Raw genomic sequence first — 44,044 nt, forward strand, 5'->3', positions numbered from 1 at the left:
TTTAAGCTGATATTTTCCGAGTTGAGCAATCGCCCTCCCTGCCCATTCCACCATACAGATAGGGTGGCTGTATCCGGAGAGACCATCGAGACCCCTTTAGCTGAAAATATGTCTGTAAGAGCAGTCGGAGCTTCAGTAAGATCTGTTCGAAAATAAAGCAAAGGGATATCTGTCAGCCAGGGAAGAGCATACTCCACCCCTCCAAACCTAAACGCAGCCAGAGTTGCCGGGTAGGCTTCTGTATCAGTATATGCAGCGGTTGCTAGAGCCCCTTTACTATAGAGCTCATGAATAATCTCCCTTGAAGCAATGAATATCTCTGGCCCTTCCCCTCCTGCTTCCGCTTGGTAGGAAAAAGCCGCAAAGTTTGCCGCAGAAACATAGTTTAGTTTAACGATAACCTCAGGATTTGTCTGTTCAACGGCTTGAATCTGCCCCTTTAATGCCTCCGCCTCTGCTCCTTGCAAAGAATGCCAAACATCCACAACCACCGGGGCAGGACCTCCGGGTTGTCCTGTCTGAGGGGCCGAAGAACAACCGGTTACAAGGATTATGCATACAATTACTATGAATAAAAACCTTCGAGAAGTCATAATAGCACCCCATTCACGATCCTTCATATCGACAGGCTGTGGCTTTACCATTTTGATAATAAAATAGATACCAGCAAGACTCAGAGGCGGCCTCATCATCAAGCTGTAAATCCGACATAAAATGTACAACTGCAGTGTTGCGATTCCACTGCCGACGGTCCATCTTCTTAACCTCAGGAATTATCGTCTCCCAACAAACATCCTTGCGGATAGTTTCTTGGATTCTTTTCCATTGATCTGTTTTTTCCATCTCTAAAGTGTCTTCATCCTGCAAATAGTCCGGGATGACACTCGGGCGTTCCCATAGGTAAAAATCAAACTTCAGTGAATCACGGATTTTTGACCAGGAAGTGAAGTCCAACCTGTCGATAACTCCGACCTCTAGTCGGCAGTGGAGAAATTCCCAAAGTTTATCAAAAAGGGCCTTACCTTGCCATTGGCGGCAAAACCACTCCTGCTTATGCCAAAATTCCGCAAACTCATGATAAAAATCAAAGGGAGTAGGAAAAAGTTTCAGAACCTCTCGTAAAGTATATCTGAATTTTCCTGAATTATAATACTTGTCCAGAATACTTTCCAGGCGATGTAATTGGAGTAGTTCATTATGGGATAAGACAGCGGTCTCTAAAATTGTATAAGGAGGATCAGGCATAAACAAGAGCCCATAACTACCGCTTTGCTGACGCAGGCCCGATCCTTTAAGAACTTTGAGAAAGCCTAACTGGAGCATATCCGGTTCTACCTTATAGACATCATTAAAGGATGTTCGAAAGTCTATCCAGTTTTCGGCTGGAAGCCCTGCGATAAGATCCAGGTGGAGAGGTATTCCTATAGATTTCATTTCAATGATATATTTCTTCCAGTCCTCAAAGGCTTGAGGACGTGAAACTATCTTAAGAGTTGGCTCGTGGGTTGATTGTACTCCGATTTCTAACTGGACTAATCCCCGGGGATAATCCCTGAAATAATCCATCCATTCGGCATCAAATAGATCTCCTGCCATTTCGCAGTGTACACGAATCTCTTCAGCATCAGTGAAATCCGCACTTTCCTCACGCACAATGTCTAAAATCTTTAGAGCATGTCTCTTATTAGCATTAAACGTTCGATCAACAAACTTTACGGTTCGAGCACCATTTTTTAAAAGTTGACGAAACGTCCTGCGAAAGTTTTCAGGTTCTAAAAATCGAACTCCTTGGAATGTGGAGGATAGGCAATATTGACAATTAAAGGGGCATCCCCTTGTCGTCTCTACATAGACCAGACGTCCCGTAAAGTCTTCATCCTTGGCATAGGGAAAAGGTAAGTCATTTAAGCTTAAGGGTTTAACCTGCGAAGAATTAAGCATAATTCCCTCTCCCTTTCTCCAAGCAATACCAGGAACATGGGAGGGATCTATGTTTTTTTGCCATGCCTTAATCAGCTCTAAAAATATTTTTTCCCCTTCGCCAATAACCAGAGCATCCACCTCCGAATGCTCTGTCAGAAACTCTTCTGCCTCGAAGGATACCTCCGGGCCACCGAGTACAAACCGCACATTCGGACAAATCGGATGAAGCCTTCTAATCACGGCCATGGTCTCTTTGAGATTCCATATATAGCATGAAAAGCCGACAACATCAGCCTTAGCTTCAAAAATTTCTCCCGCTATACGATCAAGATTATCATTAATGCTAAATTCTTTAATTAAAACATTGGGATACTCTGTACAAACATCTTCTCGCAAGTAGCGTAGAGCCAAATTCGTATGGATGTATTTCGCATTGAGGGCAACTAAAAGAATACGCAAAATTCGGAACCCCCTTCGCCTTAAGTATAGCGGTTTAAGCCCACCAATGCAATTGTTATGCCAGATTGATCCTCTTTTGTACTTATTTGAACTAGCTAACCTAAACAAGTTTTAGCCCTTCTTAATAAGATTTACTAATAGTAAATTTAAAAGAAAGATGCCTCAAATTAAGCACCTTTCTTTCTATACCCTTTTCTTGCATATGAATAGATCAATTAATGATTAAATCCACCGGGGAAAAGTATGGGGGCAACCTGCGGCGTAATCACTCCAAAAGAATACCCTTGCTCTTTCAGGTAATGAACAATTCTTGGCAGTGCATCAATCGTTGTGGTTTTGCTTTTTGAATCATGCATCAAGATAATAGCTCGTGATTTTCCCGGGACTTGGGCCTTAATATTATTGACAAGTTGGTCTGCCGGTACAGTTGGTGCAGCAGCGTCTCCACTGCTCACATTCCAATCGTAGACTAGGTAATCCTCAGAATCTATCAAATTATAATAATTAACACTAAAATGCCCTTGGGTTCCGCCAGGTGCACGGATAATTTGAGGGCGAACTCCAATTGTTTTATAGATAGTTTCTTCCGATTGTTTAATCTCTGCTAAAAAAGCATCCGGACTTTGATAAACCAGGCTGTAATCATGAGAATAACTGTGATTTCCAATACCTTGCCCTTGTGTATATTCATCCTTTAAAAGCTCCGGATAGCGTTCAACTTGCCGCCCTAAAACAAAAAACGTGGCTTTAATCTCTTCCTCTTGAAGAATTTTAAGAATACGAGGGGTAGTTTCGGGATAAGGACCATCATCAAAGGTGAGATAAACAATTTTCTCCGGTTCAGGATTAAAATCTCTCTGGCGCATTGCTAACCCGGGAGCACTCGGCGGAGTTCCGTCAAAACCATAAAAAGGATGAATTGGAGTATTAGGAGGGGATTTTTCAGGGGGTGGAAGAGTAGGCTTCTCATCATCTTTTTTATCGGGTACAGGTGAGGCTTTAGGATCAGAGCTGGGTTCTGTTTTAGGATCATCCTCTGCTTGTGGGGGGGGCGGTGTGGATATTTCTTCTTTCTTATCCGGTATATCGGTATTGGGAGGGATTTCAGGCGTTTCTGATAAAGAAACAGTTTCTTTGAGCAGTTTTTCGGATTGACATCCGCTCAAGAATATACTCGTTAGGAGCATTAAAGCAATTACAGGCACTCTCCAAATTCGCCAATGTTTTATTAACATCCTTATTTCTCACTTTCATAGGGTATAAGCAGACTGATTCAAACACCATCTACTTCGAGACGGTACCCTTGAGGCGAAGAAAGAGTCATTAGCACTGCAGCATAACCCAAAAAACTTTCTAAAGGGGAGACTTATCTGATTTGTCATTTTGACAAAACTCAGGTGGAGGTTCTATCTCCACCTATATCAATCATTCAATAATAAATAGTATTCTGTAACCTCGAATTAGAAAACATATTTGCCAATTAATTCGCAATCCTTTTTCTTCTAAAAAAGCACATCTATTCCAATATCGTCAAGAGTTTGACAGCCTGTCAGAACCATTGCCTGTTTTAATTCATTGGTCATTCTTCTTAACACCAAGGCTACTCCTTCGGCCCCTCCGCCATAACCAGCAATAATTAGAGGTCTTCCAATCATAACCGCATCCGCACCTAAGGCCAACATCTTCAGAACATCAACCCCAGTTCGGACACCGCCATCAACGATCACCGGAATTCGTCCTGCCACGGCGGCCGCAATTTCGGGTAATACTTCTGCCGTTCCTGGAGTATAGTCAAGAACCCTTCCTCCATGATTTGAGACAACAATAGCAGCAGCACCAACTTCAATCGCTATTTCAGCTTCATCCACTGTCATAATTCCTTTAAGAACAAAGGGCAGGGAGGTGTTAGCAATAATAGTCTTCATCTCTTCTTTAGTCTTCGGGCTAACTGGGATGGTAACTAATCCTGCCGCATCTACGTCCATACCAACTGCGAGAACTCCGGCCTCTTCCGCAAGACGCAAATAGCTAAACACTTCTTCTTGTTCTCTGGGTTTCATAAAGGGAATGCCTAAGCCTTGAGCCTTGGAGACAACACCAATTCCAGCCTTATACATGGCCGGGTCAGGTGCGTCGCCGGTGGATCCCAGGGTTCCGGAACTAAGGCAGCCCTGAATCATGGCTTCCGCCCATTCATCTTCATTTAAAGCCCCACCCATGTTGAAATTATTTCCTGTAATTGGAGCCCCAAGGATTGGGGTTTTTAATTCCTGACCAAAAAGTTTAAGCTGGGTATTGGGTATTTTAACACCATGAAGTGTCCTCAAATTAATTCGGTAACCGGCCAGTGATTCTACATTACTTTTAAAGGACATCCCCGTGCCCATACCTCCCATACCGGGGACTTCTCCCGCACAGGCTTTACCATTACACTGGGGACAAACTCGGCAAAATCCCTTTAGCTTTTCTCTTGCGGTTTCGCGAACTGATTTAATGTTCATACGTAATCCTCCATTCAAGTCCTCTGCTTAAACCTACAATCCTTAACTCAGATATCGTTTCAAATACTGTCCGGTATGGGATTGGGGCAGAGCAGCAACTTCTTCCGGTGTGCCGGCAATCAGCACTTCTCCCCCTCGATTTCCACCCTCAGGGCCCAGGTCAATGAGCCAGTCTGCCGTTTTGATGACATCTAGATTGTGTTCGATGACAAGTACTGTGTCCCCACCGTCAACTAAACGGTGAAGTACATGCAGAAGTTTATCTATGTCTGCAGTGTGTAAACCTGTTGTCGGTTCATCCAGGATATAAATTGTTTTTCCCGTACTGCGCCGGCTCAGTTCAGTTGCCAGTTTAATACGCTGGGCCTCTCCGCCGGAGAGAGTCGTTGCGGGCTGACCCAAACGAATATAACCCAGTCCTACATCCTGAAGAGTCTGTAGTTTTCGGGCGATTTTGGGAACAACTTGAAAAAATTCCACAGCTTCATCCACGGTCATATCAAGAACTTGGGAAATGTTCTTACCTTTATATCGAACTTCTAAGGTCTCTCGATTATAACGTTTTCCTTCACATACTTCACAAGGGACATAGACATCCGGCAGGAAATGCATTTCAATCTTAATTATCCCATCCCCCCGGCAAGCCTCACAGCGTCCTCCCTTAACATTAAAGCTAAACCTTCCTTGTTTGTAACCACGCATCTTGGCTTCAGGAGTTACAGAAAAGAGTTCGCGAATAAAGTCAAAGACTCCCGTATAGGTAGCAGGGTTTGAACGGGGTGTCCTCCCGATGGGAGATTGGTCAATATCAATTACTTTGTCCAAATATTCCAAGCCTTGTAACTGGTCATGGGCACCGGGACGAACCCTGACTCGACCAAATTTGGAGGCCAATCCCTTAAAAATTATTTCATTGACTAAAGTACTTTTACCCGATCCCGAGACCCCTGTCACACAGGTTAACAAACCCAAGGGGATGCGTGCATGGACATTCTTCAAGTTGTTTTCTCGAGCACCCACCACCTCCAGCCACTTACCGTTAGGTTGGCGCCGCTCTTGTGGTATAGAGATCTTCTTGGCTCCACTCAAGTACAGACCGGTCATAGAATCCTTATTGGCCTTAATTTCCTCTATAGTCCCTTCAGCTACCACTCGCCCGCCATGGGCCCCTGCCCCGGGGCCGATATCAATAATATGATCTGCAGCAACCATGGTATCTTCATCATGCTCGACTACAATTAAGGTATTTCCCAGGTCCCGGAGTCTCTTAAGGGTTGCCAGCAACCGGGCGTTATCCCTTTGGTGGAGACCAATACTAGGTTCATCCAAAACATAGAGAACACCCATCAAGCTTGAGCCAATCTGAGTCGCCAAACGAATGCGCTGAGCTTCTCCACCTGAGAGGGAGCCCGCCGAACGGGCCATGGTCAGATAATCTAACCCTACATTCATTAAGAAACCAAGGCGTTCTTTAATTTCTTTTAGAATTTGGTGAGCAATAGTTTCTTCTTTAGGAGTCAGCACGAGAGTGTTCACAAAGTTAATTGCTTCCGTGATGGAGAGGCGAGACAAATCATCAATAGAGATCCCGCCTACCTTTACAGCCAGTGCTTCAGGTTTCAGCCTCTTCCCCAGGCACTCCGGACAAGGATGCTCACTCATATATCCTTCAATTTCAGCTCGCACCATATCCGAGGTAGATTCACGATAACGACGCTCGAATAAAGGAACCAGTCCCTCAAAATTGGTACTGTAGGTTTTTAATTGATCAAAAATATTTTGATATTGAAAGGTGATTGGGGTATCAGTCCCATAAAGAAGCCCCTTCCATTGGACTTCATTTAAATCTTGCAAAGGTGTATCCATTTCAAATTTAAGGTTCTGAGCAACGGCCTCCATCATTTTAGGGTAGTAAGTGGATGTTGACTTAGCCCAAGGTGCAATTGCTCCCCCAGCAAGAGACAAAGACCTATCCGGAATAAGCAGATCAATATCTACAACCAAATTAGCCCCCAAGCCTGTGCACGCCGGACATGCTCCGTAAGGACTGTTGAATGAAAAAAGCCGGGGCGAGATCTCGTCAAGGGCAATTCCACAATCCGGGCAAGCAAAATTCTCGCTAAAGCGCAGCTCTTCACCATCGATAATGTCCGCAATGACGTTACCTTCTCCAAGTTTAAGAGCTGTTTCTAAGGAATCAGCCAAACGTTCTGCACTTTCCGGTTTTAGCGATATGCGATCGACCACAACTTCAATAGAGTGCTTTTTATTTTTTGCCAAAGTTATTTCTTCACTGAGGTCTCTGGCCTCTCCATCCACTCGCACACGAACATAGCCGGCTTTCCGAATATCTTCTAAGACCTTTTGATGTTCCCCTTTTTTCCCTTTGATCAGTGGGGCCAAAATCTGCAACTTGGTTTGTCCAGGAAGGCTGATCAATTGATCAACCATTTGCTGAATTGTCTGCTGGGAAATAACTCGGCCACATTTAGGACAATGGGGATGCCCAATTCGAGCGTAAAGTAAGCGCAAGTAATCGGAGACTTCTGTTGCGGTTCCTACTGTCGAACGGGGGTTACGGTTAGTTGTCTTCTGATCAATGGAGATTGCCGGAGAAAGTCCCTCGATAGAATCCACATCCGGCTTGTCCATCTGACCCAGGAACTGACGAGCATATGCAGAGAGGGATTCTACATATCGCCTCTGTCCCTCAGCATAAATCGTATCAAAGGCTAGAGAAGATTTTCCCGAACCTGACAATCCGGTGATAACCACCAGTTTATTGCGAGGAATATCGATATCAATGTTTTTCAAATTATGAGCCCGTGCACCACGCACGCGTAAATAGTCATGGGTCATGGTTTTCCTCCTAATGACCAAACAAATTTTCGGTATTAACCGAACATATACGAACTAATTATAAAGTATTCAATATTAATATACAACCATTCCAATTCCTATTTCTTGCGTTTTTGGGAAGATCCCTTCCTCTGAGCTTTTTGGTCGTAGCGAGTATTTCTTTTGCTTCCCCCATGTTGACTGGTCATTTTATAGTTATTCTCTTCTCCCTTTAGTTCTATCATAGCATCTCTAATTTCGGCCGCTCTCTCAAAATCCAAATCTCTAGCAGCAAGCCTCATTTCTGCTTCAAGACTGTTAAGGAGCTGGGCAAGTTCTTCAGGAGGCAGATTTTTCCCATAAGTTTGTTTCATTTCAGCAACCTTTGTTGCCTCAGGGACATTATGAATGGCCTTACGAATAGTTTGGGGAGTAATTCCCCTTTTTTCGTTCCAAGCCATTTGGATAGCCCGCCGTCGATTCGTTTCATCAAGAGCATTCTGCATAGAATGAGTAATTTTGTCCCCATACATGATAACTTTACCTTCTGAATTTCGGGCTGCCCGGCCAATGGTCTGAATCAGAGAACGATCTGATCTTAGGAAACCTTCTTTATCAGCATCAAGAATTGCTACGAGAGAAACTTCCGGCAAGTCTAACCCTTCTCGCAATAGGTTAATCCCGACAACCACATCAATCTCACCTAAACGGAGTTCGCGGAGAATTTCCACCCGTTCAAGAGTCTTAATATCAGAATGAAGATATTTCACCTTGATTTCTAAATTTATAAAATAATCTGTAAGATCTTCAGCCATTTTTTTAGTTAGAGTTGTCACGAGGACTCGTTCATCTTTGACAATCCGCCTGCGGATTTCCCCCAGCAAGTCATCAATCTGCCCTTTAGTAGGCCGAACAATCACTTCCGGATCTAACAAACCTGTTGGGCGAATGATCTGCTCTACGACAGTCGGGCAATGTGCTAATTCATAGGGTCCAGGTGTGGCACTGACAAAAATACTTTGTTTGATTCTTTGCTCAAATTCCTTGAAGGTTAAAGGTCTGTTATCCAGTGCGGATGGTAAGCGAAATCCATAATCTACCAGCGTTGTCTTGCGGGATCGGTCTCCTTCATACATTCCCCTTACCTGAGGAAGGGATACATGGGACTCATCCACAAATAAAACAAAATCATCCGGGAAATAATCAAGTAAGGTGTAAGGAGTCTCACCGGGCTCACGAAAGGTTAAGTGACGAGAGTAATTTTCTATGCCGTTACAAAAGCCCATCTCTCTAAGCATTTCCAAATCATAGCGAGTTCTTTGTTCCAGACGCTGTGCTTCCAGGAGCTTGTTTTCAGAGTTTAAGCTCTTCAGCCGTTCTTCCAGCTCTATCTCAATATTCTCTGCCGCCAGCATCACCTTTTCTTGAGCAGTTACATAGTGTGAATTCGGGAAAATTGAAACATGGTACCTTTCACCTAAAATTTCCCCGGTAAGCATATTAATCTCGTAAATGTGCTCAATTTCATCACCAAACATATCCACACGGAGCACTTTTTCACTGGATGAAGCAGGATAAATCTCAACGATATCTCCCCGTACTCGAAAGGTTCCTCGTGTAAAGGCTATATCATTACGGTCATATTGAATCGCTATTAACTTGCGTAGAATCTCATTACGGTCCACAACTTGTCCCTGGCGCAGGGAAAGTACCAAATCTCGGTAATCCTCAGGAGAACCTAAACCATAGATGCAGGAAACACTGGCGACCACAATTACATCCCTGCGTTCAAGCAGAGCTGCAGTTGCGGAGTGACGAAGCTTTTCAATCTCTTCATTAATCGAAGCATCTTTCTCAATAAAAGTGTCACTCGAAGGTACATAAGCCTCTGGCTGGTAATAATCATAATAACTCACAAAGTACTCCACTGCATTCTCGGGAAAATACTCCTTGAACTCACTATAGAGTTGAGCTGCTAAGGTTTTGTTATGAGCTAAAATTAAAGTCGGCCTTTGTACCTTAGTAATAATATTGGCCATTGTGTATGTCTTGCCTGATCCCGTAACTCCTAATAATGTCTGGTAGTTCAAGCCTGCCTTTAAGCCTGCTGCCAACTCTTCAATCGCTTGGGGCTGATCCCCGCCAGGTTTATAGGGGGCATGTATTTGAAATTCCACGCTCCGCTCTTCCTTTCAGATGAACTCTATCTTAACTTTTTTATACTAAGTTTATTTTACATCTACCCATGCGCTTATTCAAATAGATGTGCCAGTATATCCTGCCCATAATATCCACTTAATGGTTAAGGGCTTAAATTTTATTGACAAAAAAACTGTGGACAGGTGCATCGTTTATATAAACACCTGTCCACTATTATATTAATACTTCACTTATTTCTTTTCTTCTTTCTTATCCTTCCCTTCCTCTTCTTGACCTTTTGAATCTTCTTTTGCTTGTCCAGCCTGTTGCTTTAACATTTCCGGTGGGACTGTCTTAGTTTGTTCATTAACAGTTTTTTCCGTCCCCATGACTTTTCCATTGGCATCAAGATAATCTCTTGTAGTTTCAGTTTTTATGCGTTCGGTGACTCTTTCAACTCCAGGAGGGACTTCACTCTGCTTATCTCCGGATTGCCCATTTTCTTTCTTAGCATCTGCTTGCTCTTTATCTTTAGCTTCTTCCCCTCCCGTTTCTTTAGACTCTTCCTTAGATGACTCGTCTTTTTTCTTTTGCTCTTGTTCAGCACTCTGCAGTGTCTTAGCATAACTTTTCTGAATAACTGCCAGATTTGCCGGGGTTACTGCTTTTACTGCAACAATTTTTGCCGGTATTTCACCTTGCTCGCTGGTAAGGGAATCTTCAATTTCCAAGGGTTCTTTATTGATTATCTTTTGCGCCCATTGATAAGCATTAGCCCCCTGCAAATAGGGAGAAGTGTCAACATCTCCTGTTTGAGTACCTTTAGCCATTCTATCTAGTGATGGGACATTTGCTTGTCCACCGATTAAGCTGATTTTTTTATCCAATTGATTTTGTTTGAGTACCTCGCTTGCCTGGGCAGCCAAGCTTTCATTATGGGCTAATATCGCTTGCACATTGTCGGGATTCTTCTGTAAAAAATCTACCAAGCTTGTCCTCGCTACCGATTCCGATCCCTTGGGACTTGAAATGGTATGTAAGGAAATCTTTGGGTACTTGCTTAGAATAGCTTTATTTCCCGACAAAAGTTCTTGAGAGCCACTTTCATTAGGATCCCCTTGGAGTATAACAATTTGACCCTCAGTGACTTTACCTACCAATGTCTGAGCCATTAACTCGCCAACCTTTTCCTGATCCGGGATAATTATCCCTTCCGGTTTTACACCTGATGGGAGCTGAGTCAAGGCTAAGATGGGGATTTCCTGGGCTTGAGACTTTTGTAAAGTGCCTTCATCTCCACCTTGATAGATTAGAACCTTAGCATCTTCTAGAACAGATTCTGCTTCTGATCCACTCTTTATATACTTTACTGTAACATCTTCTTTCTTAGCTAAATCATCGATGCCTTTAGTAATTAGCAGTTTGTTGGGATCATTCTCATTTAACGAAACTGCAATAATTGTTTCGTCCTCTGATGTTTTTGATGAAGTTTTATTTTTATTTTTTCCTAAAAGATCTTGTAGACTACAGCCTGTTATGGTTAAACTAAGACAAAGAGGAATTAGGATAATTAAGAATCGCAATCTCTTGAACATTTGGCACACTCCTTTCGGGGTTCTTAAGCAATTCTTTAAATTAGTTTCCCCTTGTCTATATAAATAATCCCAGAGAAAAATTCCCTTTATACTAATTTCTTTAATAAAGGAGGGCTTCTGTTTGACAATTAAATTGGAACATGTTTTAAAACGAGTACAAGCTCTTCCTCCCTTACCCACCTCTGCTCTGCGCGTCATTGCGCTAACTAAGAATCCAGGTACCACTGTCAAAGAGCTAGAAACGGTTATTGGTAAGGATCCTTCCCTCACAGCGGGTATTTTACGACAGGCAAACTCTGCCTACTATGGGTACGCCAGACGAATCTCTTCTCTTCAGGAAGCAATAGTCATGCTTGGTTTTCAGGTAACCCAAGGGTTAGCGATGGCTTCTGCCGTTGCCCCTTTATTAAAAGATAATCTAGTAGGATATGAGATTGAACAAGAGGGTCTTTGGAAGCATTCAATGCTTACTGCTATGACTGCTAAGCGATTATGCCAATATCGAAAATTCCCTTTTGGAGATGTTGCTTTTACTGCAGGCTTGCTTCATGATATTGGGAAATTAGTTATCTCCATTTATGTTCAGGAAGTTGGACCTTTTCTTGTCGAGAAGGTAAAAGAAGCCAAACTATCTTATTTTGAACTTGAAGAGAAAGTAATAGGGTATAACCACGCCACAGTTGGCGGCTTTTTGGCTAGGACTTGGTTTTTACCTGAAGATCTGGTTTCTGCCATATCCTATCACCATACTCCGGAAAATACCTCCAGTTATCCTGAGCTTGCCTGTGTTATTCATGTTGCTAATGGTCTTGCCAACTTACTGGGCATCGGTGGCGGTGTAGACAGTTTGTTAAATCCAATTCATCAGGTTGCCCTGGATAAAATTGCTCTTACAGAGTCTGATCTCGAAAGAATAATGGCAGACATGGGAGAATTCCTAGTCGATCCTACTCTATTTAGCTAATCAACAAACCCTAATCAGCCCTTAACACGTAAATCAATTAAAATCTGATTTAGCACCGTTTCACGAAACCTATCAACTTGATCAAAATCAACAGCATCCATATATATACCCTTAAGCTGAGACCTATACGTCTGCCATGACGCTAAGGTCTCTTTTAGTGTTTTACTCAAAGGTCGTTCTAATCCCTGGTCTTGCAGATTTTCCGGATTTCCTTGCCAGATTGCCAAATGCCTCTCCGGAAAAGCAATTCCAATTACTTCATCCGGGTTGAGAGGGTGCAAGACAATTTCGATTAGTTGCCCTAATTGCTGAGCCTCACGTAATACCCAATCTAAGGCATCAAGGGTTTCATCCCCCTCTAAGCGAATCTGATCAAAATCCGTTAGGAAATGAGGAGCTAGATTCAACCAACCATCTGCAGTCAAGCCATGAAGAAAGAAGGGGTTTATGACACTTTTCTGAAGCAGTTTTAACGCATTTTCAGCTAGGGGCCAAGGACCTGTATGCTCTTTTTTTACTTTAAGCTGAGCAGAGTTCCCTAAGATCCAGGAGATATTCTCTTTTTCTATAGGTCTTTTTGTGGCCCGGGCTTCTATCAATGACCCAAGTTCCGAAGCTAACTCATCTTCCAGGGACATTTGCAGCCCTTGAAGCTGCTTTTCGATCTCAATAATTGAAGAACGCTGTTTTTCCAGCTTCTCTTCATCACAAAACTTACTAAAGTCTGTAAACTTCTCAACTACACCGGGAGCCTGCCAACGCAGGGGAGAAACCTCCATGGCATCGATCATTGCTAATCCTATCTGAGGCATAACGAAACCTGCCATCGAATCCGGATCTCGCACTGACCGCAGGAAATCAATGTCATATCCTCGATCCAGTAGTTCCAGGCCAATCACCTTAATGAGTGTCGATTTACCGGTTCCAGGACCGCCCAAAAGGACATAAGCACGTTTCCAAGTCGGCATCATGTTTGGTAATAAGGATATGTACCCTCTAGTGGTCAGTCCTTCGGCAAAGTAATGTCGCACCCCAGTCTTATTTCTCATGCTTGTTACCCCCGTCGTTTTTTTCGGTCAGCGTAGTCTATGCAATTAAGGTTAGGAAGGCCACAAAACCGCGGTTCGATATTAGATATTCGTGGTTCGAATTGAGAATAATTTAAGGCACGCTCCATTTAATAGAGCGTGCCTTAAAGGTTAAGATTAACTTATTTTATTTTTCCTTGTAAAGTCTGCAGCGCTTTGCGTAGTTGAGAATCAAAATTTTTGTCTTGGGGAGTAATAGTAGCTTGTTCTCCCTTCCCTAGCTCAACCACTATATCCGGGTCAATTCCCTTTTTATGAATGTCCAGCTTATTAGGAGTTAAGTATTTGGCAGTTGTCAATTTAACACTGGTTCCTCCGTCTAGGGGGAAGATTGTTTGAACAATCCCTTTGCCAAAGGTTTTCACTCCTACTAAAGTTGCTGTCCCTTTATCTTTAATGGCACCTGCAACAATCTCGGAAGCGGAGGCACTCTCTTCATTAACAAGTACCACCATAGGCATTCCCAGATAGGTTCCTGTAGACATCTTTGTATCCACATTCCCTTGCTTATCAACAATGTACACAACCGGCCCTTCGGGGATGAAGTAACTGGCAACTTGTACCGCAGCGTTAAGCTCCCCACCATGGTTATATCTCATATCTAAAATAAGACCTTTAAATCGTTTAATGTCCATAGTATCGAAAGTTTCTTTCAGTTCTTTCCCTGTATCTGAACCGAACTGAGTTATACTGACATAAGCAATATCCGGATTTCCCGGCAATGCCAGACCGTCAACCGTTGGAACGGTTATGTTTTCCCTGGTTAAGCTCACGGTGAAGGTCTTATTGGCGCTCTCCCTGTATAAAGCTAATTCTACCTTTGTACCAGGCTCGCCCCTCATTAGCCCAACAGCTTTATCTTGTTCCATCCCTGCAGTATCGGCATCATCTATCTTACTGACAACATCCCCCGATTGAATCCCTGCTCGACTTGCCGGTGAATTTTTGATCGGACGCAGGACTACCAGCTTTTTAGGATCTTTGAGGCTTAGGACAATTCCTATCCCTCCAAACTTTCCTTCAAGCATTTGAAACAATTCTTGGTTCTCCTGGGCATTCATGTACGTCGAATATGGATCTCCTAAGATTTCTACGATACCTTTTGTTGCACCTTCCACAAGCTGATCTGTTGTTACATTTTCTAAGTAATCCTTGCGAATAAGCTGCACAACATGTACTAGCCGCCCAACATTATTGACGTTAGTAATTACTACACCACTTACCAAAGTGGTCACTAATACAGAGAAAATCAGGAAGACGACTCCTACATGTTTGGCTATTCGTTTCATGTTCCACTCTTGCAATCCACTAAACTCCTTCCTTCTCTTGCACTAGTCCTTAGGCGCTGGTCCTCGCACATAAGTTCAACTTGGCATCCACTCTCTTTGGAAAGGCACTGCCAAGTTTCTAAGACTTGCTCTATTATATGCTTATCCCTCACTAGAAATACTGCTTATCTCTTTAATTAGGAAAATACTGTAAAGGATCTGTGGTGTTTCCGCCTACCCTAACTTCAAAATGCAAATGTGCTCCTGTGCTCCATCCAGTTGAGCCCACAGCTCCAATTGCTTCATTGGCCTCAACAGATTGCCCCTCCTTTACATCTATTCGTGACTGATGTCCATAGAGGGTAGATATTCCACTTCCATGGTCGATAATCGTCATATTTCCATAGGCCGTATTCCAACCGGCCATAATGACTACCCCAGCACCTGCCGCATTAATCTTTGCCCCGGTGGGGGCAACAATATCTGTTCCCGTATGTAAACTTCGTTTTTTGGTAATGGGATGAATCCTCCAGCCATAGGGGCTGCTAATTTCATAATATCCTGGCACCGGCCAGGTTGAAATTGTCCCATTTAAGTTGCCTGTTCCTTTTCCCGACTGGGCAGCTTGTAATTTTCGGATCTTCTCGGACAGAGATTTAGACTCGGATTCCAATCGCTCCAGCTCGTCAAAGGCAGCCTGTTGGGCTTTTAGACTATCATCTAAGGCAACCCGTTGTTTTGACTTTTTCCCCTCAAGATCAGCGCTTACCGAAGCTGCCTGGGCTTCAAGATCAGCTGCTTGATCTCTTTTAGCCTGTAATTCATTCTTCTTTTGAGAAATTTGTGCTTTCTGTTCTTCAATATCCGCAAGTAGCTGCCGATCATTGTCCACTAATCTTGAAAAATACTCCATACGAGTAATGAAATCACTAAGATTGGAAGACTGAAAAAGAAGCTCCAAATGGCTAATCTGACCGCTCTCATATATCCCACGCGCCCGTTTACCTAGGGCCACTCTCCGCTCGTCAAGCTCCTTCTGCTTTTGATCAAGTTGCTCTTGTGCTAAGGAAACTTGGTTTTGGGCTTGAGCAAAGGCAATTTTCTTCTGGTTAAGGGTCTGCTGAGCTGTATCAATTTCGGCTTGTAATTGATTCAACTGAGCTTTTATAGTATCTGTTGTATAGGTAATCTTGTTTAGTTGACCCTGAGCCTGATCTTTCTGTTTTTCAATATCATTCTGTTGCTGAATACTATCCCCCAGTTGATCAGCCATTGAAGGCAATGCCGCCGTCCCAAGCAAAAGAAGGCTTATTATCATAACCGGAATAACTTTCTTCCTGAACAAACGACCCCTCCGTCCTTAAGTTTACTAGTTGGGTTAGCGCCAAAATCCAATAATAATTCATTAAAAACCTGCCCCCACATAATAGTGGGGGCTTAAACACAATCACGACTCTAATCTTAAGCACGAAGAAACTTCTGTAAAGAAAATACGCTTCCTATAGCACCCATGGCCATACCTGCTAGTAATAATCCCAGGGTTACTTGACGAAAAAGGACTTGGTTTTGCACTACCGGCAAAAAGGTTAAGGTTGATTGGACATACACTGTAATCCAATTGTAGCCAACCCCGACAATGATAGCAGCTAATGTTCCTCCAACTAAACCTAGTGCTAAACCCTCAATCAGAAAAGGCCAACGTATAAAACCATTGCTTGCGCCAACTAATTTCATAATTTGGATTTCTTTTCGGCGGGAAAAAACATTAATTTTAACATTAATAGAAATTAGTACAACTGCTGCAGCTCCAAAGGCAGCAACAACACCAAAACCAATCCACCTCAGCCACTGGGTAAATTTGAGCAGTTGATCTACAAATTCCTGTCCATAGCGGACTTTGTACAGCCCCGGGTTAGTTTCCAGTGACTGAGCTAGAGTTTTAACGTTCTGAGGATCCGTTACCTTGACCGTTAACTTATCCGGAAAAGGATTGGTCCCTCCTACATCAGCAACAATGCTGCTTTGGGTTCCTCCGATTGTTTTTCCAAAGTCCTCAAGAGCTTGTTCCTTTGTTACCAAGGACACTGACTCTACTCCAGGCATCTGTTCAATCTGGCTTTTCAAATCTTGAACCTCTTCAGGTGTATAGCTCATTTGTACAAATGCACCAATTTCTAACTCAGATTCAAAAGATTTTGCCATATTAGCGGTGTTAGCTAAGAAAAAAATCGAGTAGCCCAAAATTACCAGCGAAACCATGACAGTTATAACAGACGCCAGGCTAAGCCAGGGATTTCGCCTCATGGAGTTAAATGTCTCGCGAAAAATATACCCAGAGGAATTAAACATCGTAGCCGTATCCCCCCTGTTCCTCGTCGCGAGCAACTCTGCCATTTTCTATGGCAATAACACGCTTTTGCATTTTGTTAACAATAGCTCTGGCGTGAGTAGCCATAACAACAGTCGTACCTCGTTTATTAATCTCATATAACAAATCCATAATGTCCCAAGCAGTATCCGGATCGAGGTTACCTGTAGGTTCGTCAGCCACCAGTAAAGCAGGATTATTAATAATCGCCCTGGCTACACAGACCCGCTGTTGTTCACCTCCGGATAGTTCGTGGGGATAGGCTTTCTCTTTTGCCTTAAGACCAACAAGATCTATCGTTGCCAGTGTACGACTTCTTACCTCACGTTTAGGAACTCCAATGACCTCAAGAGCAAAAGCTACGTTTTCAAACACCGTCTTGTTTGGCAGTAGCTTAAAGTCTTGAAAGATTACTCCAATACTGCGCCTTAAATACGGCACTTCCCGCTCTTTCATTCTCACAAGGTTTCGACTGTTAATTTGGACTTGTCCTCGAGTAGGAATTTCCTCTCGATATAATAGCTTAATCAACGTTGATTTGCCGGCCCCACTGGGTCCCACCAGAAAAACAAAGTTCCCTTTGCCAATTTTTAGATTGACATCGACAAGGGCTCTGGCACCATTCGAATAAATCTTGGAAACATTGGTTAATTGAATCATGTTTTCCTCCTTGATTATACGCCACGCCCTATTTTCTCTATAACTCTTGTTTTATTCGACACTTGCCGTCGTTTTCCTGTTTAACCGCTAAACATTCTTATGTTTTGTCAGGATTTAGATTCTTTGGAATACAAAAAGAGACCAACACTCTCAAAAGAATGTTAGTCTCAATCATATCTTTCTTAATAGCTTTATAAGCCTAAGTCTCTGTGCTGATTAGTTCGACTTTTTAAGAATAACATCATGAACTGCTTTGATCAATGCGGCCTTAGTCAATCCGTATTTTTCAAGGAGCTCCTGAGGTTTTCCGGACTCACCGAAGGAGTCCTTCAGTCCGACCCTTACCATAGGAGTGGGATTGTTTTCGGCAAGAACCTCTGCGACAGCACTTCCCAGTCCTCCGATAATGTTATGTTCCTCTGCCGTGACAACTGCTTTAGTAGTTTTAGCAACCCTCAGGATTGTCTCTTCATCTAAGGGCTTTACCGAGGCAACGTTAACCACACTCACACTAATCCCTTCAGCCGCCAGTTCATCGGCTGCTTCCAGAGCCATAGAAACCATTACACCATTTGCCATAATAGCTGCATCTGTACCTTCTCTTAGGACATTTGCTTTACCAATCTCAAACTGATAATCCTCGTCAAAAAGTAAAGGTACATCTAAGCGCCCCATCCGAATGTAAACAGGGCCATAATACTTGGCAGCTGCCAGAATCACTTGGCGAGTTTCCTCTCCGTCTGCAGGCACTAAAACAACCATATTGGGAACAGCCCGCATAATTGCCACATCTTCAATTGCCTGATGTGATCCGCCGTCTTCACCTACTGTTATTCCGGAATGAGTTGCTGCTATCTTTACATTAAGTTTTGGGTAAGCAATGGAGTTACGGATTTGCTCAAATGCCCGCCCAACAGCAAAAATAGCAAAAGTGCTCGCAAAGGGAATTTTACCTGCTGCAGCTAATCCTGCTGCCGTCCCGAGTAAATTTGCTTCGGCAATTCCCATGTTGAAGAAACGTTCCGGATATTTTTTGCCAAAGTCAGCAGTCTTAGTTGACTTTGATAAGTCTGCATCTAAAACAACAACCTTAGGATTTTCCGCTCCTAAGACCAATAGTGCTTTACCATAGGCTTCCCGTGTCGCTACCTTATCAGCCAAGGTTTTCCGCCTCCTCTCGAAGTTCTTTAAGGGCCTGTTCTGCTTGTTCAAGGGAAGGAGCGTTGCCATGCCAACCAGCTTGATCTTCCATGAAAGAAACCCCTTTGCCCTTCACAGTCTTGGCAATAATCATAGTTGGTTTACCTTTAACTTGCTTGGCCTCAGTAAATGCAGCGAGCAAAGCATCAATATCATGCCCGTCAACTTCAATCACATGCCAACAAAATGCCTGCCACTTCTGGACGAGGGGAGCCGAACACATAACACTATCGGTCTTACCGTCGATTTGCAAACCATTATAGTCTAAAATAGCCGTTAAGTTATCCAGCTTGTAATGTGCAGCTGCCATAGCTGCTTCCCAGATTTGTCCTTCAGCCATCTCGCCATCGCCTAATACAGCATACACTCGATAGTCTTTTCCATCTAATTTACCTGCTAAGGCCATTCCATTAGCAGCGGATAATCCTTGCCCTAAGGAGCCTGTAGACATATCTACCCCAGGAGTCTTTTTCATATCGGGATGTCCTTGCAGCATATGTCCCGTTTGGCGAAGTCCCTGCAATTCCTCTTTGGGAAAATAACCCTTTTCCGCCAGGGCTGAATAAAGGACAGGAGCTGCATGTCCTTTGGAAAGGACAAAACGATCTCGATCCTCCCAGTGGGGATCCTTTGGATTAAGCCGCATTTCGTTAAAGAATAATGTCGCTACAATATCAGCAGCAGATAAGCTTCCACCTGGATGCCCTGATTTGGCAGCAGCAAGCATAGATATTATATCTTGACGTATAACATTCGCCACTCGCTTTAGTTCAAGTGCAGTCATACACAATTCCCTCCTTTAACAGATCTTTTAATCTTATTTGTTATTAAAAATGTTTATTGTACAGTTTTAGTTTTCTGAAGAAAGGCAGCAATAAATTCGTCAATTTCACCGTCCATTACAGCCGAAACATTGCCGGTTTCCACATTAGTACGATGGTCTTTGACTAAGCTATAAGGATGGAAGACATAGGATCTTATTTGGCTTCCCCAGGCAATTTCTTGTTGCTCACCTCGAATTTCAGAAATCTCAGCTTCCTGCTCTTTCCGCTTAAGCTCCAGCAACTTTGCCTGTAAGACCCGCATGGCCGCAGCTTTATTCTGAGTCTGGGAACGTTCACTCTGGCACTGAACAACAACCCCACTTGGCAGGTGTGTAATTCTGATGGCAGAATCCGTCTTATTAACATGCTGACCGCCAGCCCCGCCTGATCGATAGGTATCTACTCTTAAATCCTCAGAATCAATGGCTATCTCCTCATTATCCTCAGCAACTTCAGGAATTACGTCTACGGAAGCAAAGGATGTATGACGGCGTCCAGATGCATCAAAGGGCGAAATCCTAACTAAACGATGTACACCTTTTTCGGATTTAGAATACCCATAGGCATTTTCACCACTAATAGACAGAGTTGCGCTTTTAATTCCAGCTTCTTCACCCATTAAAAGATCTAGGGTTTCCACCTTGAACCCATGACGCTCAGCCCATCGAACGTACAGACGGTAAAGCATTTGTACCCAATCTTGAGCTTCTGTCCCCCCGGCTCCGGCATGAAGAGTCAAAATGGCATTGTTCCGGTCGTATGGCCCGGAAAGCAATAACTCCAATTCTAAAGCTTCAAACTTTTGCATTAGGGTTTTTATTCCTTGCTCAATCTCTGATTCCAAACTAATATCGTCTTCCTCCGTGGCCAGTTGCCAGAGAGTAGCTGTCTCCTCAAGCTCTTGCTCAAGGCCTTCATACAATTTAACCTTATTCTGATGTAAAGATAATTCCTGCATGATTTTCTGAGCATTCACCGGATCATCCCATAAATCCGGTCGGTGGAATTCTGTTTCTAGAGCACTTATCTTGTCACAACGCTTAGCAACGTCAAAGAGAAACCCTCAAATCTGCCAAAGACAGTGATAATGTTTCTAGATCCTTTTTCCAATCAGAAAGCACCCTATTCACCCTTTCCAAAATCCATTAACCTTCCAAGCTATGGTCTGTTTACTTCTTTTTCTTAGCACCACAGCACTTCTTATATTTCAGCCCACTTCCACAGGTACAAAGGTCATTGCGCCCAATTTGTTCTCCAGTGTGTATAGGTTGGCTTGGTTCGCCTTCATAGCGATTTTCTGTTACATTACGAGGCTGTTCAGCTACTTCTTCTCGAACTTGTGGACTCACTCTCATAATGTAGCGGATAATATCATCTTGTATGGATTCAATCATCGCTTGGAACATTTCATAACCTTCACGTCTATATTCAACGAGGGGGTTTTTCTGACCATAGGCACGCAGCCCAATTCCCTCTCTCAGCATATCCATAGCGTCAAGATGATCCATCCATTTGCTATCAACCACTTGCAGCATCACTGCTCGCTCAACTTCTCGCATTAAATCCGAGCCAAACAACTCTTCCCGGCTCTTATAAAGAGCTTTTGCTTTGTCTACCAACATCTCTTCAATTTCTTCTGCGGATAGATCAGCTAACTCTTCAGGGGATAAGTGAATCCCCGGCAGAAAGAAACCTTCTGCATATTCGACTAAGCTGGTCAAATCCCATTCTTCGGGAAATGTACTTTCGCCGCTAAACATAGTGATAGTATTAGAAGCCGCCTTCTCTATCATATCCATAATATTGTCATGGAGATTTTCTCCCATGAGTACAGCACGCCGCTGAGCATAAATGACCTCACGCTGCTGATTCATGACATCATCATAATCCAATACATGTTTCCTGATTTCAAAGTTGCGATTCTCAACTCGACGTTGAGCGGTTTCAATGGAGCGGGAGATCATTTTGGACGTAATAGGTACGGAGTCATCCATCCCTAGTTTATCCATGATTCCCATGATATTATCTGCCCCAAACAGCCGCATTAAGTCATCTTCTAATGAAATGAAGAATTGGGTTGAGCCGGGGTCGCCTTGTCTACCCGCACGCCCTCTCAATTGGTTGTCGATCCGTCTGGACTCGTGACGCTCTGTCCCGATTATATGCAAACCGCCTAAGTCGCTCACTCCATCACCAAGAATAATATCTGTTCCGCGACCAGCCATGTTTGTGGCAATAGTTACCATCCCCGCCTGCCCGGCTTGAGCAACGATTTCGGCTTCTTTTTCATGAAATTTAGCGTTGAGAACTTGGTGAGGTACCCCACGTCTGCCCAGCATTGAACTTAAATGCTCTGATTTTTCAACAGATACCGTTCCTACTAAAAGTGGTTGTCCCTTAGCATGGCGTTCAATGATATCCTCAACTACCGCTAAGAACTTTCCTTCCTCCGTACGATAAATCACATCTGAATCATCTTTACGCAGCAAAGGCCTGTTCGTTGGGATTTCTACAACGTCCAATTTATATATCTTGCGGAATTCCGGTTCTTCTGTCATAGCCGTTCCTGTCATACCAGAAAGTTTTTCATACATTCTAAAGTAATTCTGGAAGGTGATGGTGGCTAAGGTCTGAGATTCTTTTTCAATCTTTACGCCCTCTTTAGCCTCTATCGCTTGATGGAGGCCTTCACTATAGCGCCGACCAAACATTAAGCGACCGGTGAACTCATCGACAATAATAACTTCTCCATCTTTGACGACGTAATCACGATCTCGTTTAAACAACATATGTGCTTTCAAAGCCTGGTTGACATGATGAGCCAGCTCTGTATGAATGTCTTCATACAGATTATCAACGCCTAACATACTCTCAACTCGACTGACGCCTTTTTCTGTGAGAGTTACAACCCGTTCTTTTTCAATGATTTTATAGTCATCCTCGTTCTTTAAGCGTGGAATAATCATGGCTACTCTGAAATATAACTCCGTAGGCTTATCTGCTTCACCGGAAATAATCAGAGGGGTACGCGCCTCATCAATGAGAATCGAATCTACTTCATCCACAATGGCATAATGTAGATGACGCTGGACTAAGGCTTCAGGCCTTGTCACCATATTATCTCTCAGATAGTCAAAGCCAAATTCATTATTAGTTCCGTAGGTAATATCTGAGGCATAACTGTCTCGCCGTTGCTCATAGTTTAGGCCATGGACTATGAGGCCAACGGATAAACCTAAAAACTTATAAATCCGTCCCATCATTTCACTGTCACGACGAGCTAAGTAGTCATTGACAGTAATAACGTGAACTCCTTTTCCGGTTAAGGCATTCAAATAGGCCGGCAAAGTAGCTACGAGGGTTTTTCCTTCCCCTGTACGCATCTCGGCAATCCGGCCATCATTGAGTACCATTCCCCCAATTAACTGAACATCATAGTGCCGCTGATTAAGAACCCTGCGGCCAGCCTCTCGTACAACCGCAAAGGCCTCTGGCAATAAGCTGTTGAGACTTTCTCCTCGTTCCAAACGACCTCGAAATTCTGCAGTCTTACCAGTCAATTCATCATCGCTCAATGCTTGGATCGCTGGTTCAAAGCTATTAATCACTGCAACACGTTTTTGATACTTTCGTATTTCGCGTGCATTATCATCAAAAAAATCTAAAAGCCCCATTATGTCCACCTTTCTCAATTTTATATATTCATTAATTCTAACATCCTTGGGAAAGGTCTGCAACCAAGCATGCCGAATTAGCCATGGGATATTTTTCCTATGTATGTTTGAATAACCGGATATGACGGATATTTGCCTCGTATAAGCACATAGAGAGGCCCGCCTAAGCGGGCCTCTCGCTTGAATATCAAAAGCGATAGATCTCTCCGGGGACAACATCCGATTACCCGGTTTCTTTTATTATGTCTGAGGTTGCAGTAATCCATAATCACCATTGTTACGCAGATAGACAACATTCATTTCTTGGCTTTCGGAATTTGTAAACACAAAGAATGAATGCCCTACTAGATTCATTTGCATAATAGCTTCTTCTACAGACATTGGCTTTGCTGAAAACTTCTTATGTCGAACAATCTCTTCACGCGGCTCTTCTGCAGCCGTTGACTGCTTAGGATCATGATCCTTCAATACTTTTGTGCGCATCCGCCTATTAATTCGAGTCCGATATTTATCAATTTGACGTTCTAACTTCTCAACGACCATGTCAATAGACGAATACATGTCTTCAGTCTCTTCTTCGCCTCGCAGAATTATGCCATTGAGCAGAGCCGTAACTTCCACCCGATGACGGTCGCGCTCGACAAGTAAGGTTACTTGAACGTCCATAAACTCATCCGAGTATTTGGCCAATTTACCCACACGTTTCATTACGTACTCTTTAAGGGCGTCTGTAAGTTCGATATGTTTTCCACGAATATTAATGTTCATTAATTCAACCCCCTTCTATGCTGGTATATAAGTAATATTCCCGATTTACATAAAAAATCCTGCTTAATATTAATATATTGTTTCTAACTTGATTTTTTTCTACTAATTCCCCAAAGAGAGAATCGCCGATTGCCATCAACGATTCTCTCTTACAACAATATCTTCTTTATGGATTAGCGAACTGTTACATTAGATGCTTGTTCTCCACGCGGCCCTTGCATAACATCGAACTCCACATTTTGTCCCTCTTCAAGAGTACGAAATCCATCACCAATGACAGACTGAAAATGCACAAAAATATCTTGCCCATTTTCTTGCTCAATAAATCCGTAACCCTTTTGTTTACTAAACCATTTAACTTTACCTAACACTTAAAAAAACCCTCCTTGAATTGTCAAAGTTCAGAGGCTAACCGCCTCTACTCGACTATTACAAAGAGGATACCCAACATTACCTAACTTTAAACCTCCAGTAAAGCTCCTTTTAATACACTACAAAGAGTGTCAAAAGGACCGTCCCCACAGCACGCCAACGCAGCCAAGCCCAGAAGCGCCTTTCTACAAAGCTACTACAGCCTCTCTTATGCCAAAGGCCCAAGGAGCTTGTTAGTAATGACTTATTGACCCCCAACGGCCACCCCAGAGGAGCGGTTTCTGCTAAGCGGATGCTTTAGTGAAGCCGCGGTACAGACGAGCGCTGACGGTTCGCGCCCTCGTAGCGCGCCACTGGTTCACATTCATCGCGCCCTGAGGTTTGGTGCGCTCGCGAACCGTCCAGCTCGTCAGCGGCGTAACGAGCAGACGTGTGCAGAAACCGCTCCTCCCAAAAGCTAGGCATATAAAAAACGCTCCCCTTCCCCAAGAAAGAGAGCGCCAAAACGCGTGTACAAAAAGCTTATAATATTTTACTTAAAAAGGCCTGAGTTCTTGGATTCTTTGGATTCTCAAACACCTCATTAGGTTTTCCCTCTTCCATGATAATCCCTTCATCCATAAAAATCACTCTGTCTCCCACTTCACGGGCAAATCCCATCTCATGGGTTACAACGACCATAGTCATTCCTTCCCGGGCTAGATCCTTCATAACGGATAAGACTTCTCCAACCATTTCCGGGTCAAGAGCGGAGGTAGCCTCATCGAAAAGCATAATCTTAGGTTTCATGGCTAGTGCTCGAGCAATAGCAACCCGTTGCTGCTGTCCACCAGAAAGACGATCCGGATATTCATCAGCTTTATCATATAAGCCGACTTTAGCTAAAAGCTCCATCCCATTCTTCCGGGCTTCCGCTTTATTGCTTTTGCGTACGACTTCAGGCGCAAGGATAATATTTTCAAGAGCAGTCATATGGGGAAAGAGATTAAAGCGTTGAAAGACCATGCCGACCTCCCGACGAATCGCATTCACATTGACATCAGAGTTCAGTGGAATTCCATCTACGGTTATTTCCCCTCTGGTCGGCTCTTCTAATTTGTTTAAGCAACGCAAGAACGTACTCTTGCCAGAGCCACTGGGGCCAATGACGACGACAACTTCCTTTTCTTTAATATGGCAATTAATCCCTTTAAGAACTTCTAGCTTTCCAAAATATTTGTGTAAATCCTTAACCAAGATCATTCTTCCCCAACCTCCTTTCCATATAGGCAACCCATTGAGCTATTAACTGAGTCATTACCAGATAATATAAGGCTACCGTTAAATACATAGGAAGGGGTTGATATGTTCGTCCAACGATAATCTTTCCTGTATAAAAGAGCTCTTGAATCGCAATTATGGATAACAGTGAAGAATCTTTAAGCAATGCAATAAATTCATTGCCCAAAGGAGGAATTGTTCGTTTAAAAGCTTGGGGAAGGATAACATAGCGCAATGCCTGAGCTTGGGTCATTCCTAACGACCTGGCAGCCTCAGTTTGGCCCCGGTCAATAGACTGGATACCTGCTCGAAAAATTTCTGCAATATAGGCCCCTGAGTTAAGTCCCATCGCTAATATACCCGCTGTATACTGGTAATTATCAGGCATCGTCTGCCATTTGAGGAGCATCGGAATTCCAAAATAAACCAAAAAGATTTGAACCAATAAAGGGGTCCCTCGAAAGAAATCTATATAAGCAATTGCTCCCGCACGAACCACCTTCCGTTTGGATAGCCGTGCCAAAGCCATAAATAGACCAATGATAACCCCAATAGCAACCGCACCTGCCGTAAGCTCTAAAGTTAGCAGTGCCCCTTTAGCAAGAATAGGCATATTATCTACAACCACATGCCAGTTCATTCCCATATTATCCTCCTATCGATTAATCTATTTTTGCAACTATCATAAATGAAGTGAATAGCTTCATTTGAAACACCTGTTTGCCACTTCATATAACATCGCTAAAATTATATATTTTACTGCAATTTTTTACAAGTAGAAACATTTTAGTAATATCTATCAGAAGAGGCTTTTGTGTTGTTAAAGAAAAAGTATAACTGCAATTGTAGAAGCGAGCCCTGTGTTTGAATGAACAAAGATTGATTATACCCATCATAAGAACAATATTCAAGAAGTAATTTATCCCTTGTTAGTAACGAATTTGCTTTAGATGACAGCTTTTAATTATATTTGAACCAACCATGTTAGTCATAATCAACTTCAAGAAAACTAAAGGAAGGCACTATATATTCAAGTGCCTTCCTTTAATTAAACAAACCAGTTAGAATTGATCCTTAAAATTTGGGAGCATCCTCTTTGAACCACTTTTTGTAAATCTCATTGTATTTACCGCTATCCATGAGTTTTTTCAATGAAGCATTCATTTTATCCGCTAATTCCTTATTGTCAAGCTTCATAGCTATACCATAATACTCTTCTCCTGAGTCTGCGTTTATCGATTCAATTTGGGCATTAGGGTTTTGAGCTTGGAACCAAAGTACAACCGGAGAATCAGCAACAACTGCATCAACACCACCGCTGATTAAGGCATTCATAGCGTCTGGGGTAGTGTCATATTTTTTAGTTTCCATACCTTTTTCTTCAACGGCATATTGTCCTGTAGTATTCAGTTGAACTCCAATTTTCTTTCCTTTTAGATCATTCAAGGATTTGAAATTAGCACCCTTTTTCATGGCGATGTATTGGCCACTTAAAAAGTATTTGTTACTGAATTGGACACTTTTTGCTCGTTCCTCGGTAATTGTCATAGCAGAGATAACACAATCATACTTTCCTGCTTGTAAAGCTGGAATTAAGCCATCAAATGCAGCTGTCTCAATATTAACTTTTGTATAACCCATATCTGCTCCGAGAGCCTGGATAAGCTCAATATCAAATCCCGTAGCTTTTTGGCTTTCATCCATAAACTCAAAGGGAGCATAGGCGATATCAGATCCAACTCTTAAAACCTTTTCTTCGGGAGCAGGATTAGACGATGGAGCAGGTGTGCCGGTACTTCCACAACCAGCCAGGGTCAAAAGACTTAAACTAAGTAGTCCCGTTAAGATAAAACGAAATTTTGACTTAAACATTTATATTCCCCCTCTTTTGGATGAACCTAGCATACTCTTCTGAAAGCTTTTTCAAAAAGCTTTATTGTTATGCATCAGCTCGTCCTTCTTTCTTTCGATTATACTTATTTGCGAATAATTATACAACCCTTTTTTAGTCTTTATGTAAGATCCGATTATTTATCCAGTCACTTTATCCCCTTAAGTTACACACAGGCTCCTGTGGATAATGTGGATAAGTATTGTTTTTTGCCTATTTGGCGGGAGAATCGGTGTGCATAACTCTGTTAATACTCAAACTAAGTTTACGGTCTCTTATAATTAATCTTAATTGCATCTAACTCAAGAAGAAGTATTGTATTAAACGAATGCTTCATGCTAAATTTGGCAGGTCAAAGCATATAACTTTTCTCTTCCAATTATTTTCATCTATGCAACCTGACCAGAAAAAAAATAAAAAGCACTGGTCGACTCATAGCCGACCAATGCTTGTCAATTCTAAGTATGAAATATTAATGCTTAAGATTAATATTGATCGCGAGCTGGGCGATGATGCTGATAGCACTCACGGCAGTATACTGGACGATCAGATGTAGGTTGGAAAGGTACTTGTGTCTCAACTCCGCAGTCCCCACAAACGACCGTAAACATTTCACGTGATCTTCCTTCTTGGGAATTACGGTTTTGTTTGCGAATGTTGCGGCATTCACGGCAACGCTGAGGTTCATTTTCGAAACCTTTCTCAGCATAGAATTCTTGCTCCCCAACTGTGAAAATAAAAGTCACTCCGCAGTCTTTACACACTAGATCTTTGTCTTCAAAGGCCATGAAAGATATTCCCCTTACGTAAAAAAATGTAATAGGCGGTGCCCATCCATTTACAATTATAACTCTTATCATACAAAGGCACAAGTCTTTTTTCTAGCCCTTTTCAAGGCCTGCGGCCAAACACAAGCCATAAACAGCTTCCACTCCGCTTGTCCTTAAAACCTCTGCAACGGCTTCAAAAGTTGCTCCGGTAGTGGTTACATCATCGATTAACCAAACACTTCGGCCTTTCAGGTACCCGGGGTTACTTACTACAAAAGTACCTTCTAAATTGCGCAGTCGTTCCTGACGAGAAAGCAAAACTTGAGAAGATCTTTGTTCAATTCGTTCAACACCCCTAAGAATCGGCAAACCTAATTCCCAATGCAAGGCAGAAGCTATTACCTCCGCCTGATTGTAACCTCGTTCAGTTAATCGTGCCTTATGCATTGGTACTGGAACTAAACCATCCACTGCTGGAAGTTGTCTAATGGCCCATCCTGAAAAAGGGTGGGAAATCTTGCTAATAAGTCGAGGATGGGTACTGTATTTAACAGTGTGAATAAAATCCTTCAACCCTCCCGAATAGTGCCCCCAAGCGGTAATTTGATCTAATTGTTTGGGTCCTCTGCCGGACACACAATCAGAGCAATAAGTCTTCTCAGTTAAAACCAGCTTTCCACACCCTCTACAACGTCCCAATTCAGGATGAAGTAGGTTTGCCCTGCAACTTGGGCAAATAGGGCCATGCTCATCTCCGCAGAAGACACAAATCTGTTCACCTTCATACCATAGAGTTCGCGTGGCTTCAGCCAGTTCTTCGAATATGCTCTTCAATCCTGCCGCCTTCTTTCTTCGGATTGATACCCTGGCCTAAAGTACAATAAGCCAAGAAATTATCAAAGTTGGATCAACCCCAATTTTAAGGCTAATTTATTCTGTTCCTTAATCCAGCCCACCGCAGTCTTTATAGCCGGTGTCATGTTCTTCGATACAAAAACCGCTTCTCCGCCTGAGTATTCTGCAGACCTTCCTACCCTTCCAGCCATCTGAACCAATGCGCGCTCATCAAAGACTGGATGGTCTGCCCCGAAAACTACCACTTGGATCCCGGGCAGGGTAATTCCTCTTTCTAAGATGGTTGTACTTACAAAAATATCATATTGGCCTTTCTTTAATTTTTTAAGTTTTGTACCACGCTCAGAATCCGAACTATAACTTCCTTCAACACTCCAAAATGGAAACTGCTTTTTCAAACTCCTAATCCAGGGATCTACCCAGGAAATTTTGGGCACAAAAATAAGCAATGGGCCGCTTCTCCTTAATAATTGGAGCCTTTCTATTAGAAAGCTTGTACACTCATTGCCTTCGAAAGAACCACTGTACTTTGCCCAAATCGGAACGGGCAGAGGCTTTCTATGATGCCTAGCCGGTAGTCGAATAAGCAACATTTTACCTTTCCGAACAGATTTCAGGGCTTCAGTTGAAGGGGTTGCCGTGAGACATAGCAATTTACCACCTGGGCGCAGGGCATGGTTTAATCCCCAATCTAATGCTCTATTTCCCCGATAGGGAAAGGCATCCATCTCATCAAGAAAAATAATATCAAAGCATTGCCAAAATCTTAGTACCTGGTGGGTTGTTGCTAATACCATATTTCCTAACTGGAATCTATTTGAAGTGTTACCCGTCAGCACTTGAACTGGATAATCAGGAAAGTCCCTTTGGAATCTTGGCGCTATATCGTATATTACATCTTGTCGTGGTGCAGCAAAAAGGACGGATTTCCCCTGTTCTAAGGCCCCAGCAGCTGATGGGAAACAAACCTCCGTTTTACCCGCTCCACAGGCCGCCCATAAAAGTGCTTTATCAGAGGTTCCTGCAATGAATTCTGCTACCTGTTCACTAGCTAAGTTTTGTGCCTCTGTCAGACTCCAACGAGGCTGAAATAGTACTTTAGCCGAGCTATTCATAAGCAAACGCTGATCTCTATAAAGCACATCCAAAGATGTACTCGGCCCAATACTCCCACAACTTCCACAGGTTGCGGCTAAGCCATAAAAGCTGGGCCACTCTTCTACATCTTTTTCTCCACACCGCTGACATTGCCATCCCTTTGAATTTCTCTTCACTGAGGGAACCCATTGCGCTATTCCCTGAAGTACATTATTATGCACAAGATCTATGATCTCCCGATCTTTCAGCTTAAAGTCTTTGGCCAAGCCACGTAAATCTCTTACCGAAAGTTGCTTACCTCTGACCAGTTGATTGATAGCATACCAAGTTTGGTTACCCTTTCCAACCTCCCTTCCAAGCGGCATTGAGTCTTCAACCGAGGAAGATCTTTCCGGCACTTTCCATTTCAAATCTAAACCAGAGCTATACTGATTTAAGACTTTAGAGATATGTTTTTTTATGACCTCCAGATTCTCGCCGCAGAAATCCTTTGCCTGTCCCCTAGTCAATTGTTCAATAGTCCATTGAATTATTGCTAATGGCAGAGGGTCACTAAGATAGCAAACTACTCTCGAATCAAAGTTAGCCCTTTCTTCAAAAGGCCTAAATCTCAGTGTATACTTATCTTCTATGGTAAGAAAAAAGAGCATATATACCCCTCATCCATAAATATTACTACCCATCATTTAGCCATTCATTTAAATCTGTTTATTCTAATGGAAAGCTGCCAATCACAATGTCAGAAAATCTATTTTGTAAGGATTTTATGTATTGTCGGTCTGGCTCCAGCGACCAATCCGAATATATTTTCACCTCTAAAAATATCGGAATTTGATAGCGTTTCTGGAGCATGGGCAGCACTCCCTTAAGAAGCCATAGGCGATTCTCAATCTCTGAGTTAAACAATTCCAGATCAATCATCAAGGATACCGATTGATTTTTATTACCCAGTCGTTCCAGCCATGTACTTATTGACATCTGTAATTTCTCCGGTATAACCCACTCATATCGGGCGCCGAATATCCACAAAAATAATGCCAGTAAAAGTACAACTCCTATCATTAATGTCATTTTACTCCCCCTCTTACAACTTATGTTTTGGCAGGAGTTGTGTGAGTTGTCTTTGTCGGGCGTTATCTGCCAGCAGCTTTATATGTTCCGTTGGCAAAAAATCCTTGTGTCCTGGCCATAGCTTACGATCTAAACTGCTAAGTCTAGCTGCTCTTCTCTCAATAGTAAGGGGTACATTCTCCACCCAATGATAAAGGATTATAGACATTTCTGGTTGGGCGTCTCGATTAAGTTCGGCTGCTGCCCAAACAGCAGACTGAGCCCATTCATAGGCCTTAATTTCAAATGGTTGCCAGTAAATCAGGTTATTTATTGTATCTAACCCAGAATCCAGTTTCCCTTGTTTGAGTAAATGCTCGGCCAACTCTTGGCGGATCTTAACTTGAGTCTGATCCCATTTTAAACTCGTGGTCCATAACTCAATACTTGTATTAGGGGCCGACTCTTTACACTCCACAGCTTGCAAGTTCCATATTTGATTTCTCTCTACTAACTTAGGATCTAAAAGGATGCCTCCCAAAACCAGACAAAGGGTTATATTTAAGCTAACTATTCCTATCGTTTTTAGATAAGCAACGGATTTTTGCCGGGTTAGAAGCTGGGCTCTAACACTATCTTTTGAGTTATGGAGGGTTCCGACTAGCAACCAAAATAAAACACCTAAAGCGCCAAAGGAAAAATCCGCATCTAACAAACTGTGCATAACTAAAAACATCAAGGCTGAGAAAACTTTAAATTTTACTTTTAACTTTTCTAGTTCGTTACTTGAGATGATGTTGAAATTAGTTTTAGCCCAAGTCTTACCTAGCGCAGCCAGGGAAAAAATTCCCCAAATTCCTATACCAATAATCCCCAATACTCCTTGGTTTAACAATACATGAATGAAACTGGAATGTGGATCTGCTGTCCAATAAGGAAAATGCTGAACTGTTGGAAAGGCCCACCATCCCCCAGCTTGGGGAAGACCCCCAGAATTCCAGGCTAATACAATTCCGTCTTTAAAATAAACGATTCTTTCTTGCCAACTCGAAGAAGTAAAACCCCAAGCGATTAAGTTTTCCCAGGCTGATTTATAATAGAGAGGAATAAAGAAAATTCCGGCAATCCCCAGTACCACAATCCATAATTCTTTAAAGTATCTAGGAACTATTCCTAGTTTTTTAAAGTTATGGATTAAACCATTTCTGCTTGCGGTCTTGAGCCATATCAAGATCTGCTGCAATCCAAAAACTAATAAGAACAATCCTACCCCAGCTCGTGAACCCGTCCCCAATAAGGATATAAACAAAAATAAGACAACCGGTTTCTTTCCCTGAGATATTAAGAGAACCGCTCCCAAAAATGCTGCGGCAGCGTTAGGGTAACCAAAGACTGAGCTCAAGCGCCCCCCTACTTTACTTACCCAGGGCAGCCAACCAATGAAGGCAACACCAATTGCTAGCCATTCAACATAGTTTAAAAGCTGCTTTTTAGCGGTATCATTTAAGGCAATCTCCGTTCCCAGCCGATAGCAGAGCCAGAGGACTGCCCAATGCAACCCTTCAAATATGCCCTCTAAGAATTTGACAGGATGTAGAAGACCCAATAATGAAAGGAAAACTAATCCTAAAAGCATAGCATCCGTCGGGCTTAGGCTCAGGTACTGCTCCGCTATGTACTTACCCCTTCTATTTATTCTCTTAAACAGGCTATATAGGGAAAGGATAAATCCCAATAATAGCCATTCCCGGGGGTAATAAAGGCCATGGGCAATTAAACTCAGTCCTAAAAAAAGAGCCAGGAAGCGTACTGTGTTGCTCCTAGCTCTGATGTCTTGTTGTAAAGATGCACCAATCACTGATTCGAAGTCTTCTTCTCGAGGAAGAATTTAAGAGTTCCTTCTGCCGCCAATTCTTCTCCTACATAGGCTACACCCTTAGCAACTCCATATGTCTTCCTCAACTTGATAAGCTCAACTACCAAACGCAGTTGATCTCCCGGTATGACTTGTCTCTTAAACTTAACATCATCTAACCCGGCGAACAAGCCTAAGTAACCTTCATATTCCGGCTTTTTGAGAATAGCTACAGTTCCGACTTGAGCTAGTGCTTCTATGATCAAAACTCCGGGCATAATAGGATGCCCAGGAAAGTGCCCCTGAAAGAAGGAGTCATTTATCGTGACATTCTTAATTCCTACAGCCTTTTTTCCTTCTTCTAATTCAATGATCCGATCAACCAGAAGAAATGGGTAACGATGTGGAATAATCTTCTGGATTTCTTGGCTTTCTAACACTGAAATTCCTCCTAATTTTCGAACGTTAAACATCAAGGTTGACTTGCAGTTATCTCCCATGATGTCATATGATTAAGGTAATCCTACTAGAATTTTACTACATGCAAACAGTATAACCAAGTTTGGGGCTGAAGGGAAGTCACAAGGGTATGAAAAAAAAGTCCAAGATTCTACATATTATTGGTGGAGGAGAAATAGGCGGAGCGGAGAAGCATGTTTTGTCCGTACTCAAAAACTTAGATCGAACTCGTTTTGAACCTCACCTTATCTGCCTTACTAATGGCCCTTTTTCAGACATTGTCAAAGAAAATCATATACCCGTATCTACTTTCCCAATGCGCTTCCCAATTGATCTTACCCCTTTGCCTTCCTTAATCCGTTGGTTAAAAAGGAATTCTATCGACCTAATACATACCCATGGTTCTCGAGCTAATCTTCTGGGACGCCTTAGTGCTAAGTGGTTAAGCCTTCCTTGCCTGACCACCGTTCACAGCTCCCTAGCTCACGATTATCTCTCTCCCTGGTCTGCACGAATAGCTCTTGGGCTTGATCGCTTAACTCTGCCTCTAACATCAGGAATCATTACTGTTTCCGACTATCTAGGAAGAGAAGTTGAATTACGGGGCGGCAGAAATCTAAAAACTATTTATAATGGTTATTCATCGATTTCCTTTAATAATCCAGAATCGGATCGTCTTAACTTTCGCAAGAAATGGGGTATCCCTCAGGAGGCTCTTGTTCTCGGAACAATCGGTCGTCTCCATCCTACAAAAGGACAAATTCACCTTATTCAGGCAGCTACTCAATTACTCTTAAAATTTCCAAACCTGCACCTATTAATTATAGGAGACGGACCTTTAAGAGGGGATCTCGCTTCAGAGCTTGAACGAATTACTATTCCCCACACCTTTACCGGCTATCTGCCGACAGCATATCAAGCTCTTCCCGCCATGGATTTATTTGTCCTCCCCTCTATCAGTGAGGGCATGGGTCTGGTTCTACTTGAAGCAATGCAAGCTGGGATCCCAATTGTAGCAAGTGCTGTCGGGGGGATCCCCGAAGTCATCCGCAATGGCAAAGAAGGACTGCTCTTTTCCGCGGGGAATGTAACAGATTTAACAAACAAATGTTTATCAATTTTCGAAAACCAAGCTTTAGCCCAATCCCTAGTTCAAGGAGGTCGTAACCGCTGGCCCATGTTTTCCATAGATAGTATGATCAAAGAAACTGAACAAGTATACATTCGTGTCTTAAACCAAGCAAACATGTCCCCAAACACTTAACTTTCAGGTATACCTTAGTCGAAAGAACAGTATTGTCAATGAGGCAGAACACAATCAGTCCTATCAATGCTTAAAAGGTTGAGCTTATGAGCTCAACCTTTTATTTTCAATCATAATCCATTAGTACCTTAATCACCTTTTTCCGATTTGTCTTCTTTTTTATTACTAATTTGATCGTTTCTCTTTACATCAGCAGATAATGATGAATCTCCTTTTTCTTTACCCTTGTCACTATTCTTCGTCCCATGTTCCCCAATATCTTTCTTTAACTGGTTTACTTTTTCTTTTTCTTTACCTTTATCATTAATATCTCTGCCTTGATTAATTGTATCTCCGCTAGCCCCATTCTTCTTATTCTCTTCATTCGGATCATTTAGGTTATTATTCAGGTTTTCGGTATCGTTCTTTGGGTGATTATTCTTTGCATCTTTTTTATTGCTCTTATCAGGCCTACTATCCTTAACTGATGATACAGATTGCTGTTGCTGATCCTTCTTATTCTCATTTACTTGCACCTGAACTTTAGGGTTCTCCAGCAAATTTACTCGTTCTTTTGTATCCTTTAATTTCTCAACAGGAGTATCAACTCCCGCCTGTATAGCGGTCTGCCAAAGAGCATATTCACCTAAGGTAAGATTCTCCTTTAGGGCTAACTCCCGATCCTCAGCAGTTACTGCAAAGATCGCAACTTGGGGAGTAAACCCTTTTTCCTCAAAATCAGTTCTGAGCCAGGACATAATTCGCTCTTCGTTTAGTTTCTCTTCCACTTCTACAGAAGGGTTTGTTGAGAGTGGGGAATAACCTACAACAATCCAAGACTGTTCAGGTTTTAGATAGCTTTGATTATATGCCTCAATGACAAACTCTTCTAAAACACTATCTAACGGTCTTCCTTCAAAATCAATATTTTTAAGTAACCCTTCAGCATCCTCATTTTTAGAGTTTATTTTGAGCAAGTTCCCTTGATCATCAATAGTAAATTGAATGCTGGGATTAATATCAACTGAGAGTAAGGCGACGGCAGTCGGTGCCTGGTATAAGTTCCAAGCAAAGATCGTTGTTAAAACTAAAAAGAATAATGCCGCTACTCCTGCCAATGCCCTAAACTCTCCAAACCACTGCATAGAAGGCACTTGAATTTCAATTTCTTCACCTACCTCAGCGTTTTGACGCTTATGAATACGGCGAAAGGCTCCATCCTTATCAAGAACCGTATAGCGAAATCCCGACTTTTCCAGAACGACCGCCTTTATCTTATTCATCCCTTCGCCCCCCTTTCCCGCGGGAGAACATACTCCCGTAGATATACATAGTCGTTTTGGTTTGCTAAAAGCATGGCAACTGCAAGAATATACTTTCTTCCCCGCTCTAAAACCTTTGCATGTATTTGTGTTTTTATTCCTAAAGCTTGCATGGGTATTTTCCCTTTGCGTTCAACTTGCTGCCACAACTCAGGATCAAAGGCCAACTCTTGAGCAGCTCGGAGTAAAGTTTCTCGAGAATCTCGATGTTTAGGGGATACTTCTACCAAGTCCTGAAAAGTCAGTTTAAAGGTCAACAATGCTTTAGAGAATTGCCGAATTTCTTCTGCCCTTTCCAGGTTTTGTTCTTGCTCCCGAAAATCATCCAGACCAAGGTGGACATCAATCCGGCGTCCCAGGTCGTCTTGATCTATAGATATTGACTGACGCAATCGCTGTTTGCGATGATAATCAATCAATCTTCTTTTTATTAACACACGGGCATAAGCCAAAAAAGGTACCCCTTTATCCTCTACAAACAGGTCTATGGCTTCATTAAAAGCAATCAAAGCCTCAGATAGCTCGTCATCTCTACCCCATTCCAAAGAGCGAAAACAAGCTTGGCTAGCTACATGACGAATAAACGTTTGAGACTCTGCCAAAAAGCTCTCTCGAGCTGGTAAGTCGTCCTTCAAACGCTGCCAAGAATATTGTTTTTCCCATTCTGGCATGCTTTCTTCCTCCTAATTTCTAATACGAAGCCGGCTCTTGCTATTAGGGGGTTTATGTAATTATTTTTTGCCAAAGCACTTTGATCACAAAACGAGGCAATACAGTTTGTCGTTTCCATCGCCAAGGTTCTTTCCAAAGGCGATAGAGCCATTCTAATTTTAACTCTTGGATACGTCGGGGTGCTCGATCAACGATTCCAGCAAGGGCGTCAAAGCTGCCACCAACCCCTATACTCACCCTTGCTAATTCAGGATGCTCTGCATTCCAGTATTCTTGGCGGGGAGCCCCAAGCCCGACAAGGAGAATGTCCGGCTGAAAGGTACTGATCTTCTCTAGCAGACATACCTCTTCTTCCTCATTAAAGTAGCCATGAGATTCCTCCCAAACAATTCCGGGATATTTCAAAGCAACCTGCCTAGCTGCCTGAAGAGCTACACCTGGTTTCCCTCCTAAGAAAAAAATTCGCCATTTCTGTTGGTCTGCCACAGGAAATAAAGATTGAACCAGGTCAATCCCCGTTACACGTTCCTGAACCGGCGTCCCCAGTCGCGCAGCAGCCCAAACAACCCCAATGCCATCAGGGGTTACTAAATCTGCAGAATTAATCAACTCACGCAGCCGAGAATTTTTCCCGGATTCATAAATCATTTCCGGATTGGCCGTAACCACACGCATCCTTAACTGGCCTTCTATGGCTTTTCTTATTTCAGCAACCGCCTCTTGCATAGAGTAAGAATCAATGGTAATCCCCAGCACATTAACTCGCATAACAACCATTCCTTTGTAACCAAAAGATAACTCCAAGAAAACAAACTTTTTTCCAGTAGAATATGGAACACCCACTTTGGAGAGTGGGTGCTTAAATTCAAGTATTAGAACTTTCCGGTTAACACCTTACCTGTACCTAAAGCTACACAAGAAATCGGATCCTCAGCTAAGCTCACCGGCAGGCCCGTTTCTCTGGCCAAACGAGTATCAAAGCCATACATCATAGCCCCCCCACCCGTCATAATAATTCCTTTATCCAGGATATCTGAGGATAATTCAGGAGGGGTACGTTCTAGGACCTCCTTAACACCGGCGACAATTGCATCAATAGATTCCTCAAGAGCAACAAAACACTCTTGCGAATTGACATTAATCGTTTTAGGTAACCCTGTAATTAAATCTCGTCCTCGAACATCAATGAACGCATTAGGTTTCCCCTCAACAACTGCTGAACCAACAGCAATCTTAATTTCTTCAGCTGTACGTTCACCGATCATCAGGTTATGTTCGCGTCGAATGTACCGGCTTATTGCTTCATCAAACTTATCTCCACCCACACGCAGACTTCTTTTCGCGACAATACCATTAAGAGACAGAACCGCAATATCCGTTGTCCCTCCACCTATGTCAACGACCATACTTCCAGTCGGTCCAGAAATATCTAATCCAGCTCCTAAGGCTGCGGCATAAGGCTCTTCCACCACTTTGACATGCTTTGCTCCGGCTTGGTATGCTGCCTGTTTAACAGCCCTTTGTTCTACTTCAGTAACTCCTGAAGGAATACAGACAACTACCCGAGTTCTAAAGAAAGGCCATCTTTTGGCGCCTGCTTTCTCTAAGAAGTACTTCAACATAAGTTCTGTCGTTTGATAATCTGCAATTACACCATCCCGCATAGGCCGTACTGCAACGATATTTCCGGGGGTACGACCGATCATCAGCCTAGCTTCTTCACCTACTGCAATTCGCTTATTTGAGTTTCGATCAATTGCTATTACTGAGGGCTCGTGCAAGACGATTCCTTTTCCTTTAGCATAAACCAAAACACTCGCCGTACCTAAATCAATTCCTAAATCTATCCCAAAATCAATTCCAAACATTATCGGAGATACCCCTTTCGTTACTCAATAGCTTGTCCATCTCATTAATACTATAAACAAATAGCATAATCTCCCTCTCGGGAGATTCGCTATTATTGTCTTGATAAGAAATTATTCGTGATAAAATCGCTAATCCCTTTTGATATCTCAGTTTTTTTCAAATTCCCCTCAACTTCGCCCTTCTTCAACCATTTTTACCGGCCTCTAGTTTTCTTGGTATTTTTTTCTGGTTGCCTCTCCGCCTCTTATGTGGCGCTCTGCTTTATTGGTTTCAAGAATATGCTTTACCTCCATTGATAACTTCTCATTCACTAATGGCAAGCGTTCCGTAACATCCTTATGAACTGTGCTTTTAGATACTCCGAAGACATCAGCCGTTTGACGAACGGTTGCACTCGATTCTAATATGTAGGTTCCAATATCGAGTACCCGTTTTCGTATATATTCTTGCACGTATAGCCCTCCTTCGTCCACGAGTTTAGTACATTTATATGCGTGCTCAACAAAAAAAGACATCCGTAAAAGGATGTCCTCTGCTGGTAAATACTGTGTTCTTTATTTTTATTGACTCTTCTTGCAATTGGGTTATTTTTTACCGAACTTTTAGGACACAGTATCAACGTTCTATACCCTTATTATCTACCTTTTGAATCTGTCCATTATGCCATACCTCATAATGAAGTTGTGGTTGCCCATTTCCTTCAGATCCGGGAAACAAACCTACTTGACCTAAAGCCCCTTGGGTCTCGATAACCTCACCTTCTTGAACACGCAGGTTGTCTAGTCCTCCATAGGTAACTAACCAGCCTTCCCCACAATCTAAGGTCACTTTCTGGCCCAGGATCGGATCTTGTCCGGCTTCAATTACTTTGCCGCCGTGGGTTACGCGAATCACGGTTCCTTCCACCAACGCATAGTCTATACCTGCATGATAACTGTAGTTTCCATACTCCTCAGAATAATAATTGCCAATATTTCTAATAGGCTCTCCATTCACTGGACTTGGGAAATCCTCTAATTTCAGCTTATCCTCAACCAATCCAAAGACTAATTTCAGTTCTTCTTTTAAATCTTCATCTACTTTTGTTTCTATCACTATCTGTTCCGTTGAAGGCTCAATTTGGTAACTCGTTGAACTTGCTCTTAAGCTGGCATTCTGTAAAGAAGTATCCACCGCAGCCTGAGTTGCCTCATTAGAGATCCCGTTTGGCTTTGTCATGGAAGTATCGCCTTCAATATTGATATAGCCAATTACAATAATCAGTCCACTAATTAAAAAGGTAACCCCCCATACTAAAATCCAGTCTTTAGATAGTTTATATCCTTTCATTCGACTCACCTCTAGATCTATTTTTGCCGAATGCTACTTCTTTTAGACAAGATTTTGATACGCAGGATTTATTGCTAAATTTTTACCCGATGACTACCAGCCGTAAGACTCTCATCTTCTATAAGTACGAAAGCATCCAGCGGATGCTTTCGCCGAACCGCAAACTACACAGAACAACCTTAGCGGTGAGGATGAGATAACGGCTGCTACGTCCCTGGATAAGTTCTTCTAAGCTTCAGATGGAGTAAGTATTCCTCTTAGGCAAACTCCATCTGAAGCTAAGAATCACTTGATTCCACCAATCTTTGTTCCCGGAAAATAATGGTTTAAGATATCCTCAGCCTTATAACTCTTTTTTGCTAAATCATTGGCCCCCCATTGGGACATTCCTACGGCATGGCCATTTCCATAAGAGGTTATCGTCAGTCGATCTGCTTGAATGCTGTATTCAATATCTGTTGAAGAAAAACCTAAGAGAGCACGCAGTTGGGTAGCCGGGTACATTTTGCCTAATACACGAAGGTTCTTAGCTCTTCCCACTGAGGTTCTATCCGTTATTTGAAAATCACTCGAGTTTAAAGATCTAGAAAATTCTTTTAGACTCAGCTTTTTACAAAGTTCTTGTGTTGTATAAACATATTTCTTAACATATCGTTGTTGGTTCTCCTCTCCCGAATTCACATTTTGTAAATAGGGTCTCGAAGAACTCCATACTTCCTCCGAGCGTTCAGTTGCCTTTCTTCCACTACTGCTATGATATAGAGCTTCGATATATTGTCCATTGAATGTTAGTATAAGCCCTCTGGTTTCCTGCACTGCTTTTTCAATTTTATTTCTATAACGCCAGTAATTAAATAATCCCCAATTTTCTCTCTGCTTGGCATCTGATAACCAGGCTTGAGTTTGGACTGTGGTGTCAACATCATATCCCACATCCGCAGATTTTTTTTGCTCCAGCCTCTTTGCGGCAAATGTACGTGCTGCAACTGCCTGAGCCTTTAATGCCTCTAACTCAAACTCTGCAGGCATTTCTGCCGCAACTACTCCTACTAAGTACTTTTCAAGGGGCAATCTTACTATTTCCTTATCTGGCATTAATACTCTAATTTCTTGATCATCCATAATAATTTTTTCTTTATGCCAACGAACTACGCTCCAAGGAATTACAAATACAATGCAAAGTGATAATGCAATGAGCCATATCCAATCCTTTTTCATAATACCTCCTGCAGTACAAGCATTTTGCTTAAATCTATGCAGTGAACTTGGAGAATATGGCTTAACAACGCAAAAAGAACAAGAGCGATCTGATCAACTCTTGTTCCTAGTTATAACAATTCTATTTCTATAAATGGTAAGACCCCTTTTATGACACTTCTTCTTCCTCACGAATTATATTGGCACCTATCCCAGATAGTTTCTTCTCTATCATTTCATACCCTCTGTCAATGTGATGAATTCCTCGGACATTTGTAGTACCTTCTGAGGTTAGTGCTGCAAGGATTAGAGCTGCTCCCGCACGCAAATCTGTTGCCGTCACCGGTGCAGCATTTAAGCGATTTATTCCTTGGATGATAGCACTTCGCCCTTCAATTTTTATATCTGCCCCCATACGTTTGAGCTCATCAACATGCATAAAGCGATTTTCAAAGACGGTTTCAGTTATTAAACCCGTACCCTTTGCCCGAGTAAGAAAAGCCATAAAGGGAGCCTGAAGATCAGTTGGAAATCCGGGGTGAACTTGAGTCTTAACATCAACAGCATTATAAATGCCGTTTCCACTTACTCTGATTCCATCATCTTCTTCAACCATATGTATTCCTGCCTCTTCCATTTTGGCAATCAATGGTTTCAAATGATCTGAAATAACATTCTGAACTAAAACATCTCCTCCTGTTGCCGCCGCCAAAAGCAAATAGCTTCCCGCCTCTATACGGTCAGGAATTACAGTATGCACTGTTCCATGAAATTCTGGAACACCTTCAATATAGATTATACTAGTACCTGCACCTCGAACTTTACCACCCATTTCATTTAAAAAAGTAGCCAAGTCAACAATTTCCGGCTCTTGAGCTGCATTTTCTATAAGTGTAGTTCCCTGGGCCATAGATGCTGCCATCATAATATTTTCAGTTGCACCAACACTTGGGTAATCTAAGTAAATCCGTGCTCCTTTCAATCCCTTTGTTGACACATCTAAAAACCCATGATCCATTTTAACTTCTGCACCTAAGGCTTCTAGACCTTTTAGGTGCCAATTAATTGGGCGTGATCCAATAGCACACCCACCGGGATGAGAAATACGAACGTGACCTTTTCGAGCAAGTAAAGGGCCCATGGTGACTATAGATGCTCTCATTTGAGAAACTAAATCATATGGGGCTTCAATACAATCTATGTCACGGGCTTGAATACTCAGAGTTGAACCGTTTCGTTCCACTCTTGCACCCAACGCCGAAATAACCCTATTCATTACATTAACATCTAGTAAGTCTGGAGCGTCATCTAGTTGTATCGGCTCTTTACATAACAAACTTGCTGCTATAATCGGAAGAACAGCATTTTTGGCCCCACTTACTGTAATTGTCCCTTCTAATGGTTTACCACCTGTAACTGTAAGCTTACTCAAAATTCTGAAGACACCCCCTATCCAAGGTTTGCAATAGTAGCTGACTTGATAATATTCTCGTTGAGCTGGTAGTTTTCCTGCATAAATTCGACTTTTTTCTTAACACATTACTAAAACTCTTTTAGCAAAACAGGAATAGCCAAAACCGAACGTCCGTCTGATCCCTTCCCCCGACTCAATATTTGTATGTTGACCTGATCCTGACCAGCCATGACAGTTGTTTCAATATTTTTCTGATAAGCTGCGCTAGATATCATATTATCTATGAGCATCCACTGCATCGGATCCGCATTAGTCTGGCTCAGATAAGCAGATATATCGATAGCTTCAGGTGTTCGTTCATCCAAATAAATTTTACCGCCGGCTTTTTCAATCAGCGGAACCATATTAGTATACCATGCAAATAGTTTTATTTCCTCTTCCTTGTTTAATATATCTTGTCCGGTAAGCATTCTTGCTACTTTTCCATTTTTCATCTCTAATTCTTTATAGTTCCATTTCCAATTTTCTGTTGGCATATTACCTAAAATATACGTTGGCACCTCAGTGTTTTCAATCCACAGGATAAGGGTTGCCTCTGCTTCGTTGGCCTCTAAAAATCCTGAGTTAAGGAGCAATGGCATTTTTTTATTTGAAGCATCTAAGTTTTTGAGATTATGAGTTAATACGTAATTACCGATCCCAAAGCTAATCAATATTAGTCCTGTGAAGCAGGAGAGCAGTGATATTTTTCGGCATGAAATTAGCATAGCTTTTAACTTCATTAGTGATCTCAACATATTATAACCTCTTCCTCATCTTCTGGCACTAATTCTAGTTTTGCCAAATAGTGAGAAAGCTAACATACCCTCTTATAAATATATTGGGTTTTTTATATATCAAAACAAGAAAAAAGCCCTCAATACTGAGGGCCCAGACCGTAGACAAAAAGGTGCCTTATGCAAACTGCATGGCACCTTTTTGTCTCTTAATAATGAATTGAGAATCTGAGAGAGCTATGTTCTGAATAAGATGCGAAAAAAATGAGCGGAGCATACCCTTTCTCCGTTTCCACCTCGCCCGTATCTTTAACTTCATGCACGCAAAAGTAAGCGTACCCAG

Annotated in this window: 38 protein-coding genes (1 of these 38 running past the window's edge); 2 read left to right on the plus strand and 36 right to left on the minus strand. The window is 42.4% G+C overall.

The window, feature by feature from the left end; all coding sequences use genetic code 11:
* The 7 genes from DP73_RS19035 to DP73_RS19065 form a co-directional block, all read right to left on the minus strand.
* Positions 1–593, minus strand: the 5' portion of a protein-coding gene (locus DP73_RS19035; protein WP_034601708.1) for an extracellular solute-binding protein. The gene continues 586 nt to the left of window position 1, outside the view; 593 of the gene's 1,179 nt are visible here — the first part of the coding sequence; its start codon is at positions 591–593; its stop codon lies off the left edge, out of view.
* A gap of 13 nt (positions 594–606) precedes the next feature.
* Positions 607–2,382, minus strand: coding sequence for a B12-binding domain-containing radical SAM protein (locus DP73_RS19040; protein ID WP_034601711.1), 1,776 nt, complete (start codon positions 2,380–2,382; stop codon positions 607–609).
* 215 nt (positions 2,383–2,597) lie between these two features.
* The gene (locus tag DP73_RS19045; RefSeq protein ID WP_034601713.1) at positions 2,598–3,617 is read right to left on the minus strand and encodes a polysaccharide deacetylase family protein; all 1,020 of its coding nucleotides are present in this window, start codon (positions 3,615–3,617) and stop codon (positions 2,598–2,600) included.
* Between the two features lie 267 nt (positions 3,618–3,884).
* A complete protein-coding gene (locus DP73_RS19050) occupies positions 3,885–4,883 on the minus strand; it encodes an alpha-hydroxy-acid oxidizing protein (protein WP_034601715.1) in 999 nt (332 codons plus the stop codon).
* A gap of 42 nt (positions 4,884–4,925) precedes the next feature.
* Complete coding sequence (uvrA, locus tag DP73_RS19055; protein ID WP_034601716.1) at positions 4,926–7,742, minus strand: excinuclease ABC subunit UvrA; 2,817 nt, start codon at positions 7,740–7,742, stop codon at positions 4,926–4,928.
* A 98-nt stretch (positions 7,743–7,840) separates the two neighbouring features.
* The gene (gene uvrB / locus DP73_RS19060) at positions 7,841–9,898 is read right to left on the minus strand and encodes an excinuclease ABC subunit UvrB (protein ID WP_034601718.1); all 2,058 of its coding nucleotides are present in this window, start codon (positions 9,896–9,898) and stop codon (positions 7,841–7,843) included.
* Positions 9,899–10,111: 213 nt separating this feature from the next.
* Positions 10,112–11,455 carry a substrate-binding domain-containing protein gene (locus tag DP73_RS19065; RefSeq protein ID WP_034601719.1) on the minus strand — a complete coding sequence of 448 codons (1,344 nt, stop codon included), beginning with the start codon at positions 11,453–11,455 and terminating at the stop codon, positions 10,112–10,114.
* Positions 11,456–11,576: 121 nt separating this feature from the next.
* Here DP73_RS19065 and DP73_RS19070 point away from each other — a divergent pair, with 121 nt between their 5' ends.
* Positions 11,577–12,419 (plus strand): HDOD domain-containing protein, encoded by an 843-nt coding sequence (locus tag DP73_RS19070; protein ID WP_034601721.1) that lies wholly within the window; start codon positions 11,577–11,579, stop codon positions 12,417–12,419.
* 14 nt (positions 12,420–12,433) lie between these two features.
* On the opposite strand, the gene DP73_RS19075 is transcribed toward DP73_RS19070, so the two are convergent.
* From DP73_RS19075 to fabZ, 20 genes are all read right to left on the minus strand, one after another.
* A complete protein-coding gene (locus DP73_RS19075; RefSeq protein ID WP_034601722.1) occupies positions 12,434–13,468 on the minus strand; it encodes a hypothetical protein in 1,035 nt (344 codons plus the stop codon).
* A gap of 161 nt (positions 13,469–13,629) precedes the next feature.
* Complete coding sequence (locus DP73_RS19080) at positions 13,630–14,811, minus strand: S41 family peptidase (protein ID WP_242865803.1); 1,182 nt, start codon at positions 14,809–14,811, stop codon at positions 13,630–13,632.
* Positions 14,812–14,968: 157 nt separating this feature from the next.
* Positions 14,969–16,120 (minus strand): peptidoglycan DD-metalloendopeptidase family protein, encoded by a 1,152-nt coding sequence (locus DP73_RS19085; protein ID WP_081963104.1) that lies wholly within the window; start codon positions 16,118–16,120, stop codon positions 14,969–14,971.
* Positions 16,121–16,236: 116 nt separating this feature from the next.
* Positions 16,237–17,124, minus strand: coding sequence for a permease-like cell division protein FtsX (gene ftsX, locus DP73_RS19090; protein ID WP_034601725.1), 888 nt, complete (start codon positions 17,122–17,124; stop codon positions 16,237–16,239).
* Positions 17,117–17,803: a cell division ATP-binding protein FtsE gene (gene ftsE / locus DP73_RS19095; protein WP_014905239.1), complete on the minus strand. Its 687-nt coding sequence runs from the start codon at positions 17,801–17,803 to the stop codon at positions 17,117–17,119. The genes ftsX and ftsE overlap by 8 nt, the downstream gene beginning before the upstream one ends.
* A gap of 216 nt (positions 17,804–18,019) precedes the next feature.
* Complete coding sequence (locus DP73_RS19100) at positions 18,020–18,964, minus strand: transketolase family protein (RefSeq protein WP_034601726.1); 945 nt, start codon at positions 18,962–18,964, stop codon at positions 18,020–18,022.
* Positions 18,957–19,787, minus strand: coding sequence for a transketolase (locus tag DP73_RS19105; RefSeq protein WP_052090867.1), 831 nt, complete (start codon positions 19,785–19,787; stop codon positions 18,957–18,959). The genes DP73_RS19100 and DP73_RS19105 overlap by 8 nt, the downstream gene beginning before the upstream one ends.
* A gap of 53 nt (positions 19,788–19,840) precedes the next feature.
* Positions 19,841–20,948, minus strand: a protein-coding gene (prfB, locus tag DP73_RS19110) for a peptide chain release factor 2 (RefSeq protein ID WP_128751439.1) whose coding sequence is annotated in 2 segments (ribosomal slippage) — positions 19,841–20,878 and positions 20,880–20,948 — 1,107 coding nt in all. Because the reading frame shifts where the segments join, the coding sequence is not laid out codon by codon here.
* Positions 20,949–20,996: 48 nt separating this feature from the next.
* Positions 20,997–23,501, minus strand: a complete 2,505-nt coding sequence (secA, locus tag DP73_RS19115) for a preprotein translocase subunit SecA (RefSeq protein ID WP_034601729.1) — start codon at positions 23,499–23,501, stop codon at positions 20,997–20,999.
* A gap of 240 nt (positions 23,502–23,741) precedes the next feature.
* Positions 23,742–24,269 carry a ribosome-associated translation inhibitor RaiA gene (gene raiA, locus DP73_RS19120; RefSeq protein WP_014905243.1) on the minus strand — a complete coding sequence of 176 codons (528 nt, stop codon included), beginning with the start codon at positions 24,267–24,269 and terminating at the stop codon, positions 23,742–23,744.
* A gap of 173 nt (positions 24,270–24,442) precedes the next feature.
* Positions 24,443–24,640, minus strand: a complete 198-nt coding sequence (locus DP73_RS19125; protein WP_034601731.1) for a cold shock domain-containing protein — start codon at positions 24,638–24,640, stop codon at positions 24,443–24,445.
* Between the two features lie 523 nt (positions 24,641–25,163).
* Complete coding sequence (locus DP73_RS19130) at positions 25,164–25,883, minus strand: amino acid ABC transporter ATP-binding protein (protein ID WP_034601732.1); 720 nt, start codon at positions 25,881–25,883, stop codon at positions 25,164–25,166.
* The gene (locus DP73_RS19135) at positions 25,870–26,547 is read right to left on the minus strand and encodes an amino acid ABC transporter permease (RefSeq protein WP_034601733.1); all 678 of its coding nucleotides are present in this window, start codon (positions 26,545–26,547) and stop codon (positions 25,870–25,872) included. Before DP73_RS19135 ends, DP73_RS19130 begins: the two co-directional genes overlap by 14 nt.
* A 428-nt stretch (positions 26,548–26,975) precedes the next feature.
* Positions 26,976–27,773 carry a basic amino acid ABC transporter substrate-binding protein gene (locus tag DP73_RS19140; protein WP_034601735.1) on the minus strand — a complete coding sequence of 266 codons (798 nt, stop codon included), beginning with the start codon at positions 27,771–27,773 and terminating at the stop codon, positions 26,976–26,978.
* A 504-nt stretch (positions 27,774–28,277) separates the two neighbouring features.
* Complete coding sequence (locus tag DP73_RS19145; RefSeq protein ID WP_014905249.1) at positions 28,278–28,580, minus strand: zinc-ribbon domain containing protein; 303 nt, start codon at positions 28,578–28,580, stop codon at positions 28,278–28,280.
* A gap of 93 nt (positions 28,581–28,673) precedes the next feature.
* Positions 28,674–29,396, minus strand: coding sequence for a ComF family protein (locus DP73_RS19150; protein WP_052090869.1), 723 nt, complete (start codon positions 29,394–29,396; stop codon positions 28,674–28,676).
* 62 nt (positions 29,397–29,458) lie between these two features.
* A complete protein-coding gene (locus DP73_RS19155; protein WP_034601736.1) occupies positions 29,459–31,165 on the minus strand; it encodes a helicase-related protein in 1,707 nt (568 codons plus the stop codon).
* Positions 31,166–31,223: 58 nt separating this feature from the next.
* Positions 31,224–31,586 (minus strand): hypothetical protein, encoded by a 363-nt coding sequence (locus DP73_RS19160; RefSeq protein ID WP_034601739.1) that lies wholly within the window; start codon positions 31,584–31,586, stop codon positions 31,224–31,226.
* A gap of 13 nt (positions 31,587–31,599) precedes the next feature.
* On the minus strand, positions 31,600–33,423 hold the full coding sequence (locus DP73_RS19165) for a hypothetical protein (RefSeq protein ID WP_034601740.1): 1,824 nt from the start codon (positions 33,421–33,423) through the stop codon (positions 31,600–31,602).
* A complete protein-coding gene (gene fabZ / locus DP73_RS19170; protein ID WP_034601741.1) occupies positions 33,420–33,860 on the minus strand; it encodes a 3-hydroxyacyl-ACP dehydratase FabZ in 441 nt (146 codons plus the stop codon). The genes DP73_RS19165 and fabZ overlap by 4 nt, the downstream gene beginning before the upstream one ends.
* A 149-nt stretch (positions 33,861–34,009) precedes the next feature.
* Between fabZ and DP73_RS19175 the strand changes: the two genes are divergently transcribed.
* Positions 34,010–35,143 (plus strand): glycosyltransferase, encoded by a 1,134-nt coding sequence (locus DP73_RS19175; RefSeq protein ID WP_034601743.1) that lies wholly within the window; start codon positions 34,010–34,012, stop codon positions 35,141–35,143.
* A 128-nt stretch (positions 35,144–35,271) separates the two neighbouring features.
* Here the strand turns inward: DP73_RS19175 and DP73_RS19180 are convergent, their stop codons facing one another.
* The 9 genes from DP73_RS19180 to DP73_RS19220 form a co-directional block, all read right to left on the minus strand.
* Positions 35,272–36,405: an anti-sigma factor domain-containing protein gene (locus tag DP73_RS19180; protein WP_052090871.1), complete on the minus strand. Its 1,134-nt coding sequence runs from the start codon at positions 36,403–36,405 to the stop codon at positions 35,272–35,274.
* Positions 36,402–37,115, minus strand: a complete 714-nt coding sequence (gene sigI, locus DP73_RS19185) for an RNA polymerase sigma-I factor (RefSeq protein WP_034601744.1) — start codon at positions 37,113–37,115, stop codon at positions 36,402–36,404. Before sigI ends, DP73_RS19180 begins: the two co-directional genes overlap by 4 nt.
* Positions 37,116–37,167: 52 nt before the next feature.
* On the minus strand, positions 37,168–37,884 hold the full coding sequence (locus tag DP73_RS19190) for a WecB/TagA/CpsF family glycosyltransferase (protein ID WP_034601747.1): 717 nt from the start codon (positions 37,882–37,884) through the stop codon (positions 37,168–37,170).
* Between the two features lie 104 nt (positions 37,885–37,988).
* Complete coding sequence (mreB, locus tag DP73_RS19195; RefSeq protein ID WP_034601748.1) at positions 37,989–38,984, minus strand: rod shape-determining protein MreB; 996 nt, start codon at positions 38,982–38,984, stop codon at positions 37,989–37,991.
* Positions 38,985–39,188: 204 nt separating this feature from the next.
* Positions 39,189–39,437 (minus strand): sporulation transcriptional regulator SpoIIID, encoded by a 249-nt coding sequence (gene spoIIID / locus DP73_RS19200; protein WP_009619498.1) that lies wholly within the window; start codon positions 39,435–39,437, stop codon positions 39,189–39,191.
* Between the two features lie 163 nt (positions 39,438–39,600).
* The gene (locus DP73_RS19205; RefSeq protein ID WP_034601753.1) at positions 39,601–40,314 is read right to left on the minus strand and encodes a M23 family metallopeptidase; all 714 of its coding nucleotides are present in this window, start codon (positions 40,312–40,314) and stop codon (positions 39,601–39,603) included.
* A gap of 285 nt (positions 40,315–40,599) precedes the next feature.
* Positions 40,600–41,532 (minus strand): stage II sporulation protein D, encoded by a 933-nt coding sequence (spoIID, locus tag DP73_RS19210; RefSeq protein ID WP_034601755.1) that lies wholly within the window; start codon positions 41,530–41,532, stop codon positions 40,600–40,602.
* Positions 41,533–41,680: 148 nt separating this feature from the next.
* The gene (murA, locus tag DP73_RS19215; protein ID WP_034601758.1) at positions 41,681–42,943 is read right to left on the minus strand and encodes a UDP-N-acetylglucosamine 1-carboxyvinyltransferase; all 1,263 of its coding nucleotides are present in this window, start codon (positions 42,941–42,943) and stop codon (positions 41,681–41,683) included.
* Between the two features lie 110 nt (positions 42,944–43,053).
* Positions 43,054–43,707 carry a hypothetical protein gene (locus tag DP73_RS19220; RefSeq protein ID WP_242865804.1) on the minus strand — a complete coding sequence of 218 codons (654 nt, stop codon included), beginning with the start codon at positions 43,705–43,707 and terminating at the stop codon, positions 43,054–43,056.
* Positions 43,708–44,044 lie beyond the last annotated feature (337 nt).

It is taken from the genome of Desulfosporosinus sp. HMP52 (assembly GCF_000765145.1).
Lineage (GTDB): Bacteria > Bacillota > Desulfitobacteriia > Desulfitobacteriales > Desulfitobacteriaceae > Desulfosporosinus.

Coding starts and splice junctions, on each gene's coding strand:
- DP73_RS19045 (WP_034601713.1), bottom strand. CDS start 3,617: ATGTTAATAAAACATTGGCGAATTTGGAGAGTGCCTGTAATTGCTTTA.
- DP73_RS19050 (WP_034601715.1), bottom strand. CDS start 4,883: ATGAACATTAAATCAGTTCGCGAAACCGCAAGAGAAAAGCTAAAGGGA.
- uvrA (WP_034601716.1), bottom strand. CDS start 7,742: ATGACCCATGACTATTTACGCGTGCGTGGTGCACGGGCTCATAATTTG.
- DP73_RS19065 (WP_034601719.1), bottom strand. CDS start 11,455: ATGTTCAAGAGATTGCGATTCTTAATTATCCTAATTCCTCTTTGTCTT.
- DP73_RS19075 (WP_034601722.1), bottom strand. CDS start 13,468: ATGAGAAATAAGACTGGGGTGCGACATTACTTTGCCGAAGGACTGACC.
- ftsX (WP_034601725.1), bottom strand. CDS start 17,124: ATGTTTAATTCCTCTGGGTATATTTTTCGCGAGACATTTAACTCCATG.
- ftsE (WP_014905239.1), bottom strand. CDS start 17,803: ATGATTCAATTAACCAATGTTTCCAAGATTTATTCGAATGGTGCCAGA.
- DP73_RS19105 (WP_052090867.1), bottom strand. CDS start 19,787: ATGACTGCACTTGAACTAAAGCGAGTGGCGAATGTTATACGTCAAGAT.
- secA (WP_034601729.1), bottom strand. CDS start 23,501: ATGGGGCTTTTAGATTTTTTTGATGATAATGCACGCGAAATACGAAAG.
- raiA (WP_014905243.1), bottom strand. CDS start 24,269: ATGAACATTAATATTCGTGGAAAACATATCGAACTTACAGACGCCCTT.
- DP73_RS19130 (WP_034601732.1), bottom strand. CDS start 25,883: ATGATCTTGGTTAAGGATTTACACAAATATTTTGGAAAGCTAGAAGTT.
- DP73_RS19135 (WP_034601733.1), bottom strand. CDS start 26,547: ATGGGAATGAACTGGCATGTGGTTGTAGATAATATGCCTATTCTTGCT.
- DP73_RS19140 (WP_034601735.1), bottom strand. CDS start 27,773: ATGTTTAAGTCAAAATTTCGTTTTATCTTAACGGGACTACTTAGTTTA.
- DP73_RS19145 (WP_014905249.1), bottom strand. CDS start 28,580: ATGGCCTTTGAAGACAAAGATCTAGTGTGTAAAGACTGCGGAGTGACT.
- DP73_RS19155 (WP_034601736.1), bottom strand. CDS start 31,165: ATGCTCTTTTTTCTTACCATAGAAGATAAGTATACACTGAGATTTAGG.
- DP73_RS19160 (WP_034601739.1), bottom strand. CDS start 31,586: ATGACATTAATGATAGGAGTTGTACTTTTACTGGCATTATTTTTGTGG.
- DP73_RS19175 (WP_034601743.1), top strand. CDS start 34,010: ATGAAAAAAAAGTCCAAGATTCTACATATTATTGGTGGAGGAGAAATA.
- DP73_RS19180 (WP_052090871.1), bottom strand. CDS start 36,405: ATGAATAAGATAAAGGCGGTCGTTCTGGAAAAGTCGGGATTTCGCTAT.
- sigI (WP_034601744.1), bottom strand. CDS start 37,115: ATGCCAGAATGGGAAAAACAATATTCTTGGCAGCGTTTGAAGGACGAC.
- DP73_RS19190 (WP_034601747.1), bottom strand. CDS start 37,884: ATGCGAGTTAATGTGCTGGGGATTACCATTGATTCTTACTCTATGCAA.
- mreB (WP_034601748.1), bottom strand. CDS start 38,984: ATGTTTGGAATTGATTTTGGGATAGATTTAGGAATTGATTTAGGTACG.
- DP73_RS19205 (WP_034601753.1), bottom strand. CDS start 40,314: ATGAAAGGATATAAACTATCTAAAGACTGGATTTTAGTATGGGGGGTT.
- spoIID (WP_034601755.1), bottom strand. CDS start 41,532: ATGAAAAAGGATTGGATATGGCTCATTGCATTATCACTTTGCATTGTA.
- DP73_RS19220 (WP_242865804.1), bottom strand. CDS start 43,707: ATGAAGTTAAAAGCTATGCTAATTTCATGCCGAAAAATATCACTGCTC.